This is a genomic window from Aureibaculum luteum, from assembly GCF_003449015.1.
GTDB lineage: Bacteria > Bacteroidota > Bacteroidia > Flavobacteriales > Flavobacteriaceae > Aureibaculum > Aureibaculum luteum.
In genome coordinates this window covers 230,686-288,356 of record NZ_QRGD01000006.1, presented here as the reverse complement: position 1 = coordinate 288,356, position 57,671 = coordinate 230,686, and the positions used below count along the sequence as shown (strand labels likewise).

General features: G+C 33.1%; 35 protein-coding genes (2 of these 35 only partly in view). 25 read left to right on the top strand and 10 right to left on the bottom strand.

Annotated features, from left to right (window positions below):
* The 10 genes from D3P13_RS14980 to D3P13_RS14935 form a co-directional block, all read right to left on the bottom strand.
* Positions 1-776, bottom strand: the 5' portion of a protein-coding gene (locus tag D3P13_RS14980) for a sulfatase family protein (RefSeq protein WP_117883675.1). Its footprint begins 727 nt before the window's first position; the window shows 776 of its 1,503 coding nt (coding positions 1-776); it begins with the start codon at positions 774-776; its stop codon lies off the left edge, out of view.
* Positions 777-835: 59 nt separating this feature from the next.
* On the bottom strand, positions 836-2,362 hold the full coding sequence (locus D3P13_RS14975; RefSeq protein ID WP_117883674.1) for a sulfatase: 1,527 nt from the start codon (positions 2,360-2,362) through the stop codon (positions 836-838).
* 4 nt (positions 2,363-2,366) lie between these two features.
* Complete coding sequence (locus tag D3P13_RS14970) at positions 2,367-3,275, bottom strand: sialate O-acetylesterase (RefSeq protein WP_117883673.1); 909 nt, start codon at positions 3,273-3,275, stop codon at positions 2,367-2,369.
* Positions 3,276-3,278: 3 nt separating this feature from the next.
* On the bottom strand, positions 3,279-5,552 hold the full coding sequence (locus D3P13_RS14965) for an alpha-amylase family protein (RefSeq protein WP_117883672.1): 2,274 nt from the start codon (positions 5,550-5,552) through the stop codon (positions 3,279-3,281).
* Positions 5,553-5,555: 3 nt separating this feature from the next.
* A complete protein-coding gene (locus D3P13_RS14960) occupies positions 5,556-7,370 on the bottom strand; it encodes an alpha-1,3-galactosidase-related protein (protein ID WP_117883671.1) in 1,815 nt (604 codons plus the stop codon).
* A gap of 8 nt (positions 7,371-7,378) precedes the next feature.
* On the bottom strand, positions 7,379-8,851 hold the full coding sequence (locus D3P13_RS14955; protein WP_117883670.1) for a sulfatase family protein: 1,473 nt from the start codon (positions 8,849-8,851) through the stop codon (positions 7,379-7,381).
* A 26-nt stretch (positions 8,852-8,877) separates the two neighbouring features.
* Positions 8,878-11,727 (bottom strand): PQQ-binding-like beta-propeller repeat protein, encoded by a 2,850-nt coding sequence (locus tag D3P13_RS14950; RefSeq protein WP_157972928.1) that lies wholly within the window; start codon positions 11,725-11,727, stop codon positions 8,878-8,880.
* A gap of 220 nt (positions 11,728-11,947) precedes the next feature.
* Positions 11,948-16,081 (bottom strand): hybrid sensor histidine kinase/response regulator transcription factor, encoded by a 4,134-nt coding sequence (locus D3P13_RS14945; RefSeq protein WP_117883668.1) that lies wholly within the window; start codon positions 16,079-16,081, stop codon positions 11,948-11,950.
* A 1,062-nt stretch (positions 16,082-17,143) separates the two neighbouring features.
* Positions 17,144-18,283 carry a galactokinase gene (gene galK, locus D3P13_RS14940; RefSeq protein WP_117883667.1) on the bottom strand — a complete coding sequence of 380 codons (1,140 nt, stop codon included), beginning with the start codon at positions 18,281-18,283 and terminating at the stop codon, positions 17,144-17,146.
* Between the two features lie 88 nt (positions 18,284-18,371).
* Positions 18,372-19,388 carry a UDP-glucose--hexose-1-phosphate uridylyltransferase gene (locus D3P13_RS14935; RefSeq protein ID WP_117883666.1) on the bottom strand — a complete coding sequence of 339 codons (1,017 nt, stop codon included), beginning with the start codon at positions 19,386-19,388 and terminating at the stop codon, positions 18,372-18,374.
* A gap of 366 nt (positions 19,389-19,754) precedes the next feature.
* On the opposite strand from D3P13_RS14935, the gene D3P13_RS14930 reads away from it, so the two are divergent.
* From D3P13_RS14930 to D3P13_RS14810, 25 genes are all read left to right on the top strand, one after another.
* Positions 19,755-20,612 (top strand): AraC family transcriptional regulator, encoded by an 858-nt coding sequence (locus D3P13_RS14930; protein ID WP_117883665.1) that lies wholly within the window; start codon positions 19,755-19,757, stop codon positions 20,610-20,612.
* A 216-nt stretch (positions 20,613-20,828) separates the two neighbouring features.
* Entirely contained in the window at positions 20,829-24,035 is a 3,207-nt protein-coding gene (locus D3P13_RS14925; protein ID WP_117883664.1) for a SusC/RagA family TonB-linked outer membrane protein, read from the top strand.
* 42 nt (positions 24,036-24,077) lie between these two features.
* Complete coding sequence (locus D3P13_RS14920; RefSeq protein WP_117883732.1) at positions 24,078-25,796, top strand: RagB/SusD family nutrient uptake outer membrane protein; 1,719 nt, start codon at positions 24,078-24,080, stop codon at positions 25,794-25,796.
* Positions 25,797-25,939: 143 nt separating this feature from the next.
* Complete coding sequence (locus D3P13_RS14915; RefSeq protein ID WP_117883663.1) at positions 25,940-27,262, top strand: MFS transporter; 1,323 nt, start codon at positions 25,940-25,942, stop codon at positions 27,260-27,262.
* A complete protein-coding gene (locus D3P13_RS14910) occupies positions 27,262-28,533 on the top strand; it encodes a mandelate racemase/muconate lactonizing enzyme family protein (protein ID WP_232829208.1) in 1,272 nt (423 codons plus the stop codon). The genes D3P13_RS14915 and D3P13_RS14910 overlap by 1 nt, the downstream gene beginning before the upstream one ends.
* A 36-nt stretch (positions 28,534-28,569) precedes the next feature.
* Positions 28,570-30,360 (top strand): arylsulfatase, encoded by a 1,791-nt coding sequence (locus D3P13_RS14905; protein ID WP_232829207.1) that lies wholly within the window; start codon positions 28,570-28,572, stop codon positions 30,358-30,360.
* Positions 30,361-30,534: 174 nt separating this feature from the next.
* Positions 30,535-31,953, top strand: a complete 1,419-nt coding sequence (locus D3P13_RS14900; RefSeq protein WP_117883661.1) for a sulfatase-like hydrolase/transferase — start codon at positions 30,535-30,537, stop codon at positions 31,951-31,953.
* 61 nt (positions 31,954-32,014) lie between these two features.
* On the top strand, positions 32,015-33,526 hold the full coding sequence (locus D3P13_RS14895) for a family 16 glycosylhydrolase (protein WP_117883660.1): 1,512 nt from the start codon (positions 32,015-32,017) through the stop codon (positions 33,524-33,526).
* Positions 33,527-33,529: 3 nt separating this feature from the next.
* Complete coding sequence (locus D3P13_RS14890; protein ID WP_117883659.1) at positions 33,530-35,020, top strand: family 16 glycosylhydrolase; 1,491 nt, start codon at positions 33,530-33,532, stop codon at positions 35,018-35,020.
* Between the two features lie 12 nt (positions 35,021-35,032).
* The gene (locus D3P13_RS14885; RefSeq protein WP_117883658.1) at positions 35,033-37,024 is read left to right on the top strand and encodes a glycoside hydrolase family 127 protein; all 1,992 of its coding nucleotides are present in this window, start codon (positions 35,033-35,035) and stop codon (positions 37,022-37,024) included.
* Between the two features lie 17 nt (positions 37,025-37,041).
* On the top strand, positions 37,042-38,934 hold the full coding sequence (locus D3P13_RS14880; protein WP_117883657.1) for an FG-GAP repeat domain-containing protein: 1,893 nt from the start codon (positions 37,042-37,044) through the stop codon (positions 38,932-38,934).
* Positions 38,935-38,970: 36 nt separating this feature from the next.
* Positions 38,971-40,545: an MFS transporter gene (locus D3P13_RS14875; protein ID WP_117883656.1), complete on the top strand. Its 1,575-nt coding sequence runs from the start codon at positions 38,971-38,973 to the stop codon at positions 40,543-40,545.
* Positions 40,546-40,647: 102 nt separating this feature from the next.
* Complete coding sequence (locus D3P13_RS14870; protein ID WP_117883655.1) at positions 40,648-42,108, top strand: hypothetical protein; 1,461 nt, start codon at positions 40,648-40,650, stop codon at positions 42,106-42,108.
* A gap of 30 nt (positions 42,109-42,138) precedes the next feature.
* Complete coding sequence (locus D3P13_RS14865) at positions 42,139-43,797, top strand: sulfatase (RefSeq protein ID WP_117883654.1); 1,659 nt, start codon at positions 42,139-42,141, stop codon at positions 43,795-43,797.
* Between the two features lie 12 nt (positions 43,798-43,809).
* Entirely contained in the window at positions 43,810-44,754 is a 945-nt protein-coding gene (locus tag D3P13_RS14860) for a family 16 glycosylhydrolase (protein WP_117883653.1), read from the top strand.
* Positions 44,755-44,782: 28 nt separating this feature from the next.
* Positions 44,783-46,258 carry a sulfatase-like hydrolase/transferase gene (locus tag D3P13_RS14855; RefSeq protein WP_117883730.1) on the top strand — a complete coding sequence of 492 codons (1,476 nt, stop codon included), beginning with the start codon at positions 44,783-44,785 and terminating at the stop codon, positions 46,256-46,258.
* A 154-nt stretch (positions 46,259-46,412) separates the two neighbouring features.
* Positions 46,413-47,576, top strand: coding sequence for a mandelate racemase/muconate lactonizing enzyme family protein (locus tag D3P13_RS14850; RefSeq protein ID WP_117883652.1), 1,164 nt, complete (start codon positions 46,413-46,415; stop codon positions 47,574-47,576).
* A gap of 12 nt (positions 47,577-47,588) precedes the next feature.
* Entirely contained in the window at positions 47,589-49,043 is a 1,455-nt protein-coding gene (locus D3P13_RS14845; protein ID WP_117883651.1) for an NAD-dependent succinate-semialdehyde dehydrogenase, read from the top strand.
* 2 nt (positions 49,044-49,045) lie between these two features.
* Complete coding sequence (locus D3P13_RS14840; RefSeq protein WP_117883650.1) at positions 49,046-49,810, top strand: HpcH/HpaI aldolase family protein; 765 nt, start codon at positions 49,046-49,048, stop codon at positions 49,808-49,810.
* A gap of 1,304 nt (positions 49,811-51,114) precedes the next feature.
* Positions 51,115-51,330: a 4Fe-4S dicluster domain-containing protein gene (locus tag D3P13_RS22455; protein ID WP_117883649.1), complete on the top strand. Its 216-nt coding sequence runs from the start codon at positions 51,115-51,117 to the stop codon at positions 51,328-51,330.
* Between the two features lie 2 nt (positions 51,331-51,332).
* Complete coding sequence (locus D3P13_RS14830; protein ID WP_157972927.1) at positions 51,333-51,977, top strand: ferric reductase-like transmembrane domain-containing protein; 645 nt, start codon at positions 51,333-51,335, stop codon at positions 51,975-51,977.
* The gene (locus D3P13_RS14825) at positions 51,970-53,709 is read left to right on the top strand and encodes an FAD-dependent oxidoreductase (RefSeq protein WP_117883647.1); all 1,740 of its coding nucleotides are present in this window, start codon (positions 51,970-51,972) and stop codon (positions 53,707-53,709) included. The genes D3P13_RS14830 and D3P13_RS14825 overlap by 8 nt, the downstream gene beginning before the upstream one ends.
* Positions 53,710-53,982: 273 nt before the next feature.
* Positions 53,983-55,572 (top strand): carbohydrate-binding domain-containing protein, encoded by a 1,590-nt coding sequence (locus D3P13_RS14820; RefSeq protein WP_117883646.1) that lies wholly within the window; start codon positions 53,983-53,985, stop codon positions 55,570-55,572.
* Positions 55,573-55,876: 304 nt separating this feature from the next.
* Positions 55,877-57,163: an Lcl C-terminal domain-containing protein gene (locus tag D3P13_RS14815; RefSeq protein ID WP_198680039.1), complete on the top strand. Its 1,287-nt coding sequence runs from the start codon at positions 55,877-55,879 to the stop codon at positions 57,161-57,163.
* 332 nt (positions 57,164-57,495) lie between these two features.
* On the top strand, positions 57,496-57,671 hold the 5' end (the start) of the coding sequence (locus D3P13_RS14810; RefSeq protein ID WP_157972926.1) for an Lcl C-terminal domain-containing protein. 1,030 nt of this gene lie beyond the right edge of the window; the window shows 176 of its 1,206 coding nt (coding positions 1-176); the start codon lies at positions 57,496-57,498; its stop codon lies beyond the right edge, outside the window.

The following is a 57,671-nucleotide window of genomic DNA, read 5'->3' as shown; positions in this document are numbered from 1 at the left end:
GGTGCTTCAATTTTTAAATCCTTATACATTCTATCATAAGGTGGTCTCGCAACATCTGGCGTATGTGGATCTGGAATGGATAACATCAACGCAAATGGTTTGTTTTTATCTCGTTCTAGAATTTCGAGTGTTTTATTGGTAAAGAAATCTGTTACATGAACGAACTCATCCTTATTTAATTTGGCCGCAACCTTTTCATTAATTCCAGTGATTACAGAACCGTCTTGAGAAAGTTTGAAATAGGGTGCATGTCCACCACGCATCATATAACGGTTATCATCAAAACCTGCTTTATACTTAATATTAAATGTGTATTTCTCATGACCTGCTAAATGCCATTTACCAACGTATGATGTTGCGTATCCTTGAGCTCTTAGAATAGTTGCAAACGTTGGTACATCTTCTCTAATATGAAGCCCATTTTTAGGTGCTCCTGTTGCTTGCGGATATAAACCCGTCATTAATGAAGCACGCGATGGTGTACAAACGGGAGAAGAGGCATAGTAACTCGTGCTAATGGCACCTTCATCTGCCAATCTATCAATATTTGGCGTTGTCGAATTATTCCCTTTTCCCCAAACAAAGGCTTGATCTTCTGTCAATAATTTTTGATAGCAACTTAATGTTCTGAAGTTGTGCTCATCGGTGTGAATGATGATGAGGTTAGGTTTCTTTTTAACGGTTGTTTGAGTTGTTTTATTCCCTTTTTGTGCATTACAAGACAAAAACATGCAACAACAAACGAATAATGATATTTTTAAAAATTTTGAATTCATTTTTTAAGTTTTATATAAGACTAAATCAATTTGACTTATAATTTCAACATTGGTTTAATCTAAAATTTCAAAACAGAATTTGGTGGTAAAGGCACCATATTGTTTTTTCGCCAATCCACTAATTCTACCAATAATTTTGTTGTTAATTCTGGTTGTTCTTCAACGAGATTATGACTTTCTTTTTGATCGTTTTTTAAATCATATAGTTCCAATTTACCATCCGCTAAAAATTGAATTAACTTATAATTTCCTTTTCTAATTACAGAACAAGTACCATGTTTATATTGACTTGCTAAATGCCAAAACAAGGGTCGTTCTTTTAGAGATTTATCATCTGTTTGAAATAAGCTAGTCATTGAAGCACCATCTAATTGTCCATTATAATCTTCAATTTTTGCTAAATCCATTAGCGTTGGAAAAACATCTAACCCCGAAACCGCAACTTCACTTCGTCTTGGTATTACCTTCTTTGGCCAATTCACCAACATTGGTACTTTTATTCCACCTTCGTAAATATCTCCTTTTGCTCCTCTTAATTGCTTATTTGCACTTGCTATTCTATGGTAACCATTATCTGATGTTAAAATAATTATGGTGTTTTCTCTAAGTCCGTTTTTATCTAAATAGTCAATTACGCGTTGTATATTATCATCAACAGATTCTAGCATTGTGGCATATTTTGCCATTAATTCCTTTGCTTTTGCGTTCTTACCAATACCTTGACCTAAAACTGAATCAACAGGTTTAGTCATATATTTTTTATACATCTTTTCACTACGCGACTTAATTGGTCTGTGAACTGCATAAAAATTTAAGTTGATTAAGAAGGGTTCTTTTTTATGAGAATCCATAAACGCAATAGCATCGTCTGTAAGTCTATCGGTTAACCAATTATCGTCTGTTTTTTTGTCTATAAAAGGATTGCTAAATGGTGCCCAATAACCTCCTGCTTCACTTTTATAACCACCTTCTTCAAATCCAGGATCACCTCTAAATGTGCCTCCTACATTTTTTATAAAACCTCTTCCTTCAGGATAATACTGACTGATTTCTGGTTGTTTATGTGCTGCTACCCAACTATAATCTCCAGGTTCTGGTTGTGTCAGTTTTTGATGAAATGGAAACTCCATTGACAATTCTTTCTCTGGATATGGACCAACAATATGCCATTTACCAAGATGAATAGATTTATATCCAGCATCTGCCAAGGGTTCTGCATAGATTGGATGTTCTTTCCCAACTGTCCAACGTGAAAAAATATTTTCTTCCGCTGTTCCCTTTTCAAGAACAGGTACTGTATAAACTCCAGTTCTGAAAGATTGTTTTCCTGTAAAAATTGCAGTTCTTGATGGCGAACATGTGGGATACATATACGCATTATCTAACACTAAACTTTCTTTAGCCAAAGCATCTAAATTAGGTGTTTCAAAATATTTTGAACCGTTAAAACCTACATCAGCATAGCCTAAATCATCCACTAATACAAAGACAATATTTGGTTTTTGAGCTATTTTCGTATGAGAAGGTTTTTCATTTTTACATGAATAAAAAACAATAACAACAAATAGTATCAAATAGTTTTTCATAGCTCTATTTATTTAAAATAATTAGCTTTTCTCCAAATGCCTTACCTAAGCGTTTTTGTCCTTCGGCATTATAATGGACGTTATCCATATGTTTAGGATAATCACTCCAACTCGTATCCGTTGTTGTTTTAACGATATCAACATTTTTATCTGAATTAGCCACATCTTCCATAGCTTTCCGAACCATTGCTGGACCTTTTGCTTTATACTTTCCGTATCTTGAATTTATTTGTCCGATTACAAATGGCATGTTTATAATACCAAATTCATCTCTATAACTTTTAATCAAAATTTTAAGATTCTCTTCGTAAGTTGTTGCACTAATTTCTTTTGCTGCATCGTTTTCCCCTTGCATCCAAGCTAAGCCAATAATTTTATAGGTTTTATTTTGAGTTTCTAATGCTTTCAAATTCTCCTTTATATCTTGGATATGCAAATTGTAAAGCTGAATTTTTTGCTTTTTCTCTTTTTCAACAGCTTTCGCTTTTTCGGCTGTCCAATTTGGGTTCCATGCACCATACAAAGCGGTTCCGCCTTGAGAACGCTTTATCAATAAAAATTCTTGATTTGGATTGTTTTCCGCTAAGGTTAACCCTATAAATATCTCTGGACCAAAGCGTTTTGTAAATTCATATTTTTCTGATGGTTTATTATCGTAATAAGAGAGTGGTTCTACTTTTCCTCCGTTAAAACTTAGTGAAACTCGACTTGAAACTTTTTCAATTCTTTCAATTTCAGAAGCGTTTAAATTATCAAAATTTCCTGCACCTTGCATGTTTGATTGACCAGCTAATAAAACGACGTGTACATCTTTTGAATCCCCAATTTTTGATTTAGAAGCATCTACTTTAGCTGTATTACAACTTGTAAAAATAAATATCACTAGGATAAAAGTGTAGAAATAATTCTTCATGTTTTAGTTTTTAGTTATTTCAACAAAATAGACATCGAAAGGCTTTAATACTGGCGTTTTGCTAACCTCAATTCCATCAATTAGATCTTTGCAAATAATAGCGTCACTTCCATTAAGTGTGATATTTAATGTAGCATCTGATTTTCCAACATTTACCACAGACAACACGTTATTACCTGCTTCATTTTTAATGACTTTCCAAATACAACCTTTAGTACCAATGGCATTTGTTTCTTCAACTTTTACTTCTGGTAAACTATTTTTATCTTTTAAAATGGATAATACTTTGTTCTTGATTTCCAAAACTGAATTCAGCATTAATAAAATTCCTTTTGAAGCTTTTAATTCTAATAAAGCTTGTCCATATTCATCTTTCAACAGACTTTTATTATCTAGGATAACTGTTCCACCGTTATCGAGATAATTCTGAAGTGATTGAAGCTCTTCTTTAGTAACATTAGGAGTATTGTATACAACTACGATATTCCAATTACTGTTATCTTGTTTTTTAATAATATTCTGCGTTACGAAGCCCAAAGGTGTACCTTCAAAATGCAATGCTTCATACATTTTGAATTGATTATCCATATGATTACCATTATTTATGGCAGACGTTTTTGAATAAAACAAACGTATTGGCTTACGTTGTCTTTGCATTGTCATAATAGCTTCAGCATTGGTATTTAAATCTATTAAAGTCATTGCCACTTCGTTAGTGACTCTTGGTTGCTGGTTATTAGACCCTGCATAACCCTTGCCAGCTCTGTCAGTAACTTCACCATCTGCTTTACGAGGCCAAAACCAAATTTGACTTGCTGTCATTCCGTAAGAATGTGCCAACCAAAACGTCGCTCTAGCATAACTTGGATCTAGGTATAAATCTCGAGAACGTACTGTAGATAAGTAGTGTAATTCTGAATTGAAGTTAATTTTATCTGAACTTACAGATTTTAAGAAATCGTAGCCCATGCATAATTCTCGCCACTCAAAAGCATATTTTTTTTGCCATTCATGTGGTTTTCCCCAAGTATACTTGTGGTCTGCACCAGAATCATTACCGATAATGTCACTTAAATCTGTTAGTGCTTCAAAATCGATACCATGAGCTCTCATATTATTTGTCCAAAGATTTGGCATTATCTTTAAATGTACTTTGGCTTCAGGGTCGTGAGTTTTGACTTCATCTTTTAGAAATGTATACCATTCCGTAACCCTATCCATATTAAAAGCTACCCAATCATACCAAATTGGTGTTCCCTTTAAGCTTATATCTAAAGGGATATTGGCTGTTATTGTTTCGAAACTAGTAAAATTTGTTCTCCAGATTCGATTTAGTTCTGAAATACCATGATGCTTATGCTGCAGCCAATCTTTAAACTTAGCAATTGTATATTCTGAAACGGGACCTGAAGCCCAAGGTTTCTTTTTCTTGGTTTTATCGCTGTAGGCATAAAAATGAGGTTCATTACACAACATATAACCCAGTTGTGTGAATTTTTTACCAGCCATTTTAGGAACTACTGCTCCCAATAAATACTTTTGAAGCTCTCTAGCACCAGGATTATCTATATCGTAAGCTGTATAGGTATCTTCACGCATTTTGAAACCTTCTTCATACTTTTTTGTTGTCCAATCAGGAACATTTTTATGGTTCATAAAAATAAAACCAATAGAGCCATCTGCTTTAGAATCTAGTTCATTAATAACTCGTGGGTTAACAGTTCCGTTTGAATCTATAACTTGTGGTGGTGTTAAGAAAAAACCATCTTGATTTCCATGATATTCGTTATACAATTTCCCATCAGGTTTCCAAGTATAATCTGCTAAAAAAACAGGTCTGTTGTTGTAAGTTATTTGGTCTCCTTCAACATTTACTTTGGTCCAATCTACATTTGGACTTGGTTTTCTATAGATTTCTTTTGAAATTAATTTTCTTAAATTACTTTCTGCTTTATCGAGCATTAAGTAGATTTCTTTTCTCTCGAAAGCTGGTAAATCTTGTGCTAGTTTTTCAGCGTCCGCTTTATAAGATGGTACTTTTTTGAAGAATGTTACGTTGGTCTCCACATTTTTTTCATCCCAATTTGCAAATTTTAAAAATATTTCAGCAGTTCTTATAGTTGTTTTTTCTTTTAAAACATCGATTCCTTTTTTTTCTGCTTTTTTAATTAGATTTTGAAGTGTTTCAATTTTATCATTTATACCAGTTGGCACATTTTGAGCTTTACAAGATGTAAAACTTAAAAAAACTACAATTATGAATTTGAAAAGTCTCATCTCTTATTTTTTAAGTCCTTTGTTCTTTTTAAAAACCAATGTCTTTTTTGAAACATCATCTGCTTTCAAGACATTTTTACAATCACCTTCGTAAATATTATTAGTGATTTCAATGTTGTTACAATTAATTAAATCAAACATAAAAGCGTCAGGATATTGCGGTTGTTCAGTGGTTGTTTGTTTGATGGTGTTGTTTTTAATTATTAATCCATCAACACGATCAGCCCAAATAATTCTGTTATCAAAGGTTTCAATGGTGTTGTTTTCGAATAATATATTTCTATCATAAAGCATTGAATCATCAAAAGTTTTACCAAGTCTAGGCGAGACTTTTAAAATCGCATGTTCTGCTCCACCATAAGCACAATGAACAAAACGATTATTCCGTATTACAACATCTTCTACATTGCCGGACTCGTACCAATAGAATGTTTCACCACGTAACATAATTGAAGACATCATTGATGATAAATCATTATCTTCTATAATTATTTTTTTAGGTGTTTTAATGATGATATTTCTCGCTCGATGATCCCTAATAGTATTTCCACGCATTGTAAATGTTGGGTTCCAAGTTTTGTTCTCTAAAATATCTCCTGGTTTGAGGTCTGAAGACAATTCATTTTTAAACGTTAATTCTGTATAAACATCATTAATAACTTTCACCGAAGACACTTTGTTTTCTTCAGCTCTTTGTGGATTAGGGCTTTTAATAAACCAAATTTCATCATCAACTCCCGCAAACTCAAAACCCAATTGCTGGTCGTGTCTTAAAGCAACTCTAACCGTATTTTTATTTAAAACTTTATCAACTTCCACATAAGTTCCATGCACATTGGTTCCATCGTCATACATTCCTTCTAAACGACAATTTTCTATTAGAATATCCCCTTTACAATTTGCAAAATGAGTTGCATCTGCAATAATAGAAATGACTCTATCTGAACTTTCACGAATATAGATTCCACTATTTAGGATATTGATATCTTCAGACCTTTCGAACAAGAATCCCATGCCTAAAGCATGATGAATCACAACGTTGTCAATTGTTATATTTTTTGAATTTCTAACTAAAAAAGCTGGTGCATAACGATTATTTTTTTTATCCCCTTTTGACTGTAAAACAGTTCCTACTCTAGGAAAATGTTTCATGTTTTTATCATAAAAACGTAAATTTCCGTTTGATAATTTTTCTACGTAATTTGGATTTAAAGATATATCCCAAGCACCATAATCGACTGCTTTGGTTTCTTTGTTATGTGACAAAGTACTTCCTAATGCTGTGAAATTAAAATGATTAATTCCAGGGAATTCAATTTGTCCTTTTGTTAGTTTCCAAGAAAAGCCCTCGGTATAAGGTTTTAAATCAAAATATTGTTCTTCCTTATTTACATCAATAACATCACCTTGAAAAGAAAACGGAATATCCCAATCTAAAGTAAGATTACTAATATTGATTTTATTACAACCTTCAAATACAAAAGGTGCAGTTTGCCCTCTAAATATAAATTCTGAACCATTGCCTTCTATTTCAACTGAATTAAAACCTTCAAAATTGAAAATTACTTTCTTAAAACCGTTACCATGATTGGTAATATGCATGTATTTACCAACTGCGTAATCAGTAAGAAATTTATAATTACCTTTTTCAAAAACAAGTTTTATATCTTTTCCTTTAGAATTTTCAATGACTTCACGAATTGTCATTGTCATGTCTCCATCTGTATGCTTTATATGGATGACTTCGGCGGCATTTGAAGTACATGATATTAAAAATCCAAATAATACGATTAATGTTATCTGCTTAATTTTTTTCATATTGATTTTTATAAATTAACACCACTTCCTTGTAAAGAAGCATCATGACCCCACATAATCATCCATGGGTCTTTCGTTTTGGTTTGAAAGGCTTTCATTTTACCTTTCATAGTATTTAAAATGTCTTGGAAAGAAGCGTTAGTAGCTAAATTATTCGACTCATTCGGATCTTTACTTAAATCGTAGAGTTCAAATTCTGCTCTAAACAAATAGTCTTTCACTGTTTTTGGTCCAAAAAATTCTATATTATTTCTGTAAATGGCTTGCCAAGTTGAAGATGCCCACAAATCTGAAGCAAAAGGATATTCTAATCGATAAGCAATATTCCAAATGAGTTTATAGTTTTCACTTCTTACAACACGCATTGGGTAATACATAGTAATTTCATGAAAGGTATGTGAGGCATATATCTCATTCCAACCTTCAAACTTTTCTTTTCCCATGATATCATAAAATGAATGCCCATGGAATTTATTGGCATCAAAATCAACCTTTGCCATATCAAGAATCGTAGGTGTTAAATCTACCCATGAAATCATAGCATTACTCGTCAATCCTTTACTATTCTTTGTCGGATCTTTAATGATACATGGTAACTTAATTCCAGGTTCATAAACTGTAGTTTTAGCTCCTGGAAAGGCCATTCCGTTATCAGAAATATAAAAAACAATAGTATTATCTGCTTTCCCTGTTTCTTGCAACATTTGCATTAATTTTCCAAAACCTTGATCAATTCGAGATATGCTTTGGTAGTACTCGGCAATTTCTTCTCTTGTCTGTTTCGTGTCAGGTAAAAAGGCTGGCACAAGAACATCTTCAGGGTTGTAAGTAATAGTTTCAACATCTTTATAACCTTCTTTTTTATTTCCAAAACTATTTGGTGTATCCCATGGGTCCGGTTCAAAAGGATGGCCTCTGTGGGGGTCATCCGTACAGAAATATAAAAAGAAGGGCTTGTCTGATTTTAATACATCAGCACATTGCTCTGCCATTTCAACCGTATTTCTTGGATCTGCTTCTAAAACTTGGTCAAAATGATATACTTTTTCTGGTGCCACATGATATTTACCTATGCGTGCTGTTTCATACCCTGCTTTACTTAATAGTACTGGAAGTGATTTGATAGTATCATATGTGCTGAAATGATGATAGTCATGCACATGACCATAAGAGCCGGTAGCATGACCAAATTTTCCTGAAAGTATTACAGAACGACTAGCAGCACAACTGGCACTGGTACAGTATGCATCCGTAAATACGATACCTTCATTTGCTAACTTATCTAAATTTGGCGTTTTTATAACTGGATTACCATATGCACCTATTGCGTCGGTACCATGGTCGTCAGAAACAAAAAGAATAATATTTGGTCTATCAGTAACATTAGTATTATTTTCTGCTACTTCCTTTTGTTTCGTATCACAACTATTTAAACTGATAATAGTTACAAGTACTACTATTTTGACGATGTATGTTTTCATATTTTTCTATTAAATATCAGTCAATCTTATTTTAATTCGTTTTCCAGTTCAATATCTATAAAACGAAAACCTCCTAAGGGAATATCTATTTCAACTTCAGAGTTTACATTAGGTTTAAACTCTTCATTGTTTAAGATATCTTTGATTTTTACTACTTTAATACTATTAATTTTAACCGATGCAGTAGCTTTCTTCGGATTAATATAGCCATTTTCGACAATTGTTAAACGTAAATGTTTTGGTGAAATTTGTGCAACTACCCATCCCACATTACCAGAAACAGTCAATGGTAACAAAACAGCACTATCTTCAATATCTTTTTCAATTACCTTGTAATAATCACTAGGTTTATAAGTGGTCTTACCATCTGCGGACATATAATTCTTACCATCTGAATAATATTCTTTTAATTTACCTTTGTACCATGGGTTAATATTTTCTTCCAACGGTTTTCTAACGGCATCTTTATCTACAAATACACCATTTTGTGTCGGAGTAATTAAAACCATTCCGTTATTATATTTTGGAATAAAATTTAAACGTCGTTCATTTGCTCCGGCAGCATATCTTGAAAAATCCCATTTAGTTAAAGGAGCTCCTGGCCATGTGCCATTTAACCTACTAAAAGCAAAATCATCTAGATTATCTCCATCCTTCTTGAAAAAGGTCAACCATTTTACATTACTTGAACTTTTTAAATATTCTTCATTAGGGTTGTTAATACTTAAGTGTACAGGCGAAAAACTTAAAATATCAGAGCGTTCTGGTACGTATAGTGCACCTTCAGCTATTAGATCCCATAGTAAACTCATATATTCTTGATCGACTGGAAAGTTATCAATGTACTGTGCACCACTAGATATTGAATACACCATGGTTCTTAAAAAATGGTTGGGTAGCGTTTGATTTGAATGTTGACGCAAACGATCAAAACTAACGTTATCTCTAGCACAACGTGCTCCCCAACTATCAACAGAGCCACTTGCCCAAAGTCCCAATCGAGATGTAAAACTAAGTTCCATAGATTTATCTGTAGTTTCTTCCATTGCTGGAACAAATACGTTTGCATATTTACCAGCAACTAAAGGTTCCCACATTGGCATATATACATCAGCTTGCCAAAACAAATGCTTATTACGCATGTACAAATTACCATTTCGGGTTGAAGCATAATTTGCTAAAGGCCAATACATTTCATTCATCACAAAATTAAACTCTTCTGAAGAATCAACTACTTCTGGATAAATTAATACTGTTTTATTTCCATTGGCAAAATCCATACCTTTCATAGTGGTTGAAACTTGATACATAAATGGATCATTACCATGTCCTCCCCAATACGAAATACCTTTACCATTAGACTTTTGATGCTTTTTCTCTATTATATCTAAAACATCATTTTGAGATAGTATATATTTCATTCTACCATCTCGCTTATTTTTATAGATCTCACTTGTCATAGTAGAACGATCCCAATTTTCTTTATCAAAGTTTCCTCCATTTAAAAATATTGGATTGCTATATTTCGCTTCAATCCTTTCAATAGCTTCTGCTGCACCTTGTTTCTTTCTGTTTTCAGACATAAAATAGACTGGAGCTGATTCTTTTTGATAAGATGGTTTTTTATAGCCTTTTAAATTCTGTTTGATTTCTGCTGAATTAGTCAGTATCTCCTGTATTTTTCCTGGTGGATTTAATTTTTTATAACCGTTTTTCCATTCTTTATTACTAAAATTAATAATATGAATGGCACTGCCACCACTTTGTGCACTTGCTAATATTACTTTGTTAGAATTAGGATCTTTAAACATATCATTAAAAGAAAACCGTGTTGGTATTACTTCGGCAGCAGCTTGTGGTTCTCCTATATTTGAAATAATAATATTACTTCCAAATAAAGACATATACGCGGGTTTACCATTATTATCAATAACTTCTGGCTGAATAACACGATACATACCTCTCTTTAGTGAAGCCTTATCTTTAGCTTTATTTAAATCTTGAACACTTTGTTTATTAGGAGATTTTGTGTCAATAATACGGAAAGTCATTCCTTTTGCTTGAGCTCCAGTTCGGCCTAATAAAATTTCACTACTCCCATCAGAATTAGCATCAACTACTCTTAAATCGCCATATGGTCCACGTTTTTGTACACTAACAGTTTCAAATGGCAGCTTTTCCAAAGGATTAAATAAATAGATTGACCCATCCCCATTCATACTATTCTGAACACCATGAACAATTAAAATATCTTTTCCATTAAGCTTTCCTGGCCTTAGAAAATTTGTTATGTGCAAACCTGAAGGTGGCAATTCTTTATGTGATTTGCCAAATGGTTTTTCTATAGAATATGTTTTTGAAGGTATTTCGCTTACCATTTCTCCTTTTGGTGACACATAGTAGAAACTGTTATCATATCCTCCACAAACCACATAAGCTTCGTTCTCTTTATTTATAACACATACGGAATACATTGGTGCATCATTCTGCTTAAATTGCCAGAGTAACTTCCCTTTGTTATCTAAGCAATATACAGTGCCATCTGCATTGGCTGCGATAATTTCATCATTACCATCATTATTAATATCAGCAGCCCAAATATCATGATTCATAAAACCAGATAATTCGTTTTTCCATAGTGTTTTTCCATCTAAAGAAATCCCTAAAATAGTACCTTCGTAGCTACTGGCTACTACGTAAGTTTTATTCTGGTTTTGTGCAGTACGCACTTTTGAAATTGTAAACCCTGTTTCAATACTATAAACAGCAAATTTATGTACTTCGTCGTTAGATGGCTCAACTTGAGTTGATGCACAATTAATGCTTAAAAACAAAATGAGTATTGTTATTGGAAATTGAATTAGATTCGTATTCATAGAATAAATGGTGTTAATATGCATTTTAATTATTAATAGTAAATTAAGGTCTTTAATTAAAATTAAATGTATTTCAGAATATATTATATGTATTCTTAAGTAAACATGTTATAATTCCAACCACACTTTAAATCTATTATTAGATGTTATCTAAAATCAAAATTACATACCAAGTTTATTGGTCTTTATAGATTCATTAAGAAATTTAATTCTGAAATTACTAACTAGATTCGTGGTTTTTTCTAGTTTCGGCAGCATATTTACCTGGAGAAATATTATATTTTTCCTTGAATATTTTTGTAAAATGGGTACGGCTCTTAAAACCGGTCATTGCATAAACTTCATTAACAGAGAGTCCTTTTTGTGCAAGAAATTCTGCTGCTTTTTTTAGTCTGTACATTTTCAAGAGTTCAAAAGGAGTTTTATCAGTCAATACTTTTACTTTTTGATAAAAATGGGTGCGATTTAAATAGAGTTCTTTGGCTAAACTGTTGAGGTTAAAATCCTGATTATCGAGATTCTCTTCAATGAGACTGTATAGTTTTTCTAGAAATGCATTATCATTTCTGTTATTCTTATTGTTTTCCTTAGTCAATGGTATTCCAACCTGATAGCGTTCGCGGAGTTGTTTACGATTGGTAAGCAACGCCTCAACATTAGTGACCAATTGCTGTACGTTAAATGGTTTTTTTATATAAGCATCAGCTCCATCTCTAATGCCTTGAACATGATCCTTTATGTTGGTTAAAGCCGTTAGTAAAATAACAGGAATATGACTTGTTTTTAAATTTGATTTTATACTAATACATAACTCTAAACCATTAAGTTCAGGCATTTGAACATCACTAATTACAAGATCTGGCCATTCATCTTCCATTGCATCAATACATTCCTGGCCATTCCTAAAGTTTTTAATGATAAAGTACTTTGAAAGTACTTCTGATACAAAATTTCTCATTTCTAAATTATCTTCAGCATAGAATATCAGTGATTTAGTAAATTCACCACTTACTTCTATAGTAGAAGGAGTAAAACTTTCAATAAATTGATTATCAATTTCAACCTCTTCCTCTTTTGGTAATACTAATTCTTCAAGTTTGTCTGATGCTAAGTGTTTTTTAACAACTGGCAACCGCACCGTGATTATAGTATTCTTACCAAGTTCACTTTTAGCATTAATAAATCCGTAATGCATTTCAACTAATCTTTTAGAAAATGCCAAACCTATTCCAGATCCGCCTATATGTTCAGTTTTCTTTTTATATGACTGATAAAATCGTTCAAAAACATGTGGTAAATCTTCTTCCTCTATACCTTGCCCTGTATCTGAAACTGTAACGATTAAATCTTTGTTGTCACTTTTATAATTTATAGTAATTGTATCATTTGTTCGTGTATATTTAAAAGCATTATTTAATAAATTATTTAAAATTTTTCCCAATTTATCTTTATCTGCAGCTATAATAATGGGGGTTTCACCACCATCAATTATAAGTGATTTATTATCTGTTTTAGCTAAAAATTTGAAGTCTTCAACAAGCTCAAGAATAAAATTATCAAAATTAAAACGAGAGTATTCCATTTTTAAAAGGTTTGCATCTGCACGTCTAAAGTCTTGGACTTGATCAATCAATTGTTGAATTTTTTTTGATTGACGCTGCATAAGTTTCAACTTACTAGTTACATCAGCATTACCCTTAAACCTATCTGATAAGATGTTGATAGGGCCTGAAATTAAAGTTAATGGTGTTTTTATTTCATGTGAGATATTAGAAAAGAAACGTAATTTTTCTTCATTAACTTCTTTTACATTATTAACTGCTAACTTCTCAATTTCTACTTTATAGTTTAACGCCTGGATTTTAAATAGTCCACGACCTATAATATAAGTCAATAAAACACCTAAAAGAGTGTAAATAAAGTAAGCTAATTTTGTGTTCCAAATGGAAGGTTTAATTATTATTTTTAATTGCTTAGGTATCGTCCATTCATCTAAAGAGTTAGATGCCATTACATTAAATTCATAATCACCTGGTTGAAGCCCACTATATTGAATTGTGTTCTGACCTGAAGGAACTTCAATCCATTCTTTATTTAAGGGTAATAATCTATATTTTAAGTTATGATTTGCTGGATTTGAGTAATGCAAACTAATTAGATCGATTGAAAACACATTTTCGTCATGTTTTAGTATAATTTCATCTAATTCGTTTAAACTCCTTTTTAGTAAAACTCTTCCATCAATGGTATCTCCTAAAACGATTGTTTTATTATATATTTTAAAGTTTTCGAATTGAAGTAATGGTAAGTCTTCAGTATTTGCAATTTCATTAGGATTAAAATAGCAAAGACCATCTAAACCAGATAATACAATAATTCCATTATCCATCCTCTTTGCAGCAAACCAGAAATCTTCAAATGGTAGTCCGTCGGATTTATGAAACTTTTTAAATTTTTTATCTATAGTATTAAATTTATTCAATCCAATATTGGTGGCCACCCATAGATTATTTTCATTATCAAATGAAATACTTTTAACCACGTTATTAGACAATCCGTTTTTTTCGGTAAAAGCTATAAATTCAGGTTTCGTATCACTCTTTAAAACTTTACAAATACCACCTCCCTCAGTACCAATCCATAATTCTTCATTAGGCATTCTTAAGATTGAAGTAACAAAATTGCTAGAAATGGAATGTTCGCTTGTTTTATCAATTATATATTGATTTATTTCTAGTTTCTCAATGGGTTTATTTATTTCATTATATACCCTAAATAGACCATCTGACCCTGTACCAACCCAAACATAATCATACAGTGGATCGGCATAGACATATCGAGCAAGCGTCAATTCATTATTCTTAAAAAAATTATTAGTATTGAGAGATTCTACCTGCGTTACAACATCAAATTTATTTATTGATATTTTATAAACGTCATTATTTGTCCCAATCCAAATATTTCCAAATTTATCTTCTGAAAAGGAGCGAATGGCAATCTCATTGGGATTAGAAATATTTGGAAATGGAATCTTTTCAAATTTTTTCGAATTTTTCTTAATTCGATGCAACGCTTTTTCATCATTGATTCTTATCCAAGTGTTATGCTTCGAATCAACAAATACCGCTGAAATTGATAAGTCTGAACTCTTTGGTAATTTAAATGGTAACGGTTCAAATTTTTCATTTTGCGTATTAAATAATGCCAATCCACCAAAATTTGCAGATAAAAAAACGCGATTATCATCAAAAGGAGCAATATGAGTGATGCTGTTTGTTTGTAATCCTAAATCATAATCCATATCCGTATTATAACTATGAAAAGGATTCTTATTAATTTTAAACTGATACAAACCTTCGTTAAAGGTTGCAAACCAACAACTATTTCTAGAAGTTTTAAGAAAACCGCTACCTCTTAAAATTTTAAGACCATCATTGAATTTTGTAAGTTTAAAAGGAGTTTTTTTTATAATTGCATCTATGTTATCGATATGAATAATACCTTCATTTAACTCACTTAACCATAAATTACCTAAGGTATCCAACATGGCATTATTAAAATGGTAAGTGTTCAATATTTTCTCTTTAACAGTAAAGGAGTAAGAATTGTTAATAGCATTAAATTCAATAATGGCAATACCTTTGAATAGCGTAGCCAGAACCGTATGATTATCAATTTTAATAATTGATTTACTATGATTTATGTCAATATCTGATATTTTCTGAAAGTATTCAGTTTCAGAATTGAAAAGTATTAGACCTACAGATGTAGAAAAGATATAATTTGAATTTTCTAAGTATATTCCGTTGTAAAATTTTACGTAGGCGTTAGTTACATTCGTTGGTTGTGAATAATTTTTAATTAAAGAATAGTCTTTGTTAAAGACAAGGATTCCATTATTTTCGGTAATGGCTAAGATAAATTTGTTTTCTTCTGTAATAATTATTTTACGAATAATAGGCCCACGTGCACCTTTTCCAGATAGTTTATTGGAGTAGATTTTTTTGAACTTTTTTTGCGAATAATTGAAAATAGTAATCCCCTCATCAGTACCAATCCAAATATTTCCATTTTTATCTTCACTTAACGCTCTGATACGGTTGCTTGTTAAAATATCGTTATCTAACGTATTTTTATAAGTATCTAGATGATATCCATCATATTTGTTAAGTCCGTCGTAAGTACCAAACCATAGATAACCCTTAGAATCTTCAAGAATGGAAGTAACCCCATTGTGTGCTAACCCATCAGAAATATCAATCTTTTTAGAATACTCGAGTTCAGTATTTTGGGCATATAATCCACTCCATGTGAAAATTAATAGTAATAAAAATGTATAAATTCTTTTTAACATCTGAGGTTAATCTAAAAAATAACGCTAATCATATTGTTTATGCTTTTATAGTATATAAGCTATTAGGTATCTAAAATAGGTATTATACTATTGATTTGTATGTACATTTTATAAAAGTATTGATTTTTAATAAATTTTGAGTAGTTGAATTTTATTTTTTTCTTTTATTATTGACTTGATAATAGTAATCACAATCTAAACATGTTTCAATTACAGGAACTAAGAAACAATAACAGGGGAAAAGTAAAATTTTATTTTTTTGGATTCCAATTTATTTTATTAAAAAATATAAATGAGAAATACGTTTTCCAATGAAAAATGTCTATTAGATATAAGTATTTTGAAAGTTAATTAGCTTAATATACGGGCATTATTGAAATAGAATAACTCTTACTACGCTCGAGTTATTTCCAGTTCAACAACACTTGAATCATCATCATTAAATTTGATTTATTCAGCAAATCAAATTAATTCAATCTGTAGTAAATTATATGTATTTGTATTATCTTTAGACCAAGATTGAGGTTAATTGAAAACAATCTAGTATAATATAAAAGGTCGTTATTCGACTATCAAATATCATTTCAGTTTATAAAACACTGTAAAAAAGATACTTACAAGACAGGTTTGAATCCTGTCGAGGTCACTTTAAGCATAAAACCTGTAATTGAAAAATTGCAGGTTTTCTTATTTTTGAATGATTGAAGTGTAACTTCAGAATCAAGAAAAAATAATAAAAGCGGTAACGCTTTGCGTTACAGTTTTATATTTACAGAAGAGAGTTTATTCAGGAAATGTAATCCTGTCGAAGGTAATCCTGTATAATAAAGCATAAACTCTGCATTTTGCGTTTTGTCATTGTGTTATTTTCAATCCTGAACAGTCGGGTGGAGCTTTATCAGTAATGGCGAAGCCAATCCTGTAACATGAAACAAAATCAAGCTCACTTGAATATACAAGTTTAGATTTTTTATTTTCAATCTCGAACAGTTGGGAGGAGCTTTGTCAGGATGATTGAAGGTTGTTCTTCAATTTACAGAATAACAATTAAACATAGTTAAGTTAAGTCGTTTTAATACTAGTTCCTTCACTCGGCATCGCTTCAAAAGCAGTAAGTTTGATGTTGTATTTATCAAAATAGGCTTTCGAGGCTTCTTTGATAAAAGAGGCTACAGCATCTTGATGAATTATATTTATGGTACATCCACCAAAACCACCACCCATCATTCTGGCCCCAATTACTTCATCATAGTCTTTAGAAAAATCAACCAGAAAATCTAATTCAGGGCAACTCACTTCATATAAATTCTGTAAGCCATCATGAGTCCGATACATGTTTTCACCGAGCTTATGTAAAAGTGATTTTTTTAATGCTGCTACTGTGTTTAAAACACGTTCTTTTTCTTCAACAACATAAGTGCATCTTTTGAAAATAACCTCAGAAAGTTCGTCTTTAAATTCATTTAATAGGTCTTTAGAAACATCACGTAAAGAATGTACTTCTGGATATTTTTTCTTAATAATTTTCACACCCTCTTCACATTGACTTCTTCTGATATTATATTCTCCGGAAGCCAAATTATGTGACACATTTGTATTTAAAAGTAGAATTTTAAAGGGTTCTATTTTAATAGGGACATATTCAAAATCTAAAGATTGGCAATCGAGAAGAATCACATGGTCTTTTTTGCTCATAACAGATGCGAATTGATCCATGATACCACATTTGGTTCCTACATAATTATGCTCTGCCCGTTGAGACAATTCTACAATGGTTAGTTTTGATAACTTCAAATCAAACAATTCATTCAAGCCAAAAGCCAATCCACATTCTAAAGCAGCTGATGAACTTATGCCCGAACCGACAGGGATGTCACTATCTAAAACGCAATCAAACCCTTGTAATTTATCTGAAAGTTGTTGTATTTCATAAATAACACCCAACACGTAATTTTCCCATTGCTTTTCGCTTTTTGCTACTGCATCTAGCTCAAAACTAAAACCTGTATTAAAGTTATTACTATGGATATTACACGTGTTTAAGCTTCCGTTTTTATTAAATTTAAACTGTATTTTTTTATCAATAGCTGTGGGTAAAACAAAACCATGATTATAGTCTGTGTGTTCTCCAATAATATTTATTCTTCCAGGAGAATCTATAATTAAATCCCAATTACTTGCATTAAATTCTATTTCTTTCATATCCTTGAATGAAGTTTAAGTGTTTACTATTTGGTTCTTTGTTTATAAATAAATACAAAACCTTTGTTAATGAATCCCTTGATAAGGTCTATAATGATTTTAATTTTTCGGCTGCAGATTCAGCAGTAATATCACGTTGAGCCATGGCAAACATTTCATAACCAACCATGAATTTTTTTACCGTTGCAGATCTTAACAATGGCGGATAAAAACTCATATGCCAATGCCATTCTTTATAATAGGCTCCGTCTGTCGGTGCTTGATGTATCCCAGAAGAATAAGGAAAAGAAGTGTCAAAAAGAGCATCATACTTTTGTGTAAGTGTTTTTAATTGCTCTGCAAAATCTAATTTTTCTTTATCCGTTAACCCTAATATGTTTGCCATTTTTCGTTTTGGTACAATCATAGCTTCGTAAGGCCAAACGGCCCAAAAAGGAATTAAAGTTACAAAACTTTCATTTTGCGAGATCACTCTAACATCTTCTTTTAATTCTTGCTCTATATAATCTTGTAATAATCCCGAACCCTTTTTTTCTAAATAGTTCTTTTGTGCATTTGTCTTTTTTTCAACTTCTGTAGGAATGGAATGTTGTGCCCATACTTGCCCATGTGGGTGTGGATTGCTACATCCCATAATGGCACCTTTATTTTCAAATATTTGCACATAGTTTATATCCTCAGTATTCCCTAGTTCCGTAAACTCGTTTTGCCAAGTTTCAACTACTTTCACCAAATCAGCTATTTCCATATCTGGAATGGTTAGTGAATGATTCGGAGAAAAACAGATCACTTTAGAAATTCCTTTTTCACCTTCCGCATGAAGCAACCCTTCTTTATATTCAAATAGAGGAGTGTCTTCTAAAAGTGCTCCGAAATCATTTTTAAAAACATAAGTATTTTTATAATCTGGATTAACTTCACCATTAATTCTGGTATTAGTAGGGCACAGGTAGCATTCAGGGTCGTAAGGTATTGCCTCTTTTTTAGTAGAAGTTTCTGTTTTACCTTGCCATGGTCTTTTGGTTCTGTGTGGTGAAACTAACACCCATTCTCCAGTTAAAATATTATAACGACGATGCGGATGTGTTTTTAATTGTGATGACATATTTCTATCTTATTAAATTGTTTTACGCGTAAATAATACTTAAGTCAATAGCAAACTCCATATTAGAGTAAAAAAGATGCTATTTCCACTTCTAAATGAAAAGAAGTAAAACCATTACTACAAAAATAATTAATATAAAACTGAAAATCATACATTCTTTATTAATGTAAGTTTTTACAGTGCTGAACTTTTTTAGCTATCCTATTTATTATTCATATAATAGTTACAGTATTACAAAATTATCGAAAGTTGGTAATATTTAGCTAGGCAGATATTACCATATAATTAATTAATATTACCTCTTTGTGAACCGCATATATGTTAATTATTTAAAATCAATATAAAAAAATCCTATATTTGTTAATAATGAAACTCGTAATTAAAAATACTGACACTCTTGTTCATAAGCGACTGAATATCCTTAAGAAGGATGTTGCTTGCTTAGAAGCGGCTTGGCATTATCATTCGCAATACGAACTTTTATACATCTCTAAAAGCACTGGAATACGTTTTGTTGGTGATAGTGTTTCTGATTTTTCAGCTGGTGATTTAGTGTTGGTGGGTCCTTATTTACCACATCTTTGGAGAAATGATGCATCATATTATAGTGGTGAAAGAACTACTAAGGTAAACACGATTGTAACAAAGTTTAATAGAGACTTTATTGGCGAAGGTACTTTTAACAATCCTAATTTTTCTAAAATTAGTAAATTGTTAGAGGACTCTAAATATGGAATATGTTTCGATAATAGCGTTAGTAAGAAACTACATGATCAAATAATTAAACTTCCAGATTTACCAATTACAGAGCAAAGCATAAAACTATTAGATATTTTACATCAACTATCTATTACAACAAATAAAGTAATGTTGTCCTCTTCTGATATGCGACAATATACATCTGAAAATTCTGACAAGCTAGATCTTGTTTTAAAGTTTATATCTGATAATTATGCAAGTCGTATTACTTTAAATGATATTGCTAATGTGGCATGTATGACCACGAACTCTTTCTGTCGCTTTTTTAAAAAAATGACAAACAAATCTTTCACACAGTTTTTAAACGAAGTACGCATACGGAATGCCTCTCGTTTACTTGTGCAAGGTAATATGCCAATTTCTGAAGCTTGTTATCTCGTAGGGTATAATTCTGTAACAAATTTTCATAAGCAGTTTAAACAAATTATGAATTGTACTCCTAAAGGATATCGTAAAACAATTTAATTCTTCAATAGTTTTTTCTAAAAAGCCTGATGGGGTAAAATAATGTAATTTTTAGGTAAATGCCATTATTTTCTACACAAAACATTTGTCTTACTTTGTATTCACTAAAGTGCTAATAGTCTAATAATGTATTTAATAAAGAAAATATAAAGACTTATAAGCACTACAGATTTAATCGAAAAATTTAATTTACTCATTCTAACTTAACTCAATTTTATGAAAAAAATTAGAAACCTAGACGGACAAATAAATTATTCCTTATTGGATAGTTTAGTATTTAAACGGTCTCTAAAGAAAGTGCTTTTAACAGTGCTGACCTTTACATTTGGCCTTACTCAAGTTATTGCTTTGAATACAAATTCAAACAATGACTTTGATGACGACACAGCGGAATTCACATTCCTTAAACAGCAGACTCAGATTACAGGGGTAATTTCTGACGCTGATGGACCTTTGCCTGGGGCAACCGTATCTATAAAAGGTACTACCGTAGGTACAACATCTGATTTTGATGGAAATTATGCTATCGAAGCCGAAAATGGAGAAGCCGTTTTGGTTTTTTCTTTTGTGGGTTACAAAACGCAAGAAATAGTAGTAGGCAGTCAAACAGCTATTAATGTTACCTTAATTTCAGATTCGCAACTTGATGAGGTAGTTGTAATTGGTTATACCTCTAGAAAAAAAGGTGATGTAACAGGATCTGTTAGTACAGTAAGTTCTGAAAAATTAGAACAAGCGGGTAGTAAAGATTTAGCAAAATCGCTGGCCGGTAAAGTTTCTGGTTTAATTATTTCAGACAGAGGTGGATTACCTGGTTCAACTAATGCTGCAGATTTAACCCTATTAATTAGAGGTAAATCTACATTGGGTAATAACTCCCCATTAATATTAATTGATGGAATTACAGCAGGTAGTTTCTCTCAATTAGCACCACAAGACATTCAAAGTTTAACGGTATTAAAAGATGGTGCTGCTGCTATTTATGGTGCACGTGCAGCAAACGGTGTAATTTTAATTACAACGAAAAGAGGTAAAACAGGTAAACCAAAAATTAGTTTATCAACGTCTTACAATCTCTCTTCCTTTTCTGCAACGCCAACCTTAATGAACTCTGAGCAGTTTGCAATTTACAATAATGAAATTGCAGAAAGGGCAGGAACTGCACTACCTTATTCTCAGCAACAAATTGATGCTTTTGCTTCAGGGAATGGTACGGATACAAATTGGCAAGATGAGACTTTTGCAGATAGCTCACCTGAATCAAGAACTTCGCTTTCAATTTCTGGAGGTAGTGAATATGTAAAGTATTTTGTGAGTGGAGATATGGTAAGACAAACGGGTATGTATGATTCTGGTGATTTAAAATTTAAACAAAATCAAGTAAGATCTAATATAGATATTAAAATTAGTGACGATATAAATTTAGGTGTTGATTTATCTGGTCGATTTGGTAATACTAAAGAACCTGGTGTTGATGATGGCTATATTTTTAAACACATATATACAAATTTTCCAACAGAAGTTGGTATATATGACAATGGTTTACCAGGTTGGGGTGGCGAAAATGGTGCTAATCCAATTGTTATGTCTAGTGATGAGTCAGGTTTTGTTGAGACCATTAGTAATGATTTAAGAGGTAAAGTTTCTTTAAACTTTAAGTTAGATAAGTTGGTCGATGGGTTAGAGCTTAAAACATTTGGAGGGTATAGAAGAATGAATAACGACACCAAATCTTGGTACACACCTTGGTCGGTTTATAACTATCAAGAAAGTACAGATGAATATATAGAGCAACCAGGATTTTCTCAAAGAGGTAATGAACGTATTTTACGTGAGAGCTTTTGGAAATACGATGAGTTAATGTTAAATGCTACATTACATTATAATAAAACATTTGAAGATCATACAATCGGTGGTTTTATAGGTTATGAACAAACAACTTCAGATCAACGTAGTTTTTGGGTTGAAAAAAGGGGGTTTCCAGATTCTGACCACTCTGAATTATTTGCTGGTGACGCTGAAGGTCAAACATCTTACGGAGAGGCTTTTGAATGGGGAAGAGTGAACTATTTTGGGTCATTATCTTATGATTATAAGAAAAAATATTATATGGATCTAACCTTGCGTTATGATGGCTCTAGTACTTTTGGCCCAGATAAAAGATTTGGTACCTTCCCAGCTATACAAGTAGCTTGGTCTATAGATAAAGAATCTTTTATGGATGATGTAGATTGGATAAACGCATTAAAATTAAGAGCCTCATGGGCAAAAATGGGTAATGACCGTATCGGTGGATTCCAATATTTAACTAGATATGATTATGCAGGTGCATTAGGTGCACAACCTAATTATTATAATTTTGGAGGTCAATATTATAATGGTTTTTCTAGTATTGGGGTTCAGGCAGCTAACCCAGATGTAACTTGGGAGTCAGCTGACATGAAAAACTTAGGTCTAAATTTTACTTTATTTGATAATAAATTGTCGGGTGATATTAACTATTTCTACCAAAAAAGAGAAGATATTTTAATTACAAGAAATGCTTCTGTTCCTAATTTTACAGGGTTAACTTTACCTCAAGAAAATTTAGGAAAAGTGGACAATTATGGTTGGGAACTTGAATTAGGTTGGAATGATGAGATAAATGATAACCTTAATTATAATTTAGGATTTAATTTTACAAAAGCAAAAAACGAAGTAAAATACTTGGATGAAGCTGCTGATGTATCAGATGCTTTAAAGCGAGAAGGGCATTCAATGGATTCTTATATAGTTTATCCAACCAATGGTATTTTTAAAGATCAAGCAGAAATAGATGCTGCACCTGCAACTTTAGCAGGTACTGTTCCTGGTGAACCTTATTATATAGATACTAATGAAGATGGTAAAATTAACGCTGAAGATAGAGTTCGTACATACTCTTCAAATGTGCCTGAAATACAATACGGAATTTTTGGAGGTTTAAATTATAAGAGTTGGAATTTCAATTTCTTATTTCAAGGACAAGCGAAAGCTAAGATGTGGGTGTTTTTCGAAGGACAAGGAGCTTTACCTGATTTCATATACGATCAAAGATGGACTCCTGAAAATACAGATGCTAGATATCCAAGAGCATTTGCTGTTGGTGATTCTTACAGTGCTAACCGAAACAGTGATCCGGGGAATTTCCAAGGAGCTGATTTATGGTTACGCGATGCTTCGTATGTAAGGTTAAAAGAAATAGAGTTAGGCTATACGTTTACCAAAGATAAAATTAAGTTCGGAGATGTTAAAGTGTATTTTAGAGGTTATAATTTAGTAACAATGTTCTCTGATGTGTATGATTTAGGGTTGGATCCAGAAGCCGCTGGATATAACAGCTTTAGAGGTAGTACTTACCCTTCTTTAAAAACATATACGTTTGGATTAAATTTCAATTTTTAAGAATAATAATTGTTTAAAAAAACACAAAAAAAATATAAAGAGATGAAACATATATTAATAAAATATGCAATCGTACTGTTCGCTGTTTTTTCATTAGTGAGCTGTGAAGATGTACTAGATACAGAAGCAAAAGATGCTTTTGCTGAAGATCTAATTTATAGTGACCCTGATCAAGCTGAAAGAGTTGTTTTTACAGCGTATAATAGTACAGAAAGTTGGTCTATAAACCGTTTTCAATGGTGGACATTTAGAATTAATATTGAAGGAGCCTCATGGGAGGGTAAATTTAATTTTAAAGATTTAGACAATCCTTATAAAATGAGAGGAGGATGGTCACCAAGTAATGCCGGATTAGCCTTTAATAATAGATGGGCTAACTCTTGGGATTATGTCAGATTAATAAGTGAATTTTTGGGTAAAATTGATGATAGTCCTGCTATGCAATCAGATCCAGATAAAGTAAATATACTTAAAGCAGAAATGCAGTTTTTAAGAGCCAATATTTATTCTAAATTAATAAAGTATTATGGAGGTGTTCCAATTATGGAAAATGCTTTAGGATTGGAAGATGATTTTAATTTACCAAGAAACTCTTATGAAGAATGTGTTGACTTTATTGTTAGGGAATTAGATGCAGCAGCAGCTGTGTTACCTGAAACACAGCCAGATGCATGGTTTGGAAGAGCTACAAAATTATCTGCGTTAGCAGTAAAATCTCGTACTTTACTATATGCTGCTAGTATATTACATGACCCAAGTACAGTTCCAAATGGGCCTTTATACGATTATACTAAAGGTAGCAAGTGGCAAGATGCTTCCGATGCTGCAAAAGCGGTGATTGATTTAGTAGGTGCTCGTGATTTGATTGCTGTAGCAAATGCAACAGAGTATCAAAACTTATTTTTAACTGCAAATCAAGATATTTTATTTGCAAGATCATATGGTAGTTTGTATGCTGAAATGGCAAATGATATTAATACTTTGCCAGACCAAGCACAATCTCCTAGTGGTTATGGCGGATGGGGATTGGTTTCTCCATCTCATAACTTTGCGTTGGAGTTTAATATGGCTGACGGAACAACAACTGGTGGTGCAACATTTGATGCTACAAAGCCAAATGACAATAGAGAAATGAGATATTACGCGGATCTTAATTTTCAAGGAGCTAACTTTAGAGGACGTTCTGTTGATTATGCTTTAGCTGATAACCCAAGTGTGGCAACACCCGATGGTTTAGATTCACCGAATGGATTGGGTAACACGCTACATTCTTCTAAAACAGGATACAATATCAGAAAATTTCAAGATGAGAGCTTATCAGCATTGACAGATCTTTCCGCTGATCGTCCATATATTTTATATAGATTATCTGAAGTTTATTTGAATTATGCTGAAGCACAATATAATTTAGGTAGTGAAGATACAGCTCTTGAATATGTAAATAAAGTTTCTTCTAGAGCTCTACAACCAGATATTACAGCTTCTGGTTCAGATTTATTAGAAGCAATAAAGAGAGAGAGACGTATAGAACTTTGTTTTGAAGGTCATAACTTTTTTGATGAAAGAAGATGGATGGAACAAGACCATATTGGAGGCTATGATATTAAGGGGTTAACATGGAAAAAAGCTGCGGATGGTTCTCTATCTTTTACTGAAGGGACGGTTGTTAATAGACCTTGGTTTGATTATAGATATTACTTGCCTATTCCGCAAGCGGAAATAGAAAAAGCTCCGGCACTAGATCAAAACTTTGGGTATTAATAAAAAAGTTTAAAAAATATAATTTGAATTAGAGATTAACATTTCTCACAAGTTATTATTTAAGTTAGTTTAAGAACCGAGGGTGACAACCCTCGGTTTTTTTGTCTAAAAAAATTCTAATTGATACGATAAAGACCCTATTTATGAACTCAAAGGCTAATTTAAAACCTACAAAAAAACGCTATAATATACTGGCATTAATTTTTGGTACTGTCGTTATTAATTACCTAGACAGAACCAATATTTCAGTAGCTGCTTCGGCCATAAGTGAATCTATGGAACTAAGTACTGTTCAAATGGGCCTTATTTTTTCCGCCTTTGGTATTGCCTATGCGGCATTACAGATTCCAGGAGGTATTATTGTAGATAAAGTACGTTTAAGGCTACTATATGCTTTAATGCTGTTGTTATGGTCAGTGGCAACTTTATTTCAAGGATTTGTAAGCTCGTTTAAAGTTTTATTGGGCTTAAGAGCAAGTATTGGTGTTTTTGAAGCACCATCATATCCTGCAAATAATGCCATTGTAACAAAATGGTTTCCTGAAACTGAACGGGCTTCAGCTATAGCAATATATACTTCAGGGCAATTTATTGGACTAGCATTTTTGTTTCCCGTTTTAACATTAATTCAGGATAGAGTAGGTTGGAGAGGTTTGTTAATTATTTCTGGTGTTATTGGAATAGTTTGGTCAGTTGTTTGGTATATATTTTATAGAGATCCAGATCAGCATAAAACTGTGAATGCATCTGAATTAAAATTAATTAAAGATGGAGGTGGTTTTGCCCAGAAGAAAGACAAAACTGATAAAAAGGAAAAGTTTAATTGGGATGATTTTTTTGAAGCTTTCAAGCATAAAAAACTTTGGGGTATATACATAGGTCAATTTTGTATGGGGTCTATGTCTATCTTTTTTTTAACATGGTTTCCAACGTATTTGGTAGAATATCGTGGACTTGATTTTATAAAATCTGGTTTTCTAGCTTCAATTCCATTTTTAGCTGCATTTTGCGGTGTCCTTTTAGCTGGGTTCTCTTCAGATTATTTAATAAAAAAGGGTAGAACTCCTGAATTTGCTCGAAAGGCTCCTGTATTAATTGGTTTGTCATTATCAACACTAATCATTGGTGCCAATTTTACCGATAGCACGTTCTTTATAATTTTATTCTTAACAATTGCCTTTTTTGGTAACGGCTTGGCTTCTATTACTTGGGTATTTGTATCTTTAATGGCACCAAAGCGTATTATTGGGCTTGTGGGTGGAGTTTTTAACTTAATTGGCGGTTTGTCCGCTGTAATTGTTCCAACAGTAATTGGACTTTTAGTTCAAGACGGAGATTTTAGTCCTGCTTTATTTTTTATAGGTGGACTTACTATAATTGGATTTTTATCATTTTTATTAGTGGTTGGAAAAGTAAAACGGATAGAATTAAAGGAAGTCGATGATGACATAAAAAATATAGAATAATGAAACGAGCATGTTCAAAAGTTAATTTCCCAAAGGAATCATTATTTGCGAACTGTCCCGATCCCGAAGCGTCGGGACGGGAACCATTGAAAAACAATAGAATTAAACACATGAAAATAACAGCTATCAAAACATTTCCTGTAAATATTGCAGGTAGAAGTCAGTTAAATATAAAAATTGAAACTAGCACTGGTATCTATGGTTGGGGAGCATCAGGATTAACAGGTAGAGAATTGGCCGTAATAGGCGTAATTGAACACTATCGCCCTTTATTGATAGGTAAAGATCCAAGACAAATTGGAGCTATTTGGCAAGATTTATATCGTGGACAATATTTTGAAGGTGGTCGAGTGCTCACCGCGGCTATTTCTGCAATAGATATCGCATTATATGATATCAAAGGAAAAGCACTTGGAGTACCAGTATATGAATTACTTGGTGGAAAGCAACGTGATTATGTTGAATGTTTTGCTTCGCTAAGATTTAGCAGTAAAGAAGAATTAATAGAAAAGTCAAAAACATTACTTAAAGAAGGATGGCCAATGTTACGTTTGGCACCTGCAGAATATGAAGAAGGAAAATATGACTCAATTTTTGAGCCTAGAAAATCAATTGCAATTGTTGCTGAATGGATAACTGCTTTGAGAAAAGAGATTGGATCTACTCCAACTATTGGAATAGATTATCATCATCGGCTATCTGTACCTGAAACAGTTTCTTTTATTCAAAGTATGCCCGTGGGTACACTCGATTTTATAGAAGAACCTATAAGAGATGAATCTCCTGAGGCTTATGAATGTTTGAGAAAAATGGTTAATGTACCATTTGCAATAGGTGAAGAATTTGCGAGTAAGTGGCAATTTTTACCTTATATAGAAAAGAACATTACCCAATATGTTAGAGTAGATGTTTGTAATGTTGGTGGCATTACTGAAGCAATGAAAGTAGCTTCAATGGCAGAAGCACATTATATAGATTTACTACCACATAATCCAATTGGTCCAATATGTACCGCAGCAACTATTCATGTTGCAGCTGCGAGTCCAAATTTTACTTGGTTGGAAGAAATGAATACGCCAGTTGATAATCCAGGTTTAGATGATCTAAATTATTATCCTATTCAACCTAAATTAGAAGGTGCACGCTATAAGGTCTCAGATAAACCTGGACTTGGTGTTGAGTTCAATGAAGAATTGGCAATTAAAGAAGGTTTCGTTCCTGTAGAAACACCACGTCTAAAAAGGAATGATGGTTCATATACCAATTGGTAATCAATTGCTTAAACGGGCATTTATAAAAACGATAAAATGAAACAAAATTACTTTAGCATGATATTTTCAAAAAATCGATTAGTAATATTTTCGATGCTGCTTTTCGTTACAATCAATTCTTTTGGGCAAAAATCTTTATTAAAAAAAGAGAAAAGACCAAACATAGTTATCATGATGACCGATGATCAAGGTTATGGCGATATTGGTGCTCATGGCAATCCCTATTTAAAGACCCCTTATATAGAAACAATTGGTGAACAGGGAATTGAAATGACCAATTTTATGTCTTATCCAAACTGTTCCGCGTCAAGGGCAGCTTTGTTAACGGGTAGATATCCTTATCGCACAGGAGTGACTGCTGTTACACAGGTAGATCATTTTATGAATACTTCAGAAGTAACCATTGCCGAAATCTTGAGTGATAATGGTTATAGAACAGGAATATTTGGCAAATGGCATGTGGGAGATAATCATCCAATGCGTCCAACAGATCAAGGCTTTCAAGAAGCATTGGTGCACAAAGGAGGTGGAATAGGTCAAGCTGCTGGGCCGGCAGGGAATACTTATTTCGACCCCGTATTAGAACATAATAATGTCTCTAAAAAATACAATGGATATTGTGATGATATTTTTACTGATGCTGCGTTAGATTTTATAGATAAAAAAGATAATAGACCTTTTTTTACTTATCTAGCAACTAATTTACCTCACTTTCCATTGCAAGTTCCAGATAAAAAATCAGAACCTTTTAGAAAAATGGGCTTACATGAGGATAATGCATTAACATACGGAATGATTGATAATATTGATACTAATGTTGGACGTGTACTAGATAAATTAAAAGAATTAGGAATTGAAGAAAACACCATTGTCATCTTTCTTTCTGATAATGGACCAAGGCAAAGAAGAACAAAAAATGATGTGTATCCTGGGCGTTGGGTTGCAAATCTACGAGGCACTAAAACAAGTGTCTATGATGCGGGTATTCGGGTGCCGTTTTATGTAAAATGGCCAAAGCATTTGTCTATTGATAAGCAAACCAATGTTATGGGAACCATGATAGATATTTTACCAACTGTTTTAGATGTTGCGAAAATAGATATACCTAAAAGGTTAAAAATAGACGGTAAATCGTTACTGCCATTATGGACAAAGGATGATGCAAGTTTGCTTAAAAATAGAAAGTTTTTTGTTCAAATGCATTATGGCCCTACACCATTTAAATATATGCATTTTGCAGTAAGAACACAAAAGTATAAGTTGGTGAGTCCTCATGATTTTCCACATGGAATTTTGTATCAACCAACCGATGATGAGTTAGAAAAAGTACTCTCAAATTTAGAATTGTATGATATTGAAAATGACCCCAGTGAGAGAGTTGATTTGGCGAGTAAACATCCAGATATCGTTGAAAATTTGCTTGAGAATTATGAAAATTGGTTTGATGATGTAACTCAAGAAAGAGACTCGAAAGGGATACAAAGAATATATTTGGGTAGTCAGGCCCAACCTATTGTTAACCTTTCAAGATTTGATTGGGGAGGCCCAAGAGTTATATCCAAAAATGAACTTGGGTATTGGAGGGTTAAAACAGAAGAAGGTTTGTATAAAATAACCATAGACCTTGCAGAAGTTAAAGCAGATGGAGTAGCTCATATTAAATACGAGAATGTTCATGTAACTATTCCAATACAGAAAGATCAAAAAAATGTAATTTTTAACAACGTTAAAATCCCTAACGGCATTGGTAATTTTCAAGCTTTTATAAAGGTGGGGAGATTAGCAACTGGACCTTTATTCGTAAATGTTGAACGATTGGATATCTAGTAATTTTTCAATACTTATCTTAAAGCAATTATTGTAAAAGGTAAAATAAGATAGACACAGGGTAAATTTAATTATTAGGAAAACCTCAAATTTCGTTTAATTTGACATAAGAAATTCCACATGCTTTATGTAAAGCATTTTATAGGTAATAGAATCTTAAACAATTAAAAAGAAATGAAAAATATAGTAGCCCTTTTAGTTTTTGTTCTTGCGTGTTTTAGTATCAATGCTCAAGAAAAACCGAATATAATTTTCCTGTTCTCTGATGATGCGGGTTATGCTGATTTTGGTTTTCAAGGGAGCACAATTATGAAGACACCAAATTTGGATAAACTAGCAAAAAGTGGAGTAACATTCACTCAAGGTTATGTGTCAGCTTCTGTTTGTGGCCCTTCTAGAGCAGGTCTGATGTCTGGTAAATATCAGCAACGTTTTGGTTATGAAGAAATCAACGTACCGGGTTATATGAGCGAGAATTCCAAATTTTTGGGAGACGACATGGGGTTGCCATTAGATCAGGTTACCATGGCTGATTATTTAAAGAATTTAGGATACACTAATGCCATGTACGGAAAATGGCATTTAGGTGATGCTGATCGTTTTCATCCCTTAAAAAGAGGTTTTGATGAATTTTACGGATTTAGAGGTGGTGATAGAAGTTACTTTGCTTATAAAGAAGTGCCAAAAGGACATTTAGATAAAAGGATGGAAAATGGTTTTGGAAATTTTGAAGAGCCAAAAGCATATGCAACGGATGTTTTTGCAGATAAAGCAATATCCTTCATGGAAAGAAATAAAGACAAACCATTTTTTATTTATTTAGCATTTAATGCGGTGCATACGCCCATGGAAGCTACTGAAGACGATTTAAATAAATTCCCCAATTTAACAGGTAAACGTAAGGAGGTAGCAGCTATGACATTGGCTTTAGACCGTGCCTGTGGCAAAGTGTTAGATAAGTTAAAAGAATTGGGTTTAGAGGATAACACTATCATTGTATTTTCCAACGATAATGGCGGTCCTACAGATAAAAATGCATCAATAAACTTACCATTAAGTGGAACAAAATCAAATCAATTAGAAGGAGGGTTAAGAGTGCCTTTTTTAATAAGTTGGCCAAAACATATAAAAAGTAATATAAAATATTCTTATCCCGTAAGTACTTTAGATTTATTACCTACTTTTTATGCTGCTGGTGGTGGTAATGTTGCAGATTTGAAAGAAGTGGATGGAGTTGACCTTGTACCTTACATTACAGGCAAAAACGACACTCGACCTCATGAAACACTATATTGGAAAAAAGAAAATCGGGGTGTTTACAGAGAAGGAGATTGGAAGTTTATCCGTTTTCCAGATAGACCTGCTGAGCTTTACGATATGAGTAAAGATACTCCAGAATTAGAAGATTTGGCTAATAAGTATCCTGAACGCGTAAAAGATATGTATAAAAAGCTCTTTAAATGGGAGTTAACACTAGAACGTCCTATGTGGATGTTAAAACGAAAATTTGAAAAAAACGATTTAGATAGGATGGATCGCTATAGAACACCTGAATTGGTAAAAAAAGAAACGTCAGAGCCTATAAAGAATTAATAGATATTTTCAATCTTTAAAAGAATGAGAGTACTAATCTAACAATCAAAAAACACATAATATGATATTTAAAAGAACTTTTAATCTTATTTTAATAGTAGGTCTTACTGGGCTTATATCGATTGGTTGTGAAGAAAAGAAAAAAGACGGGTTAACTGAAAATGAATCAGAAGAAACAAATCTGACAAATCAAGAAGCTACCATTAATCCTTTTTCTGACCCAGAAAATAAAGAAGGTTGGGTACTAAACGAAGAAATTAGTGATGAATTTGAAGGGACAACAATTGATACCACGAAGTGGTTTATTGAAGGTCAAAATGGTGATTATTATATTTGGAAAGGAAGAGCACCTTCTCAATACGCACCTCATAACGTTGTGGTTGAAAATGGGAATTTAAAATTAAAAACGCAATGGGAACCAGATTATAATTTTGTAAAAGAAAGTTATGCAGATGGAGCTAATAAAGATACTTATGGAGTTCATGAAGGTAAGCCACTACCTGTAACAACCGCAGCTATAGTAAGTAAAAAAAGGTTCTTAAATGGGTATATGGAAATAAAATCGAAAGCACCAAAAGCAGCCATGACAGCAGCGTTTTGGGCCATTGGTTTTGAGCAAGAGCTAGATATGTATGAACAAATGGGAGTACCAAAAATTGCTAAAGAAGGTTCAATAACTAACAATATGAATAGAACTGCTATTCACGATTGGAGTCCGCCTTCAACGAGACCTACAAAAGCATTTGGATATGATGAGATATTACCTTACGTCACCTCAGATGATTTTCATATTTATGGTGTTGAATGGGGTGAAGATTATCTTAAAATTTACAGAGACGGAAAATTTGTTCACGGATTTACGCAAGACGAATTAGGTACAGATTGGGTATTGAACAATCCTATGGAAATTTGGATAGACTCAGAAATTTTCAAGTGGATAGGCGTACCTCATAAAGAAGAATTACCAGCAACTTTCGAAGTGGAATACATGAGGGTTTGGCAAAAACCTTCTGATAATTTATTGGAAAAAGATCGTGCTTTTTACGGTTTTGAAGGGCCAATTTTATTTGAAGAAAATCCAAAACCTTTAACAATGGTGCCAGAAGACGCTGATGCGAATGATTATCAAAAATTTTGGTTATTTGATGAAGGGTCGTCTAAATATTTAAAAATAACAGAAGGACACTATGCTAGTGGAGTAGAAAGTCTACAATTTTTTGGATTTGGAAAAAATGATTCATTAAATGTAGATAAAGTAGTTGCTAAAACACCAGAAGGGGCTTTAAATATACCCGCAGGTACCTATAACTTGTCAGCTAAAGTTTGGTTAGATCAAGGTAGAATTACAGATACTATTCATGTTACACTAATGAGTCCAAAAACGGATTTAATGTTTACAGGACTAAAGGAAATGCCTAGACTACAATGGATAAACGTGGAAACTGCGTTTTCAAGAACTGAAGCATCTACAAAAAATGATGGTATAGCGATCGAAATTCGTAAAGAAGATTTACCTAAAACAAAAGCAGCTAAATTATTTATTGATGATATTGTTATTAAAAAAGCAAACTAAACTATGAACTTGAAAAAATACATCTTTTTAGCAGCGTTCGGTGTAATGACAATGGCTTATTTGAGTTGTTCAGCACAGAAACAAAAGGGTATCACTAATAATAGCAATGAACAATCTACACCTATGCCATTTTCAGATCAAGAAAATAATGGAGGTTGGGTTTTAAATGAAGAAGTTAGTGATGAGTTTGAAGGTACCGAAATAGATACGGTAAAATGGTTTGTAGAAGGTTTAAATGGAAATTATTATATCTGGAAAGGTAGAGCTCCATCACAATTTGTACCACATAATGTAATAGTAGAAGATGGTAAATTGAAACTAAGAACGGCTTGGGAACCAGATTATAAATTTGCACAAGAAGCCTATGCTGATGGTAATATGGGGGCTTCTACTTACGGGGTTTACGAAGGTAAACCATTGCCAATTACTACGGCAGGAGTACTTACAAAAAAAAGATTTTTAAATGGATATATGGAGGTAAGGTCTAAAGTAGGTAATGCGGCAATTACAGGTGCGTTTTGGGCTATTGGTTATGAGCAAGAGTTAGATGTTTACGAGTTAATGGGCAATCCTAAAAACAAAAAAGGAAATATAAGAGAAGATTCTTATTTAGCGACAGGCCATGATTGGAGTCCGCCAGCACAACGTCCAACTAATGTATTTCAACATACAGAAAATTTACCCTATAGAACTGCTGATGATTTTCATGTATATGGTGCAGAATGGGGTATCGATTTTTTAAAGCTTTTTATTGATGGAAAACAAGTACATCATTTTACACAAGACGATGTTGGTACAGATTGGGTATTAAATAATCCAATGGAAGTATGGTTAGATTCAGAAATATTCAAATGGTTAGGCTTGCCGCATAAAGAAGAGTTACCTGTAGATTTTGAAATTGATTATATGCGTGTTTGGCAAAAACCTTCAGATAATTTATTAGCAAAAGATAGAGCATTTTATGGCTTTGAAGGTCCAATTTTATTTGAAGAGAATCCAAGGCCGTTGACTATGGTGCCAGAAGATTCTACACCAAATGAATATCAAAAATTTTGGTTAATAAAAGAAGATTCTATAAAATACTTAGCTATTGTTCATGGCGATTATCATACAGGTGTAAATAGTTTGAGGTTTTCAGGCTATGGAAAAAATGAGCATTTAGAGGTAGATAAAGTAGAAGCAAAATCACCTGATGGAGCTTTAAGGCTTCCTGCAGGAGATTTTATATTATCTATGAAGCTTTGGTTAGATCAAGGTCGGGTAGCAAATAAAATTCATGTAACTTTAGGTAATCCTAAAATTGAAGTAGTATTCGATGGGTTAAAAGAATTACCGCGAAGACAATGGGTTACCGTAGAGCAAAAAATTTCAAGAGCAAAGGCATCTGAATTTGATGATTCTTTAACTTTAGAAATTAGGAAAAGCGACCTCCCTAAAACGAAGGCGGCAAAATTATTTATGGATGATATAGCCATAAAAAAAGTTAAACATTAAGAATATACATTGATGAGCACAGTTTCAAAACTTCATAATAAGGCAATTACAAACACTTCAGAAAGCCCGTTTGTAAAATTAAAAAGTATCAATTTTGGCGATTGTAAATGGACTTCAGGTTTTTGGTCAGAAAAAGTTAAGAATGCTGAAGAAAAAATGCTTCCATACATGGGAGATTTATTGTGTGGTGACATTGGTCATGGATTAAACAACTTTAAAATAGCTGCTGGAGAAAAAGAAGGCGAACATAAAGGTTTTTTTTGGCATGATGGTGACTTCTATAAATTTATGGAAGCCAAAATGTACATATATGGCTTGACTAAAAATGCTTCTTTATTAAAAGAATTAGATGAATACATCGAAATTATTGGTAAAGCTCAAGAGGATGATGGGTATATACATACGTATGTTCAAATCACAAAAGGTGTAGACCGCTTTGAGAACAGAAAATACCATGAAATGTACAATTATGGACATTTGTTTATTGCCGGTACTGTACATTATCGTTTAACGGGACAGCCCAACTTCTTGAATATTGCTATTAAAGCGGCTGATTTGTTATATACATATTTTATGCCAGATACCAAGCATTATCAGCGTTTTGGATTTAATCAAACGCAAATAATGGGCTTGGTAGAGCTGTACAGAACTACAAGAGATAAAAGGTATTTAAAGCTAGCTGAAAAATTTATTAATAGAAGGGGAACCTTTGAAATAAAACACGATGATACAACTGAAGGTTATCCTATTGGTGATATGGTGCAAGAAAGAACACCATTAAGAGAGTCTAAGGAGGCCGTGGGGCATGCGGTGTTAGCTTTGTATTATTATGCAGGTGCAGCTGATGTTTATGCTGAAACTGGAGAGAAAGCCTTAATCGATGCATTAGATAAGTTATGGGAAAATGTTACAGGTAAAAAAATGTATGTAACTGGTGCTGTTGGCCAAGCACATTATGGTGCGTCAACTAGTTTAGATATGATTGAAGAAGGTTTTATCGATGCGTATATGATGCCAAACATGACAGCATATAATGAAACCTGTGCCAACCTTTGTAATGCTATGTTTAGTAGCAGAATGATGGGGATTTACGGAGAATCTAGATATGCAGATATTATTGAATTGGTATTGTATAACAGTGGTTTGTCAGGTATTAGTTTAGAAGGAAAAGAGTATTTCTATTCAAACCCTTTACGAATGGTTAATGATACCAGAGATTATGATGCACATGCAGATGTAACAGAAAGTCCTGTAAGACAACCCTATTTAGAATGTTTTTGTTGTCCACCAAACTTAGTAAGAACAATATGTAAAAGTTCGGGGTGGGCTTATAATTTATCTGAAAATGGAGTTGCTGTGGTGTTATTTGGAGCAAATAATTTAGATACAACACTATTAGATGGTTCTGTAATAAAACTATCTCAAGATACAGAGTATCCTTGGAAAGGTTTGGTAAAAATTACAATTGATGCATGTAAAGATTCCGCTTTTGAAATCAAAGTTAGAATTCCAAAATGGGCTGTTGGTAGCACATTAGAAATAAATGAAAAAGAGGTAAACGTTGATGTGAAACCAGGAACTTTCGCAACTATAAGTAGAGCTTGGAAGGCTGGCGATACTATTACCTTAGATATGCCCATGGAAGTGACTTTAATTGAAGGTCATAATAGAATAGAAGAAGTAAGAAACCAAGTGGCTGTAAAAAGAGGTCCAATTGTATATTGTATAGAAACTCCAGATTTACCTAAAGATACATCAATCTTAGATGTGTATTTTAATGGTAATGATCAATTTGAAGCAGTGCATAAGGATGGTTTTTTAGAGGGCGTAACTGTAATTAATACAGAACTTTTAATTAGAGAAGATAAGAAAGATGATATGTATCAGGCGGTTAAAAAACCATCTTGGAAATCTCATAAAACACAACTTGTTCCTTATTTCGCTTGGAGTAATAGAGGGCAAGCAGAAATGACTGTTTTTATGCCAATCGTTTGGAATAATTAATAATAAAATACACTTTTATGTACTTAATAAGCAATATTACAATATCGAAAAAGAGTAGCGTTTGTAGTGTTTTAATGCTCCTGTTAATCCAAGTTTGCCTTACTGCACAAACGAATGTACTAAAAAACACTTTTACCGAAGTTTTTAAAGAATTTCCAAGACAAGAAAAAGACTTGCGTAAATGGGACTCACCTGTAATTGCAGATTTAGATCAAGACGGGCATCTAGATTTACTTATAAATGATCATGGTTATGCAGTGCAAATGCAATGGAATAACAACGGTAAATTCACTAATCCATATGATATTATTATGGGAGATTTACATGGTATTTCTGTAGGTGATTTTGATAAAGATGGTAATTTAGAAATTATCATGTCACGTGGTGGAGGCTCTGGTAGTAATGCTAGAAATTCTAAGATATTTCGAGTTACTAAAGATCGTAATTTTATTGAATTAGGCGATTTTAAAGAGCCTTTAGCAATGATGCGAGGTCGTACAGTTGCATTTATTGATGGTGATAACGATGGTGATTTAGACTTACTAAACTTTGCTTTTCCGGATGCTACTAAAAAAGGAGAAAGTGAAAATTATATATATGAAAATAACGGCAAAGGGCAATTAATTCTGCATTCAACATTGCCTGCAATAAAAATGAATGGTCAAAAAACCTTAGTTACTGATTTTAACGGTGACAATAATTTTGATATTATCTTATATGGTAATGGTCCATTAAAGGCCTACTCAGGAAATGGAGATTTGTCGTTTGAAGATGTATCGAATAAACTATTTCCTGAAAAAATTGAAGATGTTACCGCTATTGCTGAAATTGATTTTGATAATGATGGCGATTTTGATTTATTCATTACTCGAGGTAATGAGTTCGCAATTGGTGAAACTTTTTTTGATAAAGAATCCAAGACTCTTGGTTTTTTTACCAAACGTGGTGCTTTTCAGTTAGAAGACTTGGAAGTAGGAGATGTTTTAAATTTAGAAAATTTCCAATCGCAATGGCCAAATAATGATACATATTTTATTGGAGAGGCTTCTTATGATTATGAGTTTGAAGGTGAAACCCATTCAGGTAAAAATATTAGATTGGTTAATAGTGATGCACTTGGTTTTCCAGATAATGCAGATTATAGTGAAAAAAAAGGTTGGTATATTGGTTATGTGGGCAATAGAAAATGGCGAATAGCAGGTTTTCTTTGGGCTCCTGCCACTGGAGTTGTTCATGGTGTAGAGAATTATCCAGACGGAAAACATCCTGAAGGCTTCAATGATATTCTATTAGAAAATACAGGAAAGCGATTTAAAAATGTTACTAAGGAATTTGGTTTGTCAAATAAAGAGCATACAATGGCTGTTAGTGTTGCAGATTTTGACAATAACGGATTTCAAGATTTACTTGTAGTTAAGCGAGGTGATTTAATTCACGCTAACGCGTCCATTATATATTTAAATTCAAAAGATTCAGGGTTTAAAAAATTGGAAAAACATAATGTTATTTCTCCAGAATTAGGAGCCATTGGTATGGCAGTTGAAACATTTGATTATAACCAAGATGGAAAAGTAGATGTTGTACTAGGTAACGAACGCGGCAAATGGCATTTGTTTAAAAATGAATTATCTGCAGCAAAAGATAATAATTATATAACGGTTGAGGTTGGTAATTCTAAAACCGAAAAAGCATCTGCCTTAGGTGCTTTAGTTGAAATTGAGTCATGTGGAAATCATCAAATTCAACGTGTTGGTAGCACTGGAGCTTCATATTCGCTAAGTCATAATAATTTTGTGAATTTTGGTCTAAGTAAGTGCAAGACAATTAAGGTGAAAGTAACTTGGACAAACGGTGAAACTGAAAATAAGACAATTTCATCAGTAAATAAAAAGATTAAGATTGGGATTTAATCAATCTAAAAACAAACTAACTAAACATCAATCACTATGAGTTCATTCAAAAGAAATGCCTTTACATATTCTACCATCGTTGCTATGGGAGGTTTTGTGTTTGGTCTTGATGCCGCATTAATTTCGGGAGCATTTAAATTCATTACAGCTGAATTTAATTTAAACCCTTGGCAGGTAGGAGCTTTAGGTTTTGGACCAGGTATTGGTGTATTGGTAGCATTGCCACTTGCTGCTTGGTCTAGTAACAAATATGGGAGAAAAGCAACATTAAAAATTATTGCTGCCATGTACTTAATTTCAGCGTTGGGCTCTGCCTTTGCACCTTCATTTGCAACCTTGTTTGCGGCACGTTTTCTTGGAGGATTGGCTTTCAGTTCCATTACATTAGCAGCCATGTATATTGGTGAAATAGCACCAGCAGAATGGCGAGGGAAGTTAGTGTCTATGACCCAAATAAATATCGTAATTGGTTTAACCGCAGCTTATTTTATAAATTATTGGTTGTTACAAACTACCAATTCTAATGCAGAGTGGGTTACAACATGGGGTTTACGAGAATATACTTGGCGATGGATGCTAGGTATTGAAATTGTTCCAGCTTTAATATGGTTAGGATTATTATATATGGTACCTCGAAGTCCGGCCTGGTTAGTTTACAAAGGGAAGTACAATGAAGCAAAATTAACCTTAGCCAAAGTTATTCCAGAAAGTGAAATTGAAGCACATGTTGCTGAAATGAAAGAAAGTGTTGAAAATAGTAATCAAGACAGGTCAGTTGGAACCCAATTAAAAGAGATCTTCGGTAAAAAAATGCGTATTGTGGCTATCGTGGCCTTTACCATGGCTATCGTTCAGCAATCGACAGGTATCAATGCCGTACTAACTTACGCACCAACCGTGATGGAGCAGTTAGGTTTAGGTCAAAATGCCGCATTTGAGCAGGCCATTTGGATAGGATTAGTGAGTGTAATTTTTACTATTTTATCATTAGTATTGATAGATAAAATGGGTAGACGACCTATGATGATTTGGGGATTGATTTGGGTTATTTTAAGCTTAGGAGTTTGTGCTTACGGATTTGGTACTGCAAAATATGAAGTTACTAATGAAGCTATTGCAGAAATGCAAGATATTCAGGATGTAAATAAACTAACCACTTTGGTAGGCAAACAATTTGCCACAGATATTGAATTTAAAGAAGCGATTAAAAGTGTGATGGGCGAGATTTCTGCACGAGATAATTCGAGTGTGTTTTTACAGAAGTCTGCCGTATTAAACGCCACATTAATCTTGATAGGAATTTTAAGTTTTATTGCAGCATTTCATTTTTCTGTCGGACCGATAATGTGGGTGCTGTTGTCTGAAATTTTTCCAATTTCTTTAAGGGGTATAGCCATACCATTTTTCGCTTTACTTTCTAGTACTATCAGTGCACTAACTCAATTTTTCTTTCCCTGGCAACTCGCAAATATGGGGGCAAGTACCATATTTTTGTTTTACGGAGGACTAGTATTTATAGGCTTGCTGATACTATTTAAGTATTTGCCAGAAACAAAAAATTTAACCATTGAAGAAATTCAAGCAAAACTTCAGGTAAAATCCAAAGAATAATTATTTTAAGTTAAGGTTAATATAGTACGCTTTAGAGGTAAAATTAATAAGTCATTTCGAGTAAATCTGATTTACATTTGGGTACTTAAAAAGAGTTCTATAATGAAAAATATTCTATTTACTATTTTCAGTTTAATAATTATCAATTGTTGTGTAGCTCAGCAAGCTACGGTTTCAGTTGAAAAGAATTATAATAATTGGCAATGGGATAGTGTTTTTGTAGCAAAAAACAAATACATAAGTATAGCGGTTGTGCCTAAGGCTGCTGGAAGAATTCTTGAATATAATTTAGGAGACGTTCCATCATTATGGTTAAATCCCAAGATGTTTGGTAAGTCTTTTGCTCCAACAGATTTAGTAAAGAAAAACGAATGGCGAAATTTTGGTGGTTATAGATTGGTACCCTTACCGATAGAAAATTGTGCTATCAATAGTAATGGAGATAAAACGCAACGTTGGCCACCGCCTGCAATTATTGGTGATAGTCCTTATAATGCAGAAATAACTACCAATGCTGAAGGTTATAAAAGTATAAAAGTAACTTCTGGTATTCAAAACTTACCTGTTCCAACCTATAACGGCAAAACGAAATTATTTAATCAACCAGCTACAATTGATGAACAATTGCAATATAGTAGAAGTCTATATATTAAACCGAATAGTAGTTTGGTTTATATCAACCACACGCTAAAAAACGCAGGAGATAAGACGATAAAAAGAGGAATTATGACGTCTAGTCAACATGTTTCTCGTAGTAAACCAGAATTAGAAGACGGCGAAAATTTTTTAGCCTATGTTCCTTTCGATAAAAAATATAAACTTCCAAATGATAAGCAGTACGAAATTATGGGCACGGCTGATTCGAGATGGAGGTATGTAAACAGGAACAGAATGCCTATTGATAAAAATAACCCAGAAGATGTAAAACGTTTTTATAATAATGGTACCAACTGGACGGGTGAAGTTGCACCTGGAGTTTTTGAAATGCATTATGATTATTATTTAATGAGTGGATTTCATATAATCTCATCAAAGTCTTGGGTATGCTATGTAAATAAAATTAATAACACAGTCTTTGCTAAAATTTTAGAACCCTATAATCCTTCATTGGAATATGACCATGGTTTAAATGTATCCATATTTATGAGTGGTATGGAAACAGGCTATCTTGAAACTGAAGTAAAAACGCCCTTGTATACGCTCCAACCAGGTAAAAGTTTTGACTATAAAGAAATTCATGGAGCTGCAAAAGTTTCTTCATTGCCTGTTCTTGACGTAAATGAAACAGGTGTTATCACAAATAAATTAAGTTTTGATACTAAAATCAATAAATTAAAGGGAAGTTATGGTGTTTTTTATGAAGGAGATGCAGTAGTTCGTTTAATGGATAAGTCAAATAGTATTATTAAAGATATATTTCTCCAAAAGGTAAATCCTTTAAGTGCTTTCAGGGTTAGTTATACGTTAGAAAAACACAAGAATGCTTCTAAAGCTATTATTTTAATTAAAGATAGCAATTCTAATGAACATAATCTTGATGAAGTAAATTTGAAAATACAGTAGTGTTAATATAAATTAATTAAACTAAATAATATGAGAATCGTAAATATCCTTTTTCTACTTGTGTTAATTGTTAGTTGTAAAACTAAAGAAGTTGCGGAAGAAGAACCGAATAAAAAACCTAACATTTTATTTCTTGCTATTGATGATTTGAGGCCCGAAATAGGAGCATATGGTTCTGAGATAGCCATAACTCCAAATTTAGATAAATTAGCGAGCCAAGGGTTGTTGTTTAACAATGCGTATTGTCAAGAGCCTATTTGTAGCCCTTCAAGAGCTAGTTTAATGACAGGGGCAAGGCCTGAAACTATTAAAGTAATAGAGAATTTTACTTATTTCAGAGATCTTAACCCAGATATTTTAACCTTACCTCAATATTTTTGGGCCAATGGTTATGAAACAACCAGCACAGGGAAAATTTACCATAACGAAAAGTATGGCGATGCCAAATTATCATGGAGTAGAGAGCCTGCATATGATAAAATGACTATAGAAAAAAGTAAAACGCCTGGAGGGTATGCTCTTCCTGAAAATCAAGAACTTTTCAGAAAAAGTACGGCTGAGGTAATAGAAAAATATGGTAAAAATGCACCTAGAAATGGTCTGGGTAAAGGACCTGCTTATGAAAAAGCAGATGTGTTAGATACGTTTTACGAAGACGGATATAATGCAGAGTTGGCCATAGTAACTCTAAAGGATATGTTAGCTGAAAATCCTGATAAACCATTTTTTTTAGGAATGGGGATGAAAAAACCACATTTAGATTGGTTGGCACCAAAAAAATATTGGGATATGTATAACCCTGATGATATTAAATTGGCAACACAAACTTCTGGACCTGAAGATGGTGCAGCAATGGGACTTCATCCATCATTTGAATTAAGAGCAAGATATGGTATTCCTAAAAAAGGGCCAATAAGTGATGAGATGGCAAGAACTTTAAAACATGCTTATTTGGCTAGTGTAAGTTATGTCGATGCTCAAATAGGAAAAATGATAAATGCTTTAGATGAAGCTGGCGTTCGTGATAATACGATAATAATTGTTTGGAGTGATCACGGATGGCATTTAGGAGATATGGGTATTTGGGGTAAAGCAACTAATTATGAAATTGCCACACGTGTTCCATTAATAATATGGACACCAGATATGTCAAAATCGGTACGGGGTGCAAAATCTAATGCCTTGGTAGAGCTTGTTGATATCTATCCTACCATTACAGAATTGGCAGGTCTTCCATTGCCAGAACATTTAGAAGGGCAAAGCTTTGTTCCGTTATTAACTAATCCTAATAAGGAGTGGAAACCAGCAGCTTTTACCCAATTTCCAACACCGGCATTACGTGAATGGGCTGCAAACCCATTGTCAAAAGGTATGAGAGAAACTTATTTCGGACCTTTAATTGAAGAGGTTGAAGGAAAAATAAAAAAACAACAAGGTGATAAATGGGATAGAGACTTGTTTGAAAATTATTTAATGGGGTACACTATGCGAACAGAACAATATCGTTTTATGGTATGGAGAGATTATAGAGACCCAGCTGCAGAACCCGTATTTTTTGAGCTTTATGACCATAAAAATGACCCTAATGAAACGAAGAATATAGCGGATGAAAACCCAGAACTTGTTGCAAAACTTTTGGAACAATTTAATAAAGGTTGGAAAGGTAATATGGCCAATGTAAATCCGTAATAAACACTAGAAATGAAAAGCACAACTATTGCGGTTTTTATTCTGGTACTGTTTTTTCTTTCATGCGAAAAAAGTGAGCATCAGAATAAGATTGATACAGTGATAAAAAATAAGTTTGAACCCGCTTCTGATCTATCTAATAATGGAAATTGGAAATACTTAGAAGCATTAAGTGATGAGTTTGATGCTGTCCAATTAGATGAATCAAAATGGTTAATTCAGGGAAGAAATGGAGTCTTTCAATCTAATTTTAAAGGGAGAGCTCCCTCTCAGTTTTCAACAGAAAATGTAAAATTAGAAGATGGGAAATTGAAGTTAGAAACCAGATGGCAACCCAATTATAATTTTAACCCTAAAGTTGATAAAGATGGAGATCCATATGAAAATATTACTACTGCAGCGGTAATTACAAAAAAGGATCTGCTGTATGGGTATATTGAAGTAAAAAGCAAAGCCGCTGATGCTGAAGTTACAAGTTCGTTTTGGGCAACAGGAAATGGTTCTGAATTTGATTTTTTCGAAATGTTTGGAGATCATAAACAAGCAGAAAAAGAAGCCAACGGAAAAGAACGAGAATTGTGGTGGTCTATTCATGATTGGTCTTCTACAGGTGGAGGTAAAACTACGTATACAGAATATCACGATTTAGGATTTAGAGTAGCTGATGATTTTCATATTTATGGATATGAATGGAGTGAAGAAGGGGTTGCAATTTATATTGATGGCAAGTTGTTTCGTAATGTTTCAAAAGAAACAATAAATGCCCATGACGATGTAAAAAATAATAATGGAGGTAATGGACCTGAGGATAATTTTGTGATTACAAAACCGGTAAAAATCTGGTTTGATCAAGAAACATTTCCATGGCATGGCGTTCCAGATTCAAAGGAAGAAGTTGGAGAAGATGGTGCTGTTGATTTTGAAATTGAGTATATAAGAGTTTGGCAAAAAAAGTAATACGGAAAATAATAAAAAACACATGATTATGAAAAAAATTATATTAATTATAATTGGGGTTGCTACATTCATAGGTGGCTGTTCTCAGCCAAAATCAAAAGAAATAGCGAAAGTTGATAAGCAAGATGAAATTGTAGAAAGACCTAATATTTTAGTGATACTTTGTGATGATCTGGGGTATTCGGATGTTGGTTTTAATGGAGCAAAAGATATTAAGACTCCTACATTAGACAAATTAGCTAAAGACGGAACCATTTTTTCTTCAGCTTATGTTGCACATCCTTTTTGCGGACCGAGTAGAACTAGTTTAATGACTGGGCGATATTCTCATAAAATTGGGGCCCAATTTAACTTACCACCTAATAGTGAGACCATTGGTAAGGGTGTTGATTTGAATGAAACATTTATAAGTAAGGTTTTACAAGAATCTGGTTATGAAACGGGAGTTATGGGTAAATGGCATCTCGGTTCAACGCCTCAATATCATCCTAATAATCGTGGCTTTGATGATTTTTACGGATTCCTTGGTGGTGGACATAAATATTTTCCAGAGGAGTATTTAGCTACTTATGAAAAACAAAAAAAGCAAGGTGTAAAAGTTATTTTTGAATATTTAGTGCCGTTAGAACACAATGGTAAAGAGGTGCGTGAAACCGAATATCTAACAGATGCACTATCTCATGAAGCAATTCGGTTTGTGAAGGATGCGTCAAAAAAAGAAAAGCCATTTTTCTTGTACCTTTCTTATAATGCTCCACATGTTCCTTTAGAAGCAAAGAAGGAAGATTTAGAAAAATTTGCAGCTATTAAAGATGAAAAACGAAGAACCTATGCTGCCATGGTCTATGCTGTTGATCGCGGTGTAAATGAAATTGAAGAGGCCTTAAAGGCAACGGGACAGTTTGAGAATACGCTAATTGTTTTCTTAAGTGATAATGGAGGTAAGACTACCCAAGGAGCTACCAATTATCCTTTAAGTAAGGGTAAAGGCAGTACTCAAGAGGGTGGTTATAGAGTGCCTATGTTTTTTCATTGGCCAAATAAAGTGCCAGCTGGAAAACGTTTTGACTATCCCGTATCTGCTTTAGATTTTTATCCAACTTTTGCAGGACTTGCAAATGCTAAAATTCCTGAAGGAAAAAAGCTAGATGGAAAAGATATTTGGAATGACTTTTTAGCTGGAAAAAATGCACACAAAGATGAGAATATTTATGTTTTACGTCATCGTGAAGGGTATACCGATGTTGGTGCAAGGCATAATCAATGGAAAGCATTAAAAGTTGAGCAAAAACCTTGGCAATTATTTAATATAGATGAAGATTTAGCTGAAAAAAATGACCTAAGTGATAGTCATCCTGACATCTTAAAGGAACTCGTGTTAAAGACGGAAGAATGGAGTAAAACACATATGCAACCAAAATGGTTTCACGATGAAAAAACAGGCATAGAATGGAGAAAAGATAGTATGCCTCATTTTGATAAAACCTTTAGTCTAATACCTTAATTCATTGATTTTTTAAGATGATAAAAGGGGTAATATATGATTAGTTTAAGATAAAATTGTGAATATTAACGAGTAAGAAATGGTTAATTTTATTTCTTAAAATTAAAGGTTAATTGTTTGCTTAATAAAGGCTGCATTAATAAAGATTATAATTATGACAATTGAAAAAATAGAAGCATTTGTCCTTAAAGACACACTATCAAAAAGTTTTTTCTTTTCGCAATGGGAATATTCCGAACGGTGTATATGTATTGTTAAAGTAACAGCATCTAATGGCCAGTATGGTTGGGGCGAAGCTTATGGTCCTGCAACAATGGTACAAGCTGGTATTAAACTTTTAAAACCCACCGTTATTGGTGAAAACCCGTTAGAAAATGAAGTCATTTGGAACAAAATGTACCGAAAGACCTTAGATTTTTCTAGACGTGGTGTATACATGGCCTCTTTAAGTGCAATTGATATTGCTATTTGGGATTTAAAAGGTAAAATTTTAAATCTTCCTGTTTCAACTTTATTAGGTGGAGCTCATAGAAAAAAAATACAACCCTATGCAACAGGTTTATATTTTACAAATCATAACGATTTTTCGGATGGTTTTGTTGAAGAAGCTAAACTTTATGTTTCTCAAGGATATAAAGCTATAAAAATGAAAGTTGGTCTTGGTATTAAACAAGATGTAGCTAATGTTAAATTAATTAGAGAAACTATAGGGCCAGATATACAACTTATGGTCGATTCTAATCATGCCTATACGTTTAGAGAAGCCGTTGAACTTTTAAGAAAAATAGAAAAATATGATATCGCTTGGTTTGAAGAGCCAATTTCACCTGAGTTTTATGAACAATATAACGAGTTAAGACAACGAACAAGTATTCCTATAGCTGGTGGCGAATGTGAATATTTAAGATTTGGCTTTAATGAGTTAATCAAAAATAAATCAGTAGACATTCTTCAGCCAGATATTTGTGCAAGTGGAGGTTTAACTGAAGCAAAAAGAATAGCAGCTTTAGCAAGTACAAATGGTATTGATTTAATACCTCACACATGGGGTACTTCAATTGGCTTGCATGTAGCTTTGCATTTTATAGCGAATATAGAATCTATTCCTGGAAGAATGTATCAACCCGATTTTTTGATGGAATTTGATCAAACAGAAAATGGTTTAAGAGACAATTTATCGTTCCCAAAATTAAAGATGAAAGATGGTATGTTAGAAGTTCCTAATAGGCCAGGATTAGGTATTGATATAGATGAGGAAGTTTTACGTAAGTATGCAATCTGTGAAACATCTAAACAAGATGTAATTGAAAAATATTAAAATAAAAAACGAATGAAAACTCAAAATTTCGGGTATAAAAAATTATACATTGATGGTCAATTAGTTGATGCGGTTAGTGGGGAAAGAGAAGATGTTATTTGCCCTGCAACAGGAGAAGTAATTGCACAGGTAGCTAAAGCGGGAAAACCAGATGCCGAAAAAGCATTGATATCATCACAAAAAGGTTTTAAATTTTGGTCTAAACTTTCATTAGAAGAAAGAACAGTATGGATGCTTAAATTGCGTGATGCGATTTTAGAAAAAGAAGACGAGTTAAGAAATGCCATGGTGCATGAAATGGGAAAAACCTATGCAGGTTCTGAAGAAGATATTTTAAGACTTACAGAAGCATTAGAATGGTATCCTAATGCAATGAAAAATATGAGGGAAGAACAGATTCCTGATTATGAAGGAACACATACGCATAAAATGATTTCTAAACCAGCAGGAGTGGCCTTAGCTTATTTAGCATGGAACTTTCCGTTATTAAATGTTGGTTATAAAATAGGGCCAGCATTAGCTTCTGGTTGTTCTTTAATCATAAAACCGTCCACATTAGCACCATTATCAGCCTATATGGTTGGTGAAATTTTACATAGTATCAATTTTCCGGCAGGAGTTGTTACTATTTTAGCAGGTTCTAGTAGAGAAGTTGCAACACCAATGACTACAAGTAAAATACCAGCAGTAATTACTATGATTGGCTCTACACAAACGGGTCAAAGAATAATTGCTGATAGTACAACTTCAATCAAAAAATTAGGAATGGAATTAGGAGGAAATGCTCCTTTTATTGTTTTTGAGGATGCAGATTTAGATTTAGCTCTAGAACTTGCAATTGGATTGAAATTCGGTAATACAGGTCAAATTTGTGTGGCTGCAAATAGAATTTTTGTTCACAAAAGTATCTATGATAAGTTTTTAAAAGCGTATGTAAAAAGAGCTTCAGAATTAAAAATAGGTTTTGGTGTTAAAGAAAATCAAGATGTTTTTATGGGGCCCTTAGCATCTAGAGATGCTAGAGATAGAATGTTTGAATTAATAGAAGATGCTGTAAGTAAAGGTGCTACATTAGAATATGGAGGTAAGATACCTGAGGAATTACCTGAAGGAGGAAACTGGTTTCAACCAACAATAGTTTCAGGCACTACAACAGAGATGAAATTGTTTAGAGAAGAAATTTTTGGACCAGTAGCAGGTGTAATGCCTTTTGATACTGATGATGAGGTTTTAGAATTAGCAAATGACACAGAATTTGGTTTAGCTTCTTACATTTTTACAAATAATAACAAGAGAATTGAAAGATTTACAGAAGATCTAGAATTTGGAGAAATTCAAATTAATGGTGTAAAATATGCTATTTATTTACCACATGGTGGATTTAAAAATAGTGGTCTTGGACATGACTGTTCTCATCTCGCTTTAGAAGATTATTTAGTTAAAAAACGTGTAACTTCAGCATTATAATTATGAGTAAAAATGTATTACAAAATAGTTTAAAGGAGGGTAAAACGGTATTTGGCCCTTTTTGTAAAATTCAAGATCCTGCAATTGTAGAAATCGCTGCATTAAGTGGTTTTGACTTTGTAATTATTGATATGGAACATGGTCCTTTCAGTATTGAATCGCTTCAGAATATGATTAGAGCTGCTGAAGCTAGAGGAATTACTCCAGTTGTGCGGGTTACAGAAAATTCTGAGACACTAATTCTTAGAACCTTAGATGTTGGTGCTAAGTGCATTCAAATACCTCAAATATGTAAAAAAGCTGATGCTGAAAAGGTAGTAAGGGCTACTAAGTTTTATCCTAAGGGAGAAAGAGGGATGTGTCGTTATGTAAGAGCAGCAGAATATACAAACATTAGTGCTCCAGATCATTTTGGAAAAGCAAATGATGATATTACTACCATTATTCATATTGAAGGAATGGAAGGTATTAACAACTTAGAGGAAATTGCACAAGTAGATGGGATTGATGTGATCTTCTTGGGGCCTTATGACTTATCTCAGTCTTGTGGAGTTCCTGGTCAGGTTAATGACCCTAAAGTAGTTAATGCGATGAAAGGTGCTGTAGAAATAGCTAAAAAGTATGGCAAGTTTATTGGGACTTTTACTGAGTCTCCAGAAAAAGCAAAGATGTGGAAAGATATTGGAGTACAATATATTTCTTATTCGGTAGATGTTGGTTTAGTTATGAATTCTTTTAAAGAAATAACAAGTCAGTTGAAGGGTTGATACAGTCTTTAGTCAATATACCCATAAACACTATTTCTTATATTATTTTTTAACTGGTAGTTATAAATTGCCTTTAACTTAACTTAAAAAGTTGAAGAGTAAATTTCTCATAATTGAGAAATACGTTTTCTGTAGAATAAGCCTATTTTATATAATTATTTCAAAAGCTAATCAGCTTAATTTCCAGTTCAACAAGCCTTAAATGAAAATCATCAATTTTATTGACACTATTGTGTTCACAACATTTTTATATTAACGGATAAGAAGTATTCACAAACTTTGATAGTAAAGTATGGTAAATAATATCTTTTTATGGAACTCAAAAAATTGTCCACGATATTAATTTATTTTAATAATTAAAGAGACTTTTTGCCATTAAATGATATTTTAAATGTTAAAGTATGTTAAAGTTTTTACAATCGGGAGGAATTCGGGAGTCCTATTTTTTCGACCCTTTGGAAGCCCTTTTGAATGCTCAAATCTTTAAATTTTGGTTGTTCTCTCATTGCCCACATCAATCACAATCCCGCAACAGCATAGCTGTTGCGGGATTTTTGTTTTTTCAGAGTGCAAAGCTCGCTTTGCAAAGCTGAGAAAACAAAAATCACAATTAAAAGCGATAGCTTTTAAAAGGATTGTATTTGCAGAAGTGGTCTTACTAGGGATCTACGCAGTTAATCCCATCTAAACGATAATCTCGCTTTACAAAGCAGGAGAGAAATAAAAAATCCCATTAAAAGCGATAGCTTTAAAAGGGATTGTATTTGTAGTAGCGGTCTTCCTAGTGATCAATGAAGTTAATCCTCCTTGCCCACTATATTAAGCCTCAACAATATGTTTATCAAATACTTAAGTTTTTTTTATTTAAAAAATGTATTATTTATGTATTATTGAGCTTTAATTGTGGTATTAAAACTTGAATTTTGAATACTTCTTTAATAAATAGCCTGTTTTAAAACTGTTTATATTATAAATAACTTCAATAAATAATCATATTTATTTCTTTTTCTGAATTTAAATATGAGTATTTAAAATAAATGACTGCACTAATAGTTGCTCAAGAAAGAATATAGAATGGATATAACGACCTATTAAAAACACGCCAGAATTTATTTCAAGAATCCCGTGATTGTTTTTATTGTGTCTCTGTTATTTTAAAAGGGAACATTTTCTAATGCTTTAAAAGCAAATTGCTTATTTAAAAAATCTTACAATTCATAGATAAAATAGCCCCCATCATTGATTTTACTTTTAAATGAAATTTAGAGGTCTTTTCTTTATAGTGTAAATCAAAAGGAAGAGAAATGTCTATAGTAAGTATTAACGGTTGTATAGGATGTGAAGAATGCATAAAAAGCTGCCCTACCGATGTTATTAGACTGAATCGAGACACAAAAAAAGCGGAGATTTTATATCCGGAAGATTGCCAGATTTGTCATTTATGCCGTATGTATTGTCCAGTTGACGCTATCACTATTTCGCCTGAAAAATCAATACCAGTAATTGTATCATGGGGTTAATTATGAATAAGGAAAGTAAAATATACAAATTATTACCACTTATCTTGGTATTTGTCGGTGTACCTTTATTGCTTTGGGCTTTAGGTGAATTTCCTAAACGGTCGGTATTTAAGGAATTGTTATCGCTAATCATCATTTTAACCTTTAGTCTGTTATTGGGACAATTCTTTTTAACAAGAACAAATAAAATTCTGGTAAAACAAATAAAAATGTCTAGTGTACTTAAAATACACAAATTCATAGGTTATGTGTTTATTATCATTATTATGGCACATCCTTTTTTTATAATTCTTCCGAAATTTTTTGACAACACTAAAACGCCGTTTGAAGCATTTACAATTTTGCTTACTAGTTTTAATAGTTTGGGCATTGTTTTGGGCATGGTTGCCTATATGATTATGCTTATTATTTTAATAACCTCCTTCTTTAGGTTTAAACTGCATTTACAATATAGAACTTGGAGAAAAGTTCACGGTTATTTGGCCATGCTTTTTATTATAACTGCAACGTCACATGTTATCAACATAGGACGTTATAATAGTACTTCATTTTCAATTTATTATTTAATTGTTGTTGCAAGCGGAATATTTTATCTATTGAGAATCTACCTTTTTAAATCTACCAAAAAAGTGATAAAAAATGACTGAATCAAAAAGAAAGAATAGTATATCACGTCGAAGTTTTATAGCATTGGCAGGAGGTGCTGCTGGTGCCGCCGCTGTAGCCTCCTTAGGATTACATCTAGATTGGGAAACAAATAATCCAAAAGTAGATATAGATGCTTTAGGTCTTGATACGTTCAAAACAGAAGTTCTGGTGATAGGAAGTGGTATGGCAGGATTGTTCGCTGCAGTTAAAGCACATGATGCTGGGGCCAAAGTGTTGATGGTTTCAAAAGGAAGACTAGGCTCATCTGGTCTAACCCCTTTTGCAAAAGGGATTTTTGCTTATGACCCGGCCAAAGAAACATTGAGCATTGATGAATTTGTTGCAGCAGTTTCGCGTTCAGCTTTAGGCACTAACAATCCTGTTTATACAAGGCAAATGGCAGAACATTCATTGGCTAGGGTAAACGAACTCAAAGAATGGGGGTTTTTCGATTCTACGCTATATAATAAAAGTTTTAGCAAACCTATTGAAGAACGTAATATTCCAATTCAAGAGCGTGTTACCATAACACATTTAGTTAAAGAAAATAATAAACTTGTTGGAGCAGCAGGTTTTAGTATAGATAAAGAAAAAGTCATTATTTATGAAGCTAAAAGTATCATTTTATGTACTGGGTCGGGTGGTTTTAAACCCAATGGTTTCCCAATCTGTGATCTTACGCATGATGGTACTGTAATGGCTTATAATATTGGTGCCAAAGTTACTGGTAAAGAATGGAATGATGGGCATCCTGGAAAAGCTAAAAATGCAGCTGCTTGTTATGATGGTTGGGGAGACATGTTCGAACAAAAACCCGGCACCACAGGTATAGAAGTGCACCATGATTTAGGAGTTGATATGAATTATGTTGCTTATACAAATGGAAGTCCTCTAAAAATGGGACCTCCGGGGTCTGGAGAAAAGACTGAAGTTAGTGGTGGACCTTTTGTCCCTGAAGAATTTAGTCGTCAAAATTCAAAACCACCTGATAATGGAGATAGAAAACCGCCAAAAGGAGGTCATGGAGATGGAGCACCTCCTGGAATGGGAGGAAGTATTGTGGGAGGATCTTCAGCCGGCATGGCTATACATAAATCTGAAGGCTTGGTGCCTATTAATGATCAATGCGAATCAAATATTCCTGGGCTATACGCCGCAGGTGATGCCTTAGGTTCTTATATGTCCGGGGGTATCTATACGCAGATTGGTTCATCATTGTCAGGATCTGCAGTTCAGGGCGGCGTTGCAGGAGAAGCAGCGGCCAACTATTGTAAGAACGTTGAAATTTCACATATTTCAACATCAAAAATTGAGGAAATACAGGAGGAAATTTTAGCTCCTTTAAAAAGAGAAGCTGGTTATAGTCCCGCTTGGGTAACACAAACGTTGCAAGGTATTGTAATACCTAACTTTGTATTGTACATTAAGAAAGAGAATATGTTAAAGGCGGCCTTAGCTTATGTAGAAGAGTTAAGAGATCACCATATGCCCATGCTTAGAGCTGCAAATATGCACGAACTGAGATTAGCTCATGAAACTGCTAATATGATTGTAAGTGCAGAAATGAAACTAAAGGCATCCTTAATGCGAAAAGAAAGTAGATGTAGTCATTATCGTTTGGATTATCCTGAAATGGATCCTGAAAATTGGGAGGCCTGGATCAATATATTTAAAGGGGATGATGGAACCATGCAATTTGAAAAACAACCTTTTAACAGTTGGTCTGCTTAAGATATTTACAAATAAGTTTTTTTCATATTCATTTGAGTTAGTTAGAAAGGATCGGTCTATTTTTTAGGTCGATCCTTTTAATTTATAATACTTCTAAAGAGTTCAATTTCTATATTTTTAACCCAATCTTATTACTAAAGTTCGTTGATGTTTATGCCCAATTGGTAGATGAAAAAGTCCTAAACAATGATTGCTTTTTTCAGTGAACATTCGCTATACTTTCTTTGTGCCATTAATTAGTAATAAATAATATAATACTAAGAAAATAAAGACATGAAAACGACAACAAAATTATTAAGCTTAATTTTCGTAACTGTGTTATTTTTAGCAATAACAAGTTGTGATGAAGATGAAGATGATATTGTATCAACATCAGAAGATATACTAATAGCAAATACAAATAAATCTGGCACGGCTGAAGGAGATATCAATAACACAGGTGCCGATGAAGATGATTTAGTAGAAAATGCTACTTTTGAAAATACAGTTCAAATTGTATTTTCAAATACATCAGCAACCATCACAAACCCCGTTCCTGATGATGTGGTAATTACACAGGATGGAGCTGATGTGACCATTAATTCATCTATCTCAAAAGTGGCTTATGAAATATCAGGTATAACAACCGATGGTATGTTAAAAGTTTATAGTGATAAAAAATTCAAATTATCATTAAATGATTTAAGTATTACCAATACCGATGGTCCGGCCATTAATATCCAATCAAAAAAAACAATTTTTGTTGAATTAGAAGGTACAAACAATTTAACTGATGCAACCAGTTATAGCAATATTCCTGATGATGAAGACGCAAAAGCAGCCTTTTTTAGCGAAGGGCAATTGGTTTTTAGCGGATCAGGAGCTCTAAATGTGGTAGGAAATTACAAGCATGGTATTGCAAGTGATGATTATATTAGGGTAATTAGTGGAACAATTACGGTATCTCAAGCGGCTTCTGATGGTATCCATACTAACGATTACATCATTGTAGATGGCGGTATGCTTAATTTAACAGCAGATAGCGACGGTATGGATTGTAATGAAGGGTATATAATAATCAACAATGGAACATTCAATATCAATGCCGTAGATGATGGCATTGCAGCATCATATGACATTGACGATGAGGATGAGCCAGATGATACTATTACACCTAATGTAACTATAAATGGAGGTGATTTTGTGATAAAGACTTCTGAAGGTGAAGGTATAGAATCTAAAGGAATAATGACCATAAATGACGGTACAATTAGCATCAATTCATACGATGACGGTCTTAATGCGGGTGACAACATATATATTAATGGAGGAAATATTTATGTTTACGCCACGCTTAATGATGCCATTGATAGTAACGGAGGAATTACCGTTACAGGTGGTACAACCATTGCCATAGCAGTTCGTACCGATGAGCCCGATGGTAGTTTTGATTGTGATGATAATATATTTAAAATAACTGGAGGAACCATTTTAGGGTTGGGATTAAATACATCCTTTCCAACAGAAAGTGAAAGCACGCAAAACACAGTAATTTTAGATGGAGTTAGTGCAAATACCATATTAAATATTCAATCAGAAGATGGAACAGAAGCTCTTACTTATCAAGTACCATTTAGTGTTAAAACAATTATTTATTCCAATGCGAAATTAGAAACAGGCGAAACCTATAACATTTACACAGGAGGAACTGTAAGCAATGGTACAGAAATTAACGGTTTATACACTTCTGGAACTTATAGCGGAGGAACAAATTCAAGTGATTCATTTATTATAAATAGCACAGTAACACAAATTGGTGGAGAACTAGGGCCAACAGGAGAGCCTGGAGAAGGTGGAGGACCTGGAGGGCCTGGAGGTAATTAATCACTTTACTGAAACCATAATGAAGTAGTATGGTTCTTCCTATTAGGAAAATAAAAATTTTCATTTGAGTTAGTTAGAAAGGGTCGGTCTATTTTTTAGGTCGATCCTTTTATTATATAACACAACTAAAGAATTCAATTTCTTCATTTTTAACCTAAAATTATCAATCATGTTCCTTGGTATTTATACCCAATTGGTAGATGAAAAAGTCCCAAACATTGATTGCTTTTTTGAATGAACAATAGCTATCCTTTCTTTGCACCATCAAATAGTAATACATAAAACCATTCTAAAAATACCAAACATGAAAACAACAGATGTAAAAACAACAAAACTATTTAGCTTATTTTTTGTAGCGATGTTATTCTTAACAATAACAAGTTGCGATGATGATGATAAAATTACAGATGAAACAACCGAAGAAAATTTACCTAATATTTCTGGTTTCCCTATTGTTGGAACCAACCAAACAAAATTCTTTAATAATACAACAGAAACTACAACTCAATCTGTAGGTGATGATTTTTATGGTCAGAATGCAAATTATCCGGGTGAAACACCAAATTATGAAGATAATGGAGATGGTACAGTGACTGATATGGTTACAGGGTTAATGTGGGAACAGTCTTTTGACCACAATGGTGACGGTAGTATTGATGCTGATGACAAATTATCATACGCTGACATACTTGCCGTTGTAAACACTACTTCTACAGGGGGCTATAGCGATTGGCGTGTTCCTACAATTAAAGAGATGTATTCTCTTATGATGTTTAGCGGTCGCGATATAAGTTCTGTTCAAGGAGACGATACTTCAGGTTTAATTCCTTTTATTAATACCAATTACTTCGACTTTGCTTATGGTGATACAAGTGCTATGGAACGCTTAATTGATGTGCAATGTGCTACTACAGCAGTTTATGTAAGTGATGAGGTTAGTGAAACCGTTTTTGGAGTTAATCTTGCTGATGGTCGAATAAAAGGCTATGGAACTGGTTTTAATGGTGGGGACAAAATGTTTAATTACTTATTGGTACGCGGACGTGAAACTTATGGCGTAAACGAATATACTGATAATGGTGATGGTACAATTTCTGATACAGCAACAGGTCTAATGTGGATGCAAGATGACAGCGGAACTAGCATGGTTTGGCAAGATGCATTAAGTTATGCGGAGAACTTTGAATATGATGGATATACGAATTGGCGTTTACCCGATGCAAAAGAATTACAAGGAATTGTAGATTATACAAAATCTCCAGCAACATCTAATTCTGCAACTATTGATGATGTCTTTGATAGCACGGTAATTCAGAATGAAGCTGGTGAAGATGATTATCCTTGGTATTGGAGTAGTACAACCCACGAAGCCGAGTCTGCAGATATGCAAGGTGGATGGGGAGTATACATAGCTTTTGGACGCTGTATGGGTAATATGGGGACTGATACATGGACAGATGTTCATGGTGCAGGAGCCCAACGAAGTGACCCTAAAGATGGAGACCCAAGTGAATTTGAAGAGGGACATGGCCCACAAGGAGATGCGGTAAGAATATACAATTATGTAAGATTAGTAAGAGATATAAATTAAGTCTTAAAAACAATAAAAAATACCATTGAAAACAACCTTTCAAAAGTTGTTTATTTAAGGCATTTTGTAAAGAATTATTTTTCATAGTTAATTTGAGTTAGTTAGAAAGGGTCGGTCTATTTTTTAGGTTGATCCTTTAATTATATAACACATCTAAAGAATTCAATTTCTTCATTTTTAACCTAAAATTATCAATCATGTTCCTTGGTGTTTATGCCCAATTGGTAGATGAAAAAGTCCCAAACATTGATTGCTTTTTTGAATGAACAATAGCTATCCTTTCTTTGCACCATCAAATAGTAATACATAAAACCATTCTAAAAATACCAAACATGAAAACAACAGATGTAAAAACAACAAAACTATTTAGCTTATTTTTTGTAGCGATGTTATTCTTAACAATAACAAGTTGCGATGATGATTATGACACAATTTCAGAAACCGATACTGATACAGAACTAACAATAAACGACTATCTACAGATTGCAACGGGACAAGTTACTTTATA

Excerpts from the sequence above, each read along its gene's own strand:
- D3P13_RS14975 (WP_117883674.1), bottom strand. The coding sequence starts at position 2,362 with ATGAAAAACTATTTGATACTATTTGTTGTTATTGTTTTTTATTCATGT.
- D3P13_RS14970 (WP_117883673.1), bottom strand. The coding sequence starts at position 3,275 with ATGAAGAATTATTTCTACACTTTTATCCTAGTGATATTTATTTTTACA.
- D3P13_RS14965 (WP_117883672.1), bottom strand. The coding sequence starts at position 5,552 with ATGAGACTTTTCAAATTCATAATTGTAGTTTTTTTAAGTTTTACATCT.
- D3P13_RS14960 (WP_117883671.1), bottom strand. The coding sequence starts at position 7,370 with ATGAAAAAAATTAAGCAGATAACATTAATCGTATTATTTGGATTTTTA.
- D3P13_RS14955 (WP_117883670.1), bottom strand. The coding sequence starts at position 8,851 with ATGAAAACATACATCGTCAAAATAGTAGTACTTGTAACTATTATCAGT.
- D3P13_RS14950 (WP_157972928.1), bottom strand. The coding sequence starts at position 11,727 with ATGAATACGAATCTAATTCAATTTCCAATAACAATACTCATTTTGTTT.
- D3P13_RS14945 (WP_117883668.1), bottom strand. The coding sequence starts at position 16,081 with ATGTTAAAAAGAATTTATACATTTTTATTACTATTAATTTTCACATGG.
- galK (WP_117883667.1), bottom strand. The coding sequence starts at position 18,283 with ATGAAAGAAATAGAATTTAATGCAAGTAATTGGGATTTAATTATAGAT.
- D3P13_RS14935 (WP_117883666.1), bottom strand. The coding sequence starts at position 19,388 with ATGTCATCACAATTAAAAACACATCCGCATCGTCGTTATAATATTTTA.
- D3P13_RS14930 (WP_117883665.1), top strand. The coding sequence starts at position 19,755 with ATGAAACTCGTAATTAAAAATACTGACACTCTTGTTCATAAGCGACTG.
- D3P13_RS14925 (WP_117883664.1), top strand. The coding sequence starts at position 20,829 with ATGAAAAAAATTAGAAACCTAGACGGACAAATAAATTATTCCTTATTG.
- D3P13_RS14920 (WP_117883732.1), top strand. The coding sequence starts at position 24,078 with ATGAAACATATATTAATAAAATATGCAATCGTACTGTTCGCTGTTTTT.
- D3P13_RS14915 (WP_117883663.1), top strand. The coding sequence starts at position 25,940 with ATGAACTCAAAGGCTAATTTAAAACCTACAAAAAAACGCTATAATATA.
- D3P13_RS14910 (WP_232829208.1), top strand. The coding sequence starts at position 27,262 with ATGAAACGAGCATGTTCAAAAGTTAATTTCCCAAAGGAATCATTATTT.
- D3P13_RS14905 (WP_232829207.1), top strand. The coding sequence starts at position 28,570 with ATGAAACAAAATTACTTTAGCATGATATTTTCAAAAAATCGATTAGTA.
- D3P13_RS14900 (WP_117883661.1), top strand. The coding sequence starts at position 30,535 with ATGAAAAATATAGTAGCCCTTTTAGTTTTTGTTCTTGCGTGTTTTAGT.
- D3P13_RS14895 (WP_117883660.1), top strand. The coding sequence starts at position 32,015 with ATGATATTTAAAAGAACTTTTAATCTTATTTTAATAGTAGGTCTTACT.
- D3P13_RS14890 (WP_117883659.1), top strand. The coding sequence starts at position 33,530 with ATGAACTTGAAAAAATACATCTTTTTAGCAGCGTTCGGTGTAATGACA.
- D3P13_RS14885 (WP_117883658.1), top strand. The coding sequence starts at position 35,033 with ATGAGCACAGTTTCAAAACTTCATAATAAGGCAATTACAAACACTTCA.
- D3P13_RS14880 (WP_117883657.1), top strand. The coding sequence starts at position 37,042 with ATGTACTTAATAAGCAATATTACAATATCGAAAAAGAGTAGCGTTTGT.
- D3P13_RS14875 (WP_117883656.1), top strand. The coding sequence starts at position 38,971 with ATGAGTTCATTCAAAAGAAATGCCTTTACATATTCTACCATCGTTGCT.
- D3P13_RS14870 (WP_117883655.1), top strand. The coding sequence starts at position 40,648 with ATGAAAAATATTCTATTTACTATTTTCAGTTTAATAATTATCAATTGT.
- D3P13_RS14865 (WP_117883654.1), top strand. The coding sequence starts at position 42,139 with ATGAGAATCGTAAATATCCTTTTTCTACTTGTGTTAATTGTTAGTTGT.
- D3P13_RS14860 (WP_117883653.1), top strand. The coding sequence starts at position 43,810 with ATGAAAAGCACAACTATTGCGGTTTTTATTCTGGTACTGTTTTTTCTT.
- D3P13_RS14855 (WP_117883730.1), top strand. The coding sequence starts at position 44,783 with ATGAAAAAAATTATATTAATTATAATTGGGGTTGCTACATTCATAGGT.
- D3P13_RS14850 (WP_117883652.1), top strand. The coding sequence starts at position 46,413 with ATGACAATTGAAAAAATAGAAGCATTTGTCCTTAAAGACACACTATCA.
- D3P13_RS14845 (WP_117883651.1), top strand. The coding sequence starts at position 47,589 with ATGAAAACTCAAAATTTCGGGTATAAAAAATTATACATTGATGGTCAA.
- D3P13_RS14840 (WP_117883650.1), top strand. The coding sequence starts at position 49,046 with ATGAGTAAAAATGTATTACAAAATAGTTTAAAGGAGGGTAAAACGGTA.
- D3P13_RS22455 (WP_117883649.1), top strand. The coding sequence starts at position 51,115 with ATGTCTATAGTAAGTATTAACGGTTGTATAGGATGTGAAGAATGCATA.
- D3P13_RS14830 (WP_157972927.1), top strand. The coding sequence starts at position 51,333 with ATGAATAAGGAAAGTAAAATATACAAATTATTACCACTTATCTTGGTA.
- D3P13_RS14825 (WP_117883647.1), top strand. The coding sequence starts at position 51,970 with ATGACTGAATCAAAAAGAAAGAATAGTATATCACGTCGAAGTTTTATA.
- D3P13_RS14820 (WP_117883646.1), top strand. The coding sequence starts at position 53,983 with ATGAAAACGACAACAAAATTATTAAGCTTAATTTTCGTAACTGTGTTA.
- D3P13_RS14815 (WP_198680039.1), top strand. The coding sequence starts at position 55,877 with ATGAAAACAACAGATGTAAAAACAACAAAACTATTTAGCTTATTTTTT.